Here is a 57,671-nt window from a genome sequence, read left to right on the forward strand (position 1 = left end):
GTTTTTTCAACGCCGAACGAGTTGGCTCCAACGCTCCAGTTGTCAACGGAGCCTTGCTTCTTTGTATTGAAAAAGGACGGCCGATCGCAGCGATCAATGTCTATCCTTGGGATGGAAACATTTGCCACGAACTCGATGTTTTAACTTCGCGCCCGACTTTTCGAATTCAATACAATGCTGGCCAGATTTGGCAGCCGAAAGAATCAAACCTCTCCTTCCTTCCCGTCAAGGCGACCTCAAAACCAAACCTCAGTCATACGCGTCGCCTTTTCCAGATGAAACAACTCGCTCGCAGAGTCACCTGTACGCTAGAGGGTTTCAATGATGACAACTCTGATCGGCAACCACTACGCCTATTGCCGAATCCTATCTACCGATACGCAACGGACCATGGCAGCGCCGTAGGAGGGACTTCCGACGGTGCGATATTCGCTTTCGCACAGGGAAACGACCCTGAAGTCCTACTCTTGATTGAAGCGACTGATGAACCAGAAAGTACAGCTTGGAGATACGGGTTCGTCAGGGCTTCTTCGGCAAAACTCTCAGCTGCGTTCGATGATCTGGAGGTGTGGCAAGCCGAGAAGTTTCCAGACGATACTAAATCGGTCGGCGCACACTACACCGTTCGCCAACCCTTCGATGCCATTGATATTCCTGACGCCTCGACGAAAGGCAAATAGAAGACTTGGTAATCTCTTTTACATGCTCTGCGAGAGCACGCATCACCTGCCATGTGTTTCGTCCTCCGCTCCAATGGGATGGGGCACGTACCTTGTCAATTTGAATCCCACCAAGAGGATCGAAGTCAGCAGTTCCTGGGCCTCAAGCGAGGGAAAGCCCCTCGCCTTGATCACTTATAAAGCGTCGTGACTTCATCTGATTTTGTTGATTCAAGACAGATGGTCTCCTCCCGGGTTAGCAAAGCAGCGTTATTTCCTCTGCCCTTGCAGACCCAACGACTACATCGTGAGAGGCCGCGTCAGAGAATTATCAGCCGGTTAGATAAGCGAATGCGTGGCAATCCAATCGAAACATAGGGTGCAAACCGAAAGTGGAACTTGACCGCGCTCAGCGGGCAAGAAAACTATCTGAAAGATGGCTGATCGATTCCCACCGCCTTCGCAGCCAATCGGCATGCGAATGGGATCAGGTTTCAAAACACCGAAAGCGATGACAGTCAGGCGGAATCTGCTTCTGCCCAAATCACCCATTCCAACTTCAAGGTACCTTACACCTTTTTTTTAGATCCCAAGCCATACAGAGATCTCTGCGAGCAAACGTTCCGAGCTGCCGAGGGCCGCTCGTTGGCGAATGACGTCTCGAGCAATATCGGGGCGATTGGTCAAGATCCCATCAACCTTGCGGTTCATCAACATCGACATCTTTGCAGGATCGTCGACGGTCCAGACAAATACCTCCTTCCCTGCCTGATGCGCACGCCGGATGAAATCGCGATTCGCAAAGTCCGCATTCACCGCCAAAAAGTCAGCATCGATGTTTCTTAAGTTACCAACGTAAACCGACATCAACCGCCCATACTTCCAGTCGGGTCGTAGCGTCTTGGTCTTCGCAACTCCGCGAGGATCGAGCGACATCACCATCACTTGGTCTGCCATTCCTTCGCTTTCAACGATTTGAACGACCCGTTCTTCTAACTGCTGATCGTGCCCGTAGTATTTCAGTTCAATGATGACACCGACACGATCTTTGCACAGGCGTAAGACATCCGCCAATTTTGCTATCCGTTCGCCCGAGTACTTGACGTCGGCATGACTTCCAATGTCAACCTCTGACAGCTGATCCCAGGACGATTCCCAGACCTTGAGCGGGCTGCCGGCGATCTTCATCAAGTCCTTGTCATGAACGACAACCACATACCCATCCGAGGTTTCCTGAACATCGATCTCAACCCAGTCGGTACCATCCTCGATCGCCCTTTGGAATGCGACCAGAGAATTCTCGGGTGCAAGAACTGATGCACCACGATGAGCCATGACCTCCACATTGTCCTCCGTTCGAACGGAATTGATCAACCGATAACCGCTCGCTGTCGCTAGCACGGCCAGGATTGATCCGACAACGATCAGTTGCCACGCGGTCAAACGCGTCCAGATGGAGCCCTTGGACGCCAGGGGTAGACTCGCCCTTTCACTTTTGATCGAACCTTCAACAGAAAGAGCCTGATAACGGTGTAACAGCGTCGCCGCAAATCCAATCGCCGCAAGCAACTGCACTACCATACCGGACAAAACGGAGAGCGAGATCATCCCCCCTACACGCAGCGCCAACATCAACAGCGAACCAACCTCAGCCGGCATCAAGACCCGTCCTAGCATCGCGATCGCGAATGCACATGCCGAGTTTGCGACGAAGACGACGGCAGCCATAATGACAAGCGAACAAACAATGCGAGTCCGATGCCCATCAACCAACTGTTTACTCAAGCTCAGTGCATTCCCGGAGGCTCCTTGCTCGAAAAGGACGAGCGGCAACGCCAAGAACCAACTCGAGAACAAACGCAACAGTATCAACATCAGGCAGATGGATAGAGCAACGCCCAATAGCACCGCCAGCGAAAATTCCTTTGGACGTTCTGTCAGATAAAAATTGATGTCAAAATCAGCAAGCAACCAACGATAGGACAGAGCTGCTGCACCTAAAAATGGTGTCGCCACGAATACCGTCCGTGCCACAATTGCGAATGCGACCCGCAATACACTGATAGACTTCACTGCCGCGAAACGCAGTGCGTCCAGCGTGTGAGCCGTCTGGCCGTTCTGTCGTTGCACCAAAATCCATAGTAGCGATGCCTGCTCGAGTGCGAGAATCGCAAGCCACAACGAAGCGACCGCGAGCCCACAAACCCATCCAAGTGGACCGATCAAGAAATAGACAAGATCAAGATCGGAAAGCACCTCGTCGCCTGAAAGCCCGAACAAGAACTGAAACAGTACAACGAACGCTGGCGTAATCAGAACATACGCCAACAATTTATAGACTAAGTCTGTTGCCACCAAACTTCGCTTGCTCGACTTAATCAACGACCAGACTTGACGGACGTCTTCGGCTACTGTCGCTTTGTGATCTCGCAAAGTCCCTCACCTTTCATTCGATGGTTCTGCCGCCGAATCTTCCAGTCGCCAGTTGATCGTAGTGTACGAAGTATTGCGTCCCCGCACTCGATCCGCATCAGACTTGTCATCAAAACATCCGTCACCTTTCGTTCATTCGCCCGATGTGCGGCGACTGCGCAAGCCTAGTCCACGGCGCGGACCAACGAATCCCTGACGGTAGAATAAGCAGCCTGTCATTTTACCTATCTTCCGGAAAAGGTACCTGACACCTTTTTTGACTTGCCGGTGAGGACGACGAAGCTGGGGACTAGCACGGTTCTGACATAGAACGTGTCGATGAGGACTCCGAGGCCCAATGCGAAGCCTAACTCGATCACACCTTTTAGGCCGCTGGTGGCGTCCGTTTGTATGCCAACGAGGTTTAGTACCGCAGGTAGCCATGCCGAAGCGGTCATGCTGAAGAACGTTGCGGCCATCACCATCCCACAGGCTGTGATGATCCCGCCAGTCCTGGACACCGCATAGCGCAGCGCCGACAACCACGGCCGCGTCTTCTGCTCTTCGACAATCCTGGTGACCAAGTAAACGTTGTAGTCTTGCCCCACCGCAACCAAAATCACAAACAGGAACAACGGCAGCTTCCAATCCAGTCCAACATAGGCATCGCCATAAGCGGCTCGGAAAAACAGCACTGTCATCCCGAGCGTCGCGTAGTAGCTAAGCAAAACGGTGAAAATCAAATACAGGCACAATCCGACACGCCGAATCACCGCAATCAAGATCACCAGCACCGCGATCACCACGGCAAGTTTGATGCGAGCGTTGTCGGCGATCGTGACACTGCGCAAATCGATGATCGAGGGCGTTGTGCCGGTGTAGTAAAACTTGGCATCGTGCCAAACCGAGTCGGGATTCTCCGAGACGTCACCAAGTAATTTTCCAATCCCAGACACCAACTTCGCGGTCTCAATCGAAAACGGGTCGCCGTCGATGATCACGTCCAAACGCGCAAGGCGATCTTGATAGTCAGGGTTATTGGAAAAGAAATAGTTCTGTGCGACGCGGTGCTGGCGAAGCGCACGACGCTTCCATGCTTCGCCACTGAGCAGCCCCATTTCGCGGTTCGGTGGAAAATCACCGAGCGGATCGTTGGCCGTACGAACCCCGACAACCCCTGGCTGTTCGTAAAGCTGGTCCGACAACGTCCCAATGTCTTTTCGCAGCTGCTCGCGAGCCTCGCCCTCTGGCCGGACAATCAGCACCGTTACCGGATTGATTTTGCCGATTTCAAAATGCTGTGACAACAACTGGAACCCACGCCGGCTGGCCGCGTCATTGTCCAATTGGCTGCTGAGGTCATACGTCACCGATTGCTCGCTACGCCAGCCATAGATCGCCGGAAGCAACAGTAGTGAAATGCCGACCACAAAGGTAGTTCTTGGACGCCGCGTGATCTTGATCGCGATCCAGTCCCAAATACTCTTGCGGCGAATCGCATGTCCATCGGGCCCTGTTGCGAACAGTGATCGCGACGGATTCGGATCAGGACGAACAACGCCTGGCCAAAAAACACTTGGCCCCAGCGCGGACAACAATGCCGGCGTGAGCGTTAAACAAACGAGCAACCCGACCAACAAGCAGATGGCGATGATGGGGCCGGTGTAATGGTATTTGCCAAAGTCGGCGAACCATAGCATCGCCAAGCCGAAGACGGTCGTCAGTGCACTCCCCAACAGCGCCGACGTCACACCGGACAATGCATTCCGGCAGGCTTCGCGCCATTCCGCTTTGGCTGCTTCTTCGCGCAATCTCGCGATCAAAAACAAGCAATAGTCAGTCCCCGCCCCAAACAGGATCACAACGATGAAGATTCGGCTGGTCGTAAAGACGCGCATATCCAGCCAGCTGACGACATCGCGAATCGACCAATCGGTTAATAAGGCGACTAAACAAGTTGCAACCGCGACGGCGACGCCGATCGACACCATCGGGACGGCGACCAGCAGCGGCGCTCGATAGACGACGATCAAAATCAACAGGATCATGATCACAGTGATCGACTCGGTGTACCGAATCGCATCGCGGGCAGCAATCAGCGTCTCGCCACCGATTGCCGCCGAACCGGTGTATTCCAGACGCAACGGCGTCCGGTCGGCTTGTGCTTCATTGGCGTGCCCCATGCTGTATTGCCGCACTTCGTTGAGCAACGAATCGAGCCCTTCGAGCATTGCGATGTTGCCGGTCGCCGCAAGCTCGCTGCTCATTCGGATCACCGCCAACCGCGCCGCCGGTTTGCTGAGCAAGCTGCCAAGGATGGTGTCATCCCAAGAAAGCAAATCCAACATGGCGTCCCAAGAGCCCAGTTCGCGGTCAGCAATCGGGATCACTTCGGACTCGATGTCGGGCATCAGAAGCCTGGCGTCTTCCAAATCGCCATCCGCCTTGTCGGGATCCGCGCCGATCAGCATGGCCAACTGCCAGCGATCGTAGTAGCTGATCGCCATCCGAGGCTCGGTCAGCGAAGGGGCGGTGTCTGGGACAAACTGCTGATAAGCTTCATAGAACCTTGCGTCGACCGTAACTGAGTGATCGAGTGCGACTTGGGCGCGTTCCAGCCAAGGGCGACATTCGTCGGGAGCTTCGTCGATCGGTCCACTTTCATACCCCAAACGGATCGCGCGCTGCCAACAAACCTCTGCCAAACGGTGGTGCAAACGCCGTAACAAGTCGTCGCCCACCATCAGGTCAAGATCGCTCAGTGCGACGTGGCCGCCCTCTTGAGTCTTATCGCGGCCGAGGACCAGCACCACTTCGCTGCGCGCACGCTCACCTGGAAACGCTTCATCGAGAACCTTCGCCGCCGCGACCGTATTCATTTGATCGGGCAGGTATTCGAAGTCCCCGTCATACGCGATGTCAGTCCATCGGGGAGCGAAAAAGACGAACGCCGCTGTGATCAACACCCAACCTAACATCGTCACCCAAGGACGCGATGTCGTCGTCTTGGCCAGACGCTCGGTTAAGATGGAAAGCATAGGCAAAGCTTTTGGTCGGACGTCGATTTGACGGGGGCGAGGTGCATGACGCGTGGGGAAGCGGGCCCGTCGTTATACCATCCGACCGAAGCGTTCTTGCAGGGGGCATGGCGATAGGGACAAAAGCATTCTGCCGTTTCGCCAACTCCCCCGCAACGAAAAACGGCCGCTTCCCGAGTCAGGAAACGGCCGTTTCGAATTCATTGGTGGGGCGACTGTCTTGAACGTAACAGTGCCGCCGCTTCATTGCCGACTCAGACGGCGCCGACGTTCCAGATATCGTCCGCGTACTGCTGGATCGTTCGATCACTCGAGAACCAACCGCTGTTTGCGGTGTTCAGGATGCTCATTCGGTCCCAGTGCTCCGTATTTTTGTACGCGCCGGCAACTCGTGCTTGTGCGTCGATAAAACTGCGCAGGTCGGCAATCGACAGCCATTGATCTCGTGGGTTTCGAAGCCCGCCGATCAGTTCGCCGAAGATACCGGGTTCGTCATCGTTGAAGTGCCCGCCTTCGAGCAGTTCCATCAGGCGACGGATGTCCTCATCACCGTTGATGATTGCGTTCGGATCGTAGCTCTGACGAACTTCAGTGACTTCTTTTGCGTCCAAGCCGAAGAGGAAGAAGTTCTCTTCGCCGGCCTTTTCACGGATTTCGATGTTGGCGCCGTCGAGCGTACCGATCGTCAACGCACCGTTCATCATGAACTTCATGTTTCCGGTACCCGACGCTTCTTTGCCGGCGGTGGAGATCTGCTCGCTAAGTTCAGTACCAGGGCAAATCATTTCCATGGCCGAGACACGGTAGTTCGGGAAGAACACCATCTTCAGCAACTCGTTGGCCTTCGGTTCGGCATTGACGCGTGCGGCGACATTGTTGGCGAGTTTAATGATTAACTTGGCGATGTGATAACCAGGTGCTGCCTTGCCGCCGATCAAAACGCAGCGTGGCACCATGTTGGTCGTGTCACCACGCATGATGCGATCGTACAAGTGCACAACGTGCAAGATGTTAAGCAGTTGTCGCTTGTACTCGTGGATCCGTTTGACTTGAACATCGAACAGCATCGCAGGGTCAAACACGACGCCGGTGTTCAGCGCGATGTATTTCGACAAGCGTTCTTTGTTGGCTTGTTTAACCGCACGCCATTTCTTGCGGAACGCGGCGTCTTCTGCGTACGGCGCGAGGTCTTTGATCTTTTCCAAATCCGATTCCCATGCCGATCCGATCGTTTCGGTCAGCAGGTCACGTAACCCTGGGTTGCAGTGCGACAGCCAGCGGCGTTGCGTGACGCCGTTGGTTTTGTTGTTGAGCTTGTTTGGCCAGATGCGATCAAAGTCCGAGAACAACCCGCTCTTGAGCAAGTCAGTATGCAGCTGTGCGACGCCATTGACCGAGAAGCTTCCGACGATCGACAGGTAAGCCATGCGGATGTGTGGGTTGCTGCCGCCCTCGATAATCGAAACACGACTGATCAAGTCTTTGTCGCCAGGATATTTGTCAGCGACGAAGGCAACGAAGCGCTCGTTGATCTCGTAGATAATCTCCAGGATCCGTGGCAGCAGATTGCCGAACAGCCCGACCGACCAACGCTCGAGTGCTTCGGGAAGCAACGTGTGGTTGGTGTATGCCATGCACTCGGTCGTGATTTCCCACGCTTCGTCCCACTCCAAACCGTGCTCGTCCATCAGCAGACGCATCAACTCGGGAACGGCACACGCGGGGTGGGTGTCGTTTAGCTGGAAGCAGTTCTTCTTGCCGAAGTCACTGAAATCTTCACCGTGACGGTCAACCCAGTCAGCGAGTACGTCTTGAAGGCTGGCCGAGACCAGGAAGTACTGCTGCTTTAGCCGCAACTCTTTTCCGTTCTCGCTCGCGTCGTTGGGATACAACACCATCGAAATCTGTTCGGCGTTGTTCTTCTGAGCAACGGATTCTGGGTAGCTACCGGCGTTGAATTCGCCGAGATCAAATTCGTCGGTTGCGGTCGCTTTCCACAATCGCAGTGTGTTGACGGTACCGTTGCGGTAGCCAGGAATTGGCATGTCGTAAGGGACTGCCAAGACCGATTGCGATTCGACCCATTTGAAATGCTGCTTGCCATCTTCGTCGACGACACGCTCGGTACGCCCATACAGATTGATTTTGCGAATATGCTCATGGCGTTCGATCTCCCACGGATTGCCGTTTCGCAACCAGTGGTCAGGGCCTTCGATTTGACGGCCTTGATCGATCGTTTGGTTGAACATCCCGTATTCATAGCGAATGCCATACCCGGAAACCGGCAGCTTCAAGTTCGCGCAGCTGTCCAAGAAGCACGCAGCCAGACGTCCAAGGCCGCCGTTGCCAAGGCCGGCATCGGGTTCCTGATCAATGACTTCTTCGAGTTCGACTCCGAACCGGTTCAGCGCGGTGCGCATCGGTTCGTCGAGGTCCAGGTTCAATAACGCGTTATTGAGCGAACGACCGAGCAGAAACTCCAGCGACAGATAATGCACCCGACGAGTGTCGCTCGCATCGACGCGTGCGCGAGTTTGGATCCAGTCTTCGGTAATTCGATCACGTGCGGCAAGGGAAGCCGCTCGGTAACAGTAATCGCTGTTGGTTTCCGCTTCGTTCCTGCCAAACGTATACAGCAGGTGACGACGAAACTCACGAGAGAGCGTGTCCAGAATCACCACACCGTTGCCATTGTTATGATCGGACATAGAACTATCTTCGAGGATCTTTTGCATCGTCTTTCTTAACTTGGTCGTAAACCGTTCTTGGAATGTATCAGGTTGGCGATTCGAGCTCGAAACGTCTCACGCCGCTTGCAGCCATTTCGGCGAAATCTTCGGTGACTCCGAGCCGCTGGCTAACCATCTCACTGGCGGTGCTTGACTCATCAGTGATAGGGGGCATGACGCGAGGAAACAACCGTTCAAGTCAACACGGGCACTAGGGGAAAAATGAACGCCCGAATTCGGCCGAGATGGCTCTGCCAACTGAACAGAAGTCAGGGCTTTTTTCGGTGTCCACTCGTTCGCCTTGAACGCCATGACTGTCCAGGTGATCGCAGTGTCTCACCCTGAGTGATCGGACGTGAATTGGCCACAAGCAAGAAAAAACGGGCGGATTAAGTTTTACCCATCAGGCATAGCCCTTCGACATGATCACAACGACGTGATCCGCACAGACGTCAAAACCGCCCTGGTCTATGCGAATCAGACACGCCGTTTGTGTCGATGGGAACGGCCTGTTATCAGACCACGTGTCAACCGATTTCGTAGCGATCGTCTTCGCCAAAGGGAACAATCTTGACCGCGTGCGTTTCGTCGCCGTGGTTCTGTGGGGCTGCCGCGGATCCACCCGCAGTCGATGTCTCGGTCGCCTCGGCAGACTCGATTCGCATCTTCGCCAGCCCGATTTGGACTTCGGATCCCGACGTCAAGCTCGCCTTATCGACTTGCTGGCCGTCGATGAAGATGCCGTTTTTGGAGCCCAGATCACGAATCACAAGCTCGCCATCCGCACCGATGACAAATTCACAGTGTCGGCGGCTGATGGAGCCGTCTTCGAGATGGATGTTCGTCAACATGCCACGGCCGACTGTTACCGGAGGCTGAAGCACCCAGGTGCGTTGCTCTTTGCCGGTCTCGCGGTCAACCAACGTAAACTTAAACTTCATCGCAGACTCCAGGGTCAAGCTTGTATGAGGTAATAGCGATGATCAGGCAGATCGCCCAGACAAGAATTTCACTTTAGCCCGTGCGCGTTGCAACGTCCACTAGGCGAGGTTGTCACAAGTTGGCAAATACGCACACTGACTCGTACCGCTTCTTCTGATTCATTAGGATCACATGGTTGGCGGATCGGAATCGCAGGCAAATGCCACGACGGTCTGGAAATCCGCTTCTGAATAACGAGCAGAACAAGGAAATATCGAGCAATGAAGATCGTGATCATTGGAGGAGTCGCCGGTGGTGCATCGGCAGCAGCACGCGCCCGACGACTTGGCGAAGATGCTGAAATCATCGTGCTCGAACGCGGCCAATACCCTTCGTTCGCCAACTGCGGTTTGCCCTATTACGTCGGCGGTGAAATCCAATCACGCGACAAATTGCTAGTCGCCCCGGTCGAGATGTTGCGCAATCGACACCGCTTGGACGTCCGAGTCCGTTCCGAAGTCACCCAAATCGACCGTCAAAACAAAACGGTCCAAGTCCGCGACTTGAACTCCGGTACCGAGTACGCAGAACCCTATGACAAGTTGATCATCGCCACCGGCGCCGCACCGTTCAAACCGCCAATCCCCGGTATCGATAGCGAACTGGTCATGGGGTTGCGTGATCTGGCTGATGCTGACCGCATGCACCAGTTGGCAACTTCGGGAAAACAACGCGCCGTCATCGTCGGTGCTGGCTTCATCGGCATCGAAGTCGCCGAGAACCTGCGTCACCGCGGGATGGATGTGACGATCGTGGAGTTGGCTGACCAAATCCTGCCTCCGTGGGATCATGAAATGATCGCGCCGATGGATCACAAGCTGCGTTCCGAAGGCATCGAAATTCGCCTCTCGGATTCGGCAACGGCGTTCAAAGAAGTTGATGGCGGCTTGCAAGTCGAACTCAAATCCGGTGATACCCTGGCGGCTGATTTTGTGGTGCTGAGTGTTGGCGTACGTCCAGAAAATCGACTGGCGATCGATGCTCAAATCGAGTGCGGATCACGCGGCGGTATCGTCACCAACGAGCACATGCAGACCAACGACTCGGACGTCTACGCCGTCGGCGATGTCGTCCAGGTCGACGACTATATCACACACGAAAAAATTCAGATCCCACTCGCCGGACCGGCGAACCGACAAGGCCGCATCGCCGCCGACCATATTTTCGGCCGGTCGTCATCCTATCGTGGCACCCAAGGCACCGCGATCGTCGGCGCGTTTGGCATGTCAGCCGCGATGGTCGGTCAAAGTGAAAAGTTGCTTCGTCGTGCCGGTACGACTTTCGAAAAGGTTTACATCCATCCATCGGATCACGCTGGCTATTATCCCGGCGCTAGCCCAATGACGCTGAAGCTTTTGTTCGATCGCGAAAACGGCGCCATCTTGGGAGCTCAAGGCGTTGGCTCGAAAGGCGTCGACAAACGGATCGACGTGATCGCGATGGCCATCCAAGCCAAGCTGACCGTCGAGGATTTGGAAGAGGCCGAACTGTGTTACGCACCACAATTTGGCCATGCCAAAGACCCAATCAACATGCTGGGCTTTGTCGCATCAGGTGTCCTCCGAGGCGATCATCCGGTCACGCAAGTCGATCGATTACCTGAATCACCCGCCACTGGCGGCGAAGTCTTTTTACTGGACGTTCGCAGCGAAGCGGAAAACAGCCAGGGTCACATCCCCGGTGCTCACAACATTCCGATCGAACAACTTCGAGATCGCCTAGACGAGCTGCCCAAAGACAAACCCATCGCAGCGTACTGCCAAGTCGGTATGCGTGGTTATTTGGCGACGCGTGTGTTAATGCACCATGGTTTCGATGTGCACAATCTCAGTGGCGGCTACAAAGCCTGGTTGCTCTATCATCCGGCTTAGTCGCCACAAGGGTGTTTGACCTTGCCGGTTGTACGGCATCAGCGGCTTGTCCGTGATGTATCCTCCGGCATTCCCGTACAACACTTCCAATCGCGCCAGCCCCGACGCCGAAACCAGTCGTATCGGGAGGCCGCTGACGTGTTTTCGCCGCCTCCACCCAAGCGACCCCACCGGGCTTAAGGACGAGGCGACTCGATGCGGTTCTCATTTACCACGGCATTCATTCTTTGCGCTGCGACTGCGGCGTCGGCGCAGCAATCTGGAGAGTCGTTTTCGATTCCCGAAGTCATTGTCGAAGCGGAACGTGATCCGGAGACCTTGGATGGCGATTCCGAGGCGGCCAAGGAATCATCAGGCGACTTGTCGATCGGCGAGTTTCCATCGCTTTCATCCGAAGCGTCGCCCCTGCCCTCGCTGACTTCGCCACTGAATTCCCAGCAGCAAACAAGCAATGAATTCGCCCGCCAGTTCGGTACGCCCGCTTCACGTGGCGACGACTTGATCGGCGAAGCCACTTCGGCATCGTCTGGAGTTTATGGGCAAGTCGACTTGCAAAATCGCCCGATCAATCGACCAGGCGACGTGCTGGAATTGATCCCCGGTTTTATCGCGACCCAGCACAGTGGCACCGGCAAAGCGAATCAATACTTCGTGCGTGGCATCAACCTTGACCACGGAACCGACTTTGCCTTGCGGGTCGATGGCATCCCGATGAACCTGCCGTCGCATGGACACGGCCAAGGTTACCTTGACGTTAACTGGCTGATTCCCGAGCTGATTCAATCCGCCAACTATCGTCTCGGTCCTTACTACGCCGACATCGGTGACTTCAGCTCTGCCGGGAACGTTGACATCGAACTCGCACGCGAGTTGCCGAACGGGATCGCGAGTGCAACCATGGGTTCGTTCGATTACTACCGTACACTGATCGCGGACTCGGGCGAGTTTGCCGGCGGCACGTTGTTGTACGCGTTCGAAACGACGTTTTACAACGGCCCGTGGACCACCAAAGAAGACTTTGACAAACTGAACGGAATGCTTCGTTGGTCACACGGCAATCGTGATCACGGCGTGTCCCTGACAGTGTTTGGTTACGACAGCCAATGGACGGCGACCAACCAAGTCGCAAGTCGTGCGGTCGACGCCGGCATTGTCTCGCGGTTCGGAACCCTTGACCCAAGCGACGGCGGCAAAACCAGTCGCTACGGCATCAACGGCGAATACTGGAGTCGCAGCGAGGACGTGACGACGAAAGTGAATTCCTACGTCAGCTACTACGACATGGATTTGTTTTCCAACTTCACGTTCTTCCTCGACGACCCGGTCAACGGCGACCAAATCGAACAAGTTGACAAGCGTTGGTACACGGGCCTGAACGCCAGCCAAACGTACCACCGTGATTGCGTCGACCACACCGTCGGATTTCAATTCCGCAACGACAACGTCTACGAACTGGCACTCAATCGCACGAACTCTCGACGATTGGTTTCTCCAGTAAGAAACGACAGCGTCGACCAACAAAGCTACTCGCTCTACTACGCAAACGATGCCAAGCTGACGCCATGGCTATCCAGCCACCTCGGTCTGCGTGGTGATTTCTATCGTTTTCACAACCAGGCGAACGTCAACACTGCCGACTCCGGAACTGTCGACGACCAAGTCTTCAGCCCGAAATTTGGCTTGGTGTTTGGGCCATGGGCGGATTCGGAGATGTACCTGAATTGGGGACAAAGCTTCCATAGCAACGACACCCGTGGCGTCACGTCCTCGACCGATCCCGCAAATCCGTTGGTCAAGAGTGACGGCACAGAGATCGGCGTTCGGTCTTGGGTCACCCCAAATTGGAACTCGACGCTCGCTGTGTGGTACCTGGAAATCGATTCGGAGCTCGTGTTCGTCGGTGACGCGGGGACCACTGAAGCCGGACCGTCCAGTCATCGTGGCGGTCTGACCTGGACCAATTATCTGCAGCTGAACGACTATGTCAGCGCGGACATCGACTACTCACACGTGCGTCCGCGTTTTGCCGGTGGAGATCGAATCCCGAACGCGGTCGAGAATGTATTTACCACTGGAATCACTGCACGTGCACCGCGATCGCCTTGGTACAGCACCTTCCGCCTGCGGCACTACGGTCCCGCAGCTCTCAACGAAGACAACTCGGCACGCAGTTCGACCACCACGATTGCCAACGTTCAGCTCGGCTACCAAACGCAACGGACGAACTTTGCCGTCGACGTGTTCAACTTGTTTGATAGCCAAGACAACGACATCACGTATTTCTACGAATCGCAACCAGCCGGGCTGCCTGCCGCCGAAGACTTCCACTTCCACTCGGTCGAGCCAGCGATGGCACGTGCAAGTGTGACTTGGAAGTTTTAGAGAGCCGTGCCTGACAGATCAGTCGCCACGCAATGAGAACTTGATCGGCACGGTGATTTCGCTTGCCTGTGCAATGTCACCACTGCGTGCCGGCGAGAATTTCCACTTCTTGACCGCAGCGACAGCCTCGCGGTCAAGGCTGGGGTAGTCACTTGATGTGTCCACTTGGACGTCGATGACGACGCCACGTTCATCCAGCTTAACACGCAATAAGACGCGTCCCTCATAACCGGCGGCTCGAGCGGATTCTGGATACAGCGGCGGCGCGTTGTCCTCATGCATCTGAGGTGGCGTATCGATCTTGGCACCGCTCGCCGCCTCGTTGGGAACAATCGTCGGTGGCTGGACGGCAGGTGGAGTTACGGGCCGTAGCCGTCGCTTCTTAACGGGGCGTTTCGCAGGGATTTGCTCCATCGGTTTGGCCGGCTTGTCAAATTCAACTCGCTCGAGTTCAACTCGCTCGAGTTCAACTCGCTCGAGTTCAACTCGCTCAACGGGCGGCATTGCCGGCTGAAACGCCACTTCTGGCTGCGTGGCATCTTGCTGAAGCTGTGGCATCTCCAAAGGCGATTGCTGCGGCTTCGGCGGCTCGATCGATTCGGCATCCAAACGTGGATCTGGCTCCGTTTCCATCGGTTCGTCGATTTCTTGAAGAACCTCTTCTACCGGGGGCAACGTGACAGCCGATTCCGAACTCACGACTGGAGTGGCCGTGATCACGATCGCTGATGAGTCACCACGTTTGACATCCAGAACCCAAGGCTGATCCGGTGTCGACCAACAAGCCGCAGCCGCCAATCCACTGAGGTGCAATAACGTACTGGCGATTAACGCTGGACGCAGAAATCGAGAGCGAGCGGTAGCAGGATGATTGCAATCGCGGACGACTTCGACTTTGGGAACCGCTGTCGCAACTTGTCTGACTGGCCCAATCTTTAATCCTCCGCTGGCCGGACAGTGTTGATCCACGCCCGAGCTCTTTGCGACTGCGTCTTTGGCGACCGCGACATTAGATTCACAAGAGAAAGACAAAACGCACAGGTGGGCTGATTGGATACCGGTAGATTTCGAAGCGGTTTTCCTTCGAAGCGCTAGCAGGCGACATTCTCAGCCGCTCTGGTTCGGATGTCAAACTCTCGGACAAACTCCCATCATGTTCCACCGCCATGCACCGGGAATGGACATGGTTGGCACCAAACGCCAGCCCCAACCCCCAAAACGATCGAAAACCGCACTCCAATCGGACCAGCCGAATCGGCGGCGTCAATTCTTTAGTGGCAGATCCGCCAGCGGTGTGGCCACCAAGCCGCGCTTGCCGTAAACGGACGAACCGAAACCTCGTTTGTAGCGTGGATGCAGTATTTTCCCGGGAAATTCTACACGGCTAAAGAAATCAGGATCAGGTTTTTCGTTCTCCCGAACCCGTTGTTGAATGGACTCGCCTTTTTTGAGCCACATAAACGAGGGTGCACCGCCATTGGAAGCTCCGGTGCTCCATAACGAAGCGTTGCCCTCGCGGATGTCGACATTCGAATAGAACGGTGCGACCGTCACCGTTTGCGTTTCACGTTTTCCCATCTGCTGATAGGTAACCGACCGCGACTCCGACCGGCCCATTTCAGCTTTGATGACGATTTCCGCTTGCGACTGCACGACCCAGCCACACGCTCGCGCCGCGGCCTCCAATCCCGCCCGAGCACTTGCGTTGTGAGCGCCACAATTTGTTTCAATCGCAACTCGTGTTCCGGGTTGAAGCGTCCACAACTTCTCGCGATCAATCCGCGCGACGGTTTCGTTGACGGCGTCCCCCGGCAATTCCACCGCACCAATCACAAAGGCGCTCACATCGCGTTCTCTCAGTTCGACGCCATAACAAAACCGACCGGAGACGACTTGGGTGACGTCTTGTGAACCCTTGCCGCGAACGACTTCCGAATGATCCGGCCGGTAACTCCAAACCGGCAACTCACTCTTCAAGTCGAACAGCGTTTTGCCATCGATCAAAAGCGTCTGATCGTCCACCCAAGCCATCTTTTGTGGGAATGGTGAACCGATACCATTGGCCGTGTAGCGTTCTGGTAACGCGGCCGAACCGAGAGTCCAAATCGCGAGCTGATGGTGGGTCAAGATCGCCAGCTTTTCACCATTGGTATCGAATGCGACGGCGGACGATTTTCCGCCCTCGATTGGCAACGTTGCCAACGTCGCTCCGTCTGCCGCGGAAATCACGCGCACATCGTTGTCTTCCGGCAACGCCAAGTAGCGTTTTCCGGGACTGATCACCGGTGACGCCCCAAAAAAGGACTCCTGTTTGACTTCGTAAACCGCGGAACGTTTTGCGAAATCCCACACCACGTACTGCGAATTACCCCAGCGATGGAGTACTGCGTCACTGCCGACGAATTCGGCAAAGGGAACGCCAAGACGATCATCCTTTTGGCTTGTCCAACGCACGATCGGCTTTGCTTTTTCCGTCTTCGGGCTGGCCGACCACACGCACAACGTCGCCTCATTGTTCTCTGACTCGCCAACAGTCAAGACACGCTGTGACGCGGGATCCACCGCCATCAACATTTCGCCGTTTGCAATCGCCTGGACCTTATGGATTTTCCCATCCGCGATCGTCGCCCAGACAAGTCGACCGGGGAAGTCTTCCTTCTTATTGGAGTTGCCAGTTCCCGTAGCGGCTGCCATCCAACCCGATGCGGTTCCGATCGGATACACCGACAACAGGTTGTCCCAAAAATCGATTTTCGGAAACACCGCCCCACCCGATGGGATTGAGACCGCGATCGCTGGCGGATCAGGGGAGACGCCCGATATATCGGTTGCCGAATCCCATGCCGCGGTCGAGTTCAGTGCTGCCGTCGCAAACGTTTCGAGTTTTGGCGCTGCGATGTTTCTGAGCGGTGCACTCGCACCGATCAATTCGAGACGACGCTGATCAGCATCCGACAACTTACTGACCGGCACGGTAATTTCCGAACCTTTGTCCAAGCGATACAGCGTCACGGTGTTTTCATCTTGATCGAAGTCGACCACCGCCGCCTTGATCGAGAACGATCCGGATTGATCTTTCCAGTTGTAAACCGGCGAAATCACTTTCGCTTGCCAAGCGTAGCGCGTCTCGTGAAGCGGAAACTCGCGACGCCGCGGGTTGTTAGCGAATTCGTATTCGACAACGACTTGATTTCGCGAAACATCCATCACTTTGCCGGGTCGCCAATCGCCGAGGTAATACACCTCGATTTCCTCACCCACGCTGGGACTCAATTTGATCCCCGCTGGCATGACGCCCTGCTTTTGGGCCGAGGCTCGATCGGCCCCGACAACGAACACCAAGGACACAACCACCACGGTGCACCACCGTCCAAACCAACCGTTTGTTTCCGCCATCACAAATCAAGTTCTATTAGGGGAGCCGACTTCAACCGTTCTGCTGGACAATTGTAGCTGCTCCACCGTCACAATTCAGAGCCAACCTGATACAACAACGGCATGAACAAACCAACGCAACCTGATACCGCTGCCCTGTCGGCGGACCCGACGATCGATCGCGATACGTTGGCATCGGAATACTTTTCGCTGCTTCGCTATCCGCCCTATCCGGTTCAGGAAGAGGCGATGCTCGCCTACTTTGCCGGCGATCCGGCGCGGGGCGACCAAGGCGTCTTGATCTGTGCCCCGACTGGAACCGGCAAAACGATGATCGCCGAGTCGGCGGTGTACGAGGCACTGCGTACCGGAAAGCGGATGTACTACACCACGCCGCTGATCGCGTTGACGGATCAAAAGCTTGATGAACTTCGCGATACCGCCGTTCGCTGGGGCTTCCCAGCCGACAGCGTCGGACTGGTGACTGGCAACCGCCGCGTCAATGGTGACGCACCGGTCTTGGTTGTCGTTGCCGAGATTCTGCTTAATCGCTTGCTAAATCCTGAGCTCTTCGATTTTTCAGAAGTCACCTCCGTCGTGATGGACGAATTCCACTCGTTCAACGATCCCGAACGCGGCATCGTCTGGGAATTGACACTCGCTCTGTTACCGCCGCATGTGCGCACGATGCTGCTCAGTGCGACGGTCGGAAATGCCTATGAATTCACGTCGTGGTTGTCACGGGCTCACAACCGAAAATTACAATTGGTGACCGGCGACGAACGCAAAGTCCTCTTGCAATACGAGTGGGTCGAAGACGAAATCTTGAATGACTTCGCCGAACGGATCTCGCGCGGTGACGATGTCGAACGAAGGACGCCTTCGCTTGTGTTCTGCTTCAGCCGTTCGCAGTGCTGGACCGTCGCGGAAATGCTGAAGGGCAAAAGCCTGATCGACAAAGCCCGTCAAAGCGAGCTGGCTGATTACCTCAACGCCGCAGACCTTTCCTCGGGCGCTGGCCCGAAGCTGAAACAGATTCTGATGCGCGGCGTTGGTGTCCACCACGCCGGCGTCATGCCACGCTATCGCCGCATGGTCGAAGAACTGTTCGAACGCAAGTTGCTGGCGATGTGCGTCTGCACAGAGACCTTGGCCGCAGGGATCAACTTGCCCGCGCGAAGCGTGGTGCTGCCCAGCCTGATGAAAGGACCACGCGATAAGAAACGCTTGGTCGACACCGCTTCCGCACAACAGATCTTCGGTCGCGCCGGTCGCCCTCAATACGACGATCGTGGCTATGTCTATGCGCTCGCGCACGAAGACGATGTGAAGCTGCACAAATGGCGTGAAAAGTTCGACTCAATCCCCGAAGACACCAAAGACCCAGGGCTGCTGAAAGCGAAGAAACAGCTCAAGAAAAAGATGCCCAAGAAGCGTGCGGGCGAAACGTACTGGACCGAACAGCAATTCTTGTCGCTGCAACAAGCCAAATCGGCCGACCTCTCCAGTCGGGGGCATCTGCCTTGGCGATTGCTGGCCTACATGCTGGGCAAGTCGCCTTCGGTGCAGCCGCTGCGTGACTTGGTCGGTCGACGTCTGATGACACCAAAGAAGATCGAAGAGGCACAGCGTGGGCTGAATCAAATGCTCGTCACGCTTTGGCAATCCGGCTATGTAATCCCCTCACCGCTGCCCGAACCCAAGCAAAGCGACTCACCGGCGAGTTCGCCTACCGGGCCAACCGCCAAGCAAACCAAAAATATCCCTGCGGCTAAACCAGCCGAGCCCCAACCGACGGGAGGACTATTCGGGGATCTGCTGGATCAGATGCGCAGCGATTCCGACGAAACCGAAGCCGTCGAAGAAAGCTCGGTAGAAGAAACACCAAAGGAACCAGAGCCAAAGGTGCCGCTAATCTCCGTCAAATCGTTTGACCTGGATAACTACCACCCTCTCGAAGCGACACCGACGGAGAAGCTTGATCGCTTGGTCCACTTGCGAAGTATCAATCCGATCTATGGCGTCTACATGGCAGACCTGCTGGCCAAGGCTGACGACGAAGAACGGATCGCGACACTGGAAAGCGTTCTGGAAGTCCCCGGCACAGTCGCCCGCTACACGCGGATGCCGAAACTAGAAGACATGCCGCCCGGCAAACTGGCGACCGAGTACCTGGACGCCGAGCTTTTGACGCGCGGGATTGTTACGGCAGAGGAACTGGGCGCGGCCAGTCAAGACGAAGAAGAAGAAATCCGCGATCGTGGATTCGGTCGAGTGATGTTCGACGAACCCAAAGTCTGGCCGTTGACGATCGGCGAGAAAATCTATCGCCTGTTCCAAAACGACTTCCCACGCGTCGACAACGTTCGCATCCGCCCCGTTTGGATTGTCGGCGAACTGCTGAACTACGATTTACAATTTGACAAGTTCATCACCACCAAGAAACTGCAGAAGGAAGAAGGCATCCTGCTGCGACACTGCTTACGGATGATCTTGTTTCTCGACGAGATGGCAAACGTGCCACCGGAGGACACGACGGTCGAGACCTGGGAAGACTGGATGGATGACTTGGCCGAAAAGTTGACCGAGGCGTGCCGCCAAGCCGATCCCCAAACCACCGACGAAGTCCTTTCGGAAGACGCCGGTGATGATGACTTGGTCGCAAGCGGTCGCCGCCCGTCGAATTAAGCCCCGACGAACTAAGCTTCGGACGGGTGCACGTATGGCTTGCGATACTGTCGTTTCAGTTTCGCCGTCGCTTCGTCGTCCCCGATCACGGTGTGAGTTTCAGGGTCAAAGTTCAGCGTGCGGCCTTCCAAGTCCATCGAAACGTTGGCCAGCACACACGAGGCACTGGAAATGTGACCTTGTTCAATGTCTGCGACCGGCTTGGATCGCTCGTCGATCGCTTTCAAAAAGTCCTTCATGTGCCCGCGAATCGCCGACGCGACATGTAGCTCCAACGCCCAATCACGTTGGTCCGTTTTGTCCGTTGGGTACTTGTCCAATTCGATCACGGTTTTGCCGGTCAGCTTTTCACCGCGACTGTGCGGCGTGAACTCGTACTTATGGACGTCCAGCTTCAGTGTCCCACGATCGCCATAGATCACACCGGCCCATGGCCACTCTGGATCGGGTGCATGACCCCAACTGCGATGAATCCAATTGATATCCAGCTCGTCGAATTCGTAGCGGGCCGTTTGGGTATCACTGATATTCGCTTTCGATTGATGGTCGACATAGATCCCTCCGTTGCTGCTGACTCGCGTTGGCCAGCCCAAACCTAACTGCCATCGGACCATGTCCAACATGTGAACGCACATGTCACCGACGATGCCGTTGCCATATTCCATGAAGGCACGCCAGCTTCGTGGGTGCACCATTTCGTTGTAGGGACGCATCGGTGCGGGACCGGTCCAAGCTTCGTAATCCAGGTTTGCCGGTGGAGTGGTGTCCGGCGGATTTTGCTTGGCACGCATGTGGTAGTAACAGCAGATATCCGCATACGAAACATTGCCTAACAGTCCTGCATCGACCACACGCTCTTTCGCTTCCATGAGGTGCGGTGTACTGCGTCGCTGCGTGCCGACCTGGACGACGCGGCCGGTCTTTCGCGCCGCGTCCAACATCGCCTTGCTTTCCAGAACATCGCAAGCGGTCGGCTTCTGAACCCAAACATCCGCGCCGGCATTCACAGCCGCAATCATCGGCAACGCGTGCCAGTGGTCCGGGGTGTCAACCAAGACGATGTCGAGACCTTTTTCGGCCAGCATGTCGGTGTAGCTGGCGTAGGTCCGGGGACGTTTTTTCGAGGCCTGGCGGGTGGCGATCAGGTCCGCACATTCGTCCAGCATTTTGGAGTCGACATCGCACAGCGAGACAACTTCAACAGGCTCGACGTTCAATAATTGCAAGAGGTCCGATTTGCCGTACCAGCCACAACCGATCAAACCGACGCGACGGGGACGATCATCGGTGGCAGCGTACGCTTTGGTAGCGACCGAAGCGGCGGTCGCGGCAAGAGCCGAACCGGCTAGGAATTTTCGACGATCCATTCTGAAAAGCCTTTCGTTGGGAGTGCAAACACGGACGAGTCACACGCATTATCGTGACCGGCCAAGCATGTCGCAACCAAACACTGCCAACGCAAACTTTCATTAACAGCGAACCGACGAAGAAACTCAATCGAAGTCGACATCCAAGATCACGCCTCGCGGTCCGGCGTTCAGAATCAAGCTGGGACCGATCTCGTCGCGTTTCTCCCAGTCGTCGTGAATGTGCCCGCAAACGACTAGTCGCGGCTGCTTCTCCGCCACGCACTCGCGAATCGATTGGCTGCCGCGAACACGACCACTGCTGTCGCAGTCAACGGTATCGATCGGCGGCGAATGCACCACCAACACACCCGACGTTGGACAATCGGCCAACAGCTTTGTCGCTTGCTCTTCATCGAAGTCATACGACCAAGCGCCGAATGGCGTGACTGGGATACCGCCGCCGACGCCCCAAAAATCAATACCCAATAGGCTGCATCCGGTTCCGTGCAGCACCGTCGCTGTCGTCCAGATCTTCGCCGCGTCACGAAGCTCCGCGAACGTTTCTCCGTTTCCAGGCACCAATACTGCTGGCTTTTCGATCGATTTCAGCACCGACAGCGTGTCATTCAACCCGGCATGTCGGTTGGCGAAATCCCCGGCGCCGATCACCATGTCAACCTGCTCGGAAAGCTCGACCAATCGCTCGGCCGCATCCACACTGCGGTGCAAATCGCTGAAACAAAGAAACTTCATCGGGCGTACTCTGGGTCCCTGCGGGCAGGCAATCGTTGATATTGTGACAAGATGGTCGTGACAGAACGTCTGATTCTAGCAAGCTCGCTTACATTCCGATGGCGATCAAATATTCTTGCCGACCGTTCGCTTCTTCGACGCCGGTTCTAAGGTACATGCGTTTGCCAATCACCACCGGCGAAGCAAAAATTGAATCGCCAGTTTGGATTTCTGAAATCAGATCGAAACGATCTGGAACCGCGTCGATGATAAACACCTCGCCGCGTTCGGACGCCACGATTAAATGCCCATCGGCATACAGCGGTGAAGCACTGATTCCGCCGCCAAAGAGACGGCGTTTCCACATCTCGGTTCCGTCCTGTGTTCGCCAGCAATACGCTACACCGTTATCTGCCACACCGAAGACATAATTCTTGATCGCCAGCAGCGATTGTTCGTAGCACTTCACGCGGTTGGTCCACAACTGCTGATGCCGCCCCGCGGCGGAAACACACCAAGTCCCGGAAACAGGGTTCCCGCCGCTAACCAACACGCTGCGGTTATCCCATACCACCGTTCCGCAGATCGCTTCGGTTGCACTCTCCACGCTCCAAATCTCTTTGCCTGTCGATGGGTCATAACTCACGAATTTATCTGCCCCGGCAATCAACATCTGTTGCTGGCCGGCGATTTCGGTGATCGCCACGGAAGCAAAATTCAGATTCTCTGGCCGCTGAATTTTCCAAACCTGTTTGCCCGTTTCACGATCCAATGCATAGATTCCGCTATCCGCGCCGTCATACTCGGCCGCAATGATTAACAACTCGTCAAACATCACCGGGCTGGCGCCGTATCCAAATTGGAAAACGCTCGGCGCGAAGTTGCAAACTTTCTTTTGCCATGCCTTTCGCCCATCCGGGTACAACGCGGTGACAACGATTGCATCCGCAGTATGGAACGATGCAAAAAGCAGCTTTCCGTCGTACGCCATCGTTGGCGACGCATACGAGTTGTTCGGATGAATTCGCTCTGGCAACGTCCCTCGATGCAACACATAGGTGTCGAGGACGTGCCCGCTATCGACGTCAATTTTAACGACCGACTGTGTCTGTTTCGCTTCGTCCGCTGTGGTCAAAAAAATTCCGACCGGCGTGACGATCGGTGTCGAGTGTCCACGGCCTGGGATCTTGGTCTTCCAAGCGATGTTTTCGCCGGTTTGAAAGTTCCACTGGGTTGGCAGCGTCACATCGTCCGCGGCATGATTGTCCATCGCCGCACCACGCCACTGTGGCCAAACGCTTGTGTCCTGTGCAATCAACGTTTGACTAGCAAACGCAATTGGAAGCAGCAGCAGCGCCGCGGCGAAGACAGGCAGGCGTCCGAACGAAACAATCCAAGTCAAAGCGTTTGAATAAATCACGAGCGAAGGTGGTTCGGCGGGTGAATTGGAAACGTGAGTAGCAGTAGACCTGCTACATTGTCGGCCACATCATCCATTTACACAAGCAAGGCAAACTTTCAGATGCGTGCAGGAATCGTCGGCGTCGGTTTTATGGGGTGGATCCACTACCTGGCTTACCAAAAGAGCCAACACGCCGACTTGGTCGCATTCTGCAGTCGTGATGCCGGAAAGCGATCGGGCGATTGGCGGGGCATCCAGGGAAACTTTGGCCCCCCCGGAGAACAGATCGACGTCTCCTCCATGAACGTTTACGAATCGCTGGACGCGATGCTAAAAGACGAAACGATCGATCTGATCGACATCTGTTTGCCCCCGGCACTGCACGCCGAAGCGATCGAAAAATCAATTGCGGCTGGCAAAAAGGTGCTCTGCGAGAAACCGCTGTCACTGACCGCCAGCGATGCAATGCGTTTGGCCAGCCTGGGAAATCCCGGTGACGTCATGGTCGCACACGTCCTTCCCTTTATGCCGGAATTCGGAATCCTGGTCGATGCGAAAGTCGACGGGCGTTTCGGTAAGCCGATCGCCGGACGCTTCAAACGAACAATCTCGCCGCCCGATTGGATTCCCGATTTTTATCAACTCGATTCTGTCGGCGGACCGTTGATCGATTTGCACGTCCATGACGCGCACCTGATCCGTGTTTTGTTTGGGATGCCCAAATCACTCGAGACCGCTTGTCAGCGCCACAACGGGGTCGCCAAACTCTATGAAACGGTATTCCGCTTCGAGGAAGGCTATCCGGTATCCGCCGGTGGTGGCGTCATCGATTCGCCGGCCCGTGGATTCACCCACGGCTATGAAGTCTCGTTCGAAAACGCCACCTTGCAGTTCGAGTTCGCCGCTTACGCTGACGGGACCACCGCAACGATTCCGCTGGTGATCCTGCATCGTGACGGCACCGTCGAGCGTCCCGACTTTGGCGACGTCGACCAAATCGATAGCTTTGTCAGCGAAATCGATGCCGCTGCCAAAGCGGTTGCTACCGGCGAAGTGTCACCACTGTTGGATGGCAGACTTGCTGCTGACGCGATTCAGATCTGCGAATGGCAAAACGCCTAGTCCGATCGAAACTGCAACGAAACAACCACCGCGCGGTGATCGACGCGCGGTGGGAAGCGGACGACAGCTGATTCAACGGCCCCGTACTACCTGTTCGTCCTACCGCGTGTAACCAACAACTACTCGCAGCAACCCGCCTTTCAGTTGAGAGATTGACACGAACAGACTACGAGGAAGCATTGTTTGCGGTCACCACCAATCCAGTGACTTCACGCCCGCGCTCCATCCGCAGTTTCGCCTGCGTCACAGAAACGGGTTGCCACCCCGCCGCTTGTAAAGCTTCGTTGACAAAGCGTTCGCTATGTTGGTAGCGGCCGTTGGGCAACAATCGGTAGCTGACGGTCTCGTCAATTTGTTCGTCCTCGTGCATCGGCGACAGCTTTTCGGCCGTAAAGACCAGCGTTGCGTTCTTTGCCGTGCATTGGTTGGCGACCGAGAGCACTTCAGTGAGATCGCCGAAATAACACAAGGTGTCACCGAAGACGACCAAATCAAATTGCTCATCCAATGATGTCAAGACAGCGGTCAATTCGCCTTCGATCAACTGGTCGTAACGCTGTGTTTGGTCAGCCAAACGCAACATGTCTGGTGACAAGTCGATTCCCGAAAGTGACTTGGCAAACGGACGCAAAATTGGCGAACACAATCCTGTCCCACACCCCGCGTCGAGCACGTTCAGATTGCCGTCACTTGGCAACTCCATTTGCTTGATCGCTTCGGCAACCAAGTCAGGAACGCTGTATCCGATCCGATGCAATTGGTTTTCATAAGACGCTGCGAAGGTGTCATCGAACGTATTGAGCACATAGTCGTCGTCGCAGCGAACCGGAACCTGCTCTCCGGTAATCCCTGCGATCATGTGACGCGGGATCGGGTTGCTGGGGTCTTGTTCCAGCCAGTCTTTCCAGACACGCAGTGCTGAATCGTAGTCGGTCAGTCCGGCGTGCGTTCGGCCCAGGTTGTCGCGTGCGGAGTCAAAGTCTGGATCAAGCTCGATCGCCTTCTGGTAGGCCTCGATCGCTTCGCGGTACTCACCGATTTCTTCCAGCACATTGGCTAGATTAAAGTGCACGATCGCTTCGTCTGGAAAATCCGTTGCCGTTTTGCGAAGGACTTCAGCGGCTTCGTCCGTGCGCTGAAGATTGACCAAACAGTTTCCAAGGTTGTTGCGGGCTTCCAGCATTTCGGGCTTCAGCTCGATCGCCGCTTGGTAAGCGGTGACGGCAGCTTCGACCTGATGAAGCTGACTTCGGGCGCGGCCCAAGTTGTACTGATAAGTCGCCGAGTCAGATTTGTGATCGACGGCTTTTTGAAAGCTGTCGGCAGCTGCGGCGATGTCGTCCCGTTGCGCCAGAGAAATTCCTTTGACGTACCAAGCGTGTGCGTGGTTGGGGGCTTGCACCAATAGATCATCACAAACCTGCTCCGCCAATTCAGGCTGATTGTCACGCAATGCGTTGAACGCTTCTGCGAGCGGCGATACGTCGTCGGTCATAGTCGTCTCGTCGGTCAGATTTTCAGGTCCCACGACTTCATTTCGTCAGTCGCTTGATGGTTGGTCATATCGAACTGCAGGCAGGACAGCGTCACGTTGCCTTTTCGCAATTCGGTGACGTCCGTTTGTTCTTTTGGCGGCTCGTCTGGCTCTTGCCATAGTGCCCAGTAGTAATCGCGGCCGGCGGGGTCCTGCCGTTTTTCGTAGCGATTTCCGTACTGTGCCAACCCCATGGGGACGATCGAGAGCTCGGTTGCCGATTCGGTCGCCTTGGTGGGGATGTTTAGGTTAAAGAGTTTTCCTTTGGAGTTGGGTGATTTGACCAAACCGCTGATCACATTTTTCGCGATCACAGCCGCGGCCTGATAGTCCGCATCGGGGTCATACTCCAACGAAACGGCGACACTGGTGGTGCCAAAGAACGCGCCTTCGATCGCGGCTGCCACGGTCCCGCTGTAAAGAACGTTGATACCGGCGTTCAAACCGTTATTGATGCCGCTGACGACCAAGTCGACGGGATCGTCACGCAGCAGTTCGGCGATGGCCAATTTGACACAATCGGCAGGGCTTCCCTCGACCGCCCAGGCCCAGTGGCGGCCGTCGCGATGAATCGACTTTCTGACCAACGGCGTCAGATAGGTAATCGAATGCCCGACACCAGATTGCTCGGTCGCTGGGGCGATCACGATGACTTCGCCAAGGTGCCGCAATTGTTGCTCGAGGGCGGCCAGGCCTGGGGCATGCACCCCGTCGTCGTTGGACAATAGAATACGCATTTCGTCTCGGCAAACTCAGGCAGATGGAAACTGGGACGGGAACAAGGGCTGCCCGATTGTCACGATTGCCAGTTCAATGAAAAGGACGGCGGGCAGGGATTCTGGCAGGGATTTATGACTGCCTGACCTCGACAGCGATACCCGACGGTGCGGACGACATTCGCCCCGACCCAACGGCGGATCAGGCTTCCGCGACAGAATCCTGGGCGTTTATCCCCTTGGGTAATTTCGAAGCATTTTCTACACTTCGTGTTTGGCATTGACGATGCCGCTCCGGTTTCCTCAACCCCACCTGACGCCCGCATGAGTGTTTCGGACGCCCAAGAGAACACCGCGAATACGACCAGCTCGGCACTGACTGACCAGCGAATTGTTGTTCTTGATTTCGGTTCACAGTACGCACAGCTGATCGCTCGCCGCGTGCGAGAGCAAAATGTGTACTGCCAAATCCTGCGACACGATTTGCCCGCCGAACGAATCGCCGAGTTGGCGCCCAAAGGCATCATCTTGTCCGGTGGCCCGTCGAGCGTTTACCAAGACGGCGCGCCGCAGTGTGACCCGGAGCTGTTCAATCTGGGGATTCCGGTACTCGGCATTTGCTACGGAATGCAGCTCGCCTGCAAAGCTCTGGGCGGCCAAGTCGACAGCACGACGACCCGGGAGTACGGTCACGCCAAATGCGAGATTGTCGAAGACAGCACACTGTTCGAAGACCTGCCCAGCGAAATCGATGTCTGGATGAGCCACGGCGACCAGGTATCGTCGATCAGTGAATCGTTCTCGCCACTCGCCAAGACCAGCACCTGCCCTTACGCGGCGATCGTTCACAAGGACCTGCCCGTCTACGGGATGCAGTTCCACCCAGAAGTCACGCACACCCCACTGGGCGGAAAGGTTCTCGCTAACTTTGTGCTTGGCATTTGTGGTTGCGAAGCGAACTGGTACCTAAGCGACTTCGCTGACATGACGATCAAGGCGATCCGCGAGCAGGTCGGTGACCGTCGCGTGATCTGCGGCTTGAGTGGTGGTGTCGATTCCTCCGTCGTCGCGGCCCTGCTGTACAAGGCAATCGGCAGCCAGCTGACTTGCATCCTGATCGACAACGGACTGCTTCGCAAAAACGAGCAGACGCTGGTCATCGACGAGTTCTCCAATCACTTCAAAACCGACCTGCACGTCGTCAACGCGGAAGACCGGTTCTTGGCATCTTTGGCCGGGATCACCGAACCGCAGGAAAAGCGTCGCCGCATCGGACACGATTTCATCGAGTGCTTCAAAGCCGAAGCAGAGCAAATCGAAAACGCCCACTTCCTGGCACAAGGCACTCTGTATCCCGATGTGATCGAAAGCGGAGCGGATCCCGATGGGCCTGCCGCCACGATCAAGTTGCACCACAACGTCGGTGGTCTGCCCGAAGAACTCGGCTTCGAGTTGATCGAGCCCTTGCGAGACTTGTTCAAAGACGAAGTCCGCCGCTTGGGATTGGAACTCGGATTACCCGAAAAATTGGTTTGGCGGCATCCGTTCCCCGGCCCCGGCTTGGCCGTGCGATGCCTGGGCGAAGTCACTCGCGACAAGCTGATTGTCTTGCGAGCGGCCGACGCAATTGTGATCGAGGAAATCGAAGCCGCCGGCCTTTACCGCGAAACCAGCCAGACGTTTGTGGTGCTGTTGCCAGTACAAAGCGTCGGCGTGATGGGCGATGCTCGGACGTATGACAACGCGGTCGCGATCCGCAGCGTCAATACGGACGACTTCATGACGGCCGACTGGAGTCGATTGCCGTATGATTTGCTGGCCCGAATGAGCACACGGATTATCAACGAAGTCAAAGGCGTCAATCGTGTCTGCTACGACATTAGCAGCAAACCGCCAGCGACAATCGAATGGGAATAGGATTGGAATGTCTCGACAATACATCTATCAGATCGAAGGCCTGACCAAAAAGCACGGACAAAAGACCGTGCTCGATGATGTGCATTTGGCGTTCTACCCCGGCGCCAAAATCGGCGTCCTGGGACCCAACGGTGCCGGTAAGTCGACCTTGATGCGAATCATGGCCGGCCACGACACCGAATACGACGGATCGGCAAAACTGACCAAAGGCTTCACCGTCGGTTACCTGGAACAGGAACCGCCACTGGATGAAACCAAGACGGTTTTCGAGAACGTGCAAACCGCCGTCGCGGAACGCCGAGCGATCGTCGATCGCTTCAACGAAATCAGCATGTTGCTCGGTGAAGTCACCGACGACAAAGAGATGCAAAAACTGTGCGACGAGATGGCGACCTTGCAGGACACCATCGACACGTACAACCTGTGGGAACTGGATCGCCAAGTCGAAATGTCGATGGCGGTCATGAACTTGCCCCCCGGCGATGCCGACGTCACCAAGCTTTCCGGTGGTGAGCGACGCCGCGTCGCACTATGCCAATTGCTGATCCGCCAGCCCGACTTGCTGCTGCTTGACGAACCGACCAACCACTTGGATGCCGAATCGGTCTCCTGGTTGGAACAACACCTCCACAAGTATCCCGGTACCGTTGTCGCGGTGACACACGACCGATACTTCCTGGACAACGTCGCGAGCTGGATTTTGGAAATCGACCGCGGCCGTGGACTGCCATTCGAAGGCAACTACACCGCTTGGTTGGAAGCTCGCCAAAAGCGGATGTCTTTGGAACAACGCCAAGCGAAAGCTCGCGAACGCACCTTGAATCGCGAACTGGAATGGATCCGCATGAGCCCCAAGGCTCGCCAAGCGAAAAGCAAAGCGCGGATCAAAGCCTACGAAGATTTGGCATCACAGAAATTCGAGGATCGTCCAGACGAGTTGGAAATCCAAATCCCGTCGAACCGGCATTTGGGTGACCTCGTCATCGACGCGAAAAACATCAGCAAAGCGTTCGGTGACAAAGTCCTTGTCAAAGACCTGTCGTTCCGTTTGCCAGCCGGTGGAATTGTCGGCGTGATCGGCCCCAACGGTGCTGGCAAGACGACGTTGTTCAAGATGTTTACCGGTCAAGAGCCGCCGGATTCGGGCGAGTTCAAGATCGGCGAAACTGTCGACTTGGGCTATGTCGATCAAAGCCGTGATTCGCTCAACGACGATAGCACGGTGTTTGAAGAGATCAGCGGCGGACACGAAACGATCGACCTGGGCGGACGCAGCGTCAACGCACGCGCCTATGTCTCGCGGTTCAACTTTCGTGGGCCCGACCAAGAGAAAAAGGTTGGCAAGCTGTCTGGTGGTGAACGCAACCGCGTCCACTTGGCAAAGCTGCTTCGCCGTGGCTGCAACGTTCTGCTGCTTGACGAACCGACCAACGACCTTGACGTCGATACGCTGCGAGCACTCGAAGAAGCGATCATGCACTTTGCCGGTTGCGTGGTGGTGACATCCCACGACCGCTGGTTCCTGGACCGTCTCGCGACGCATATTTTGGCGTTCGAGGGCGACGGAAAAGTGACTTGGTGTGAAGGCAACTTCGAGGTCTACGACCGCAATCTTCGTGAACGACTTGGGGAAGACCCCGATACCGTTCGCCAAGCCAAATACAAAAGCATCCATGCCGGCTAAGCCGTTTTGGACGCCAGTCGCCGGATGAACCGGCGCAACAAATCATCGCCGGTCCATCCGGCGATCATAGGCTTCAAGCTGAAGTCATCGTCACTGCAGGAGCGGTGATGATTCGTTACTCGCATCAACTTTCGGAAACATGACGATTCTTCGCGTAGGAACCAACGAAAAGTACTCCAACAACTGGGACGACATCTTCGGGGGCAGCAAGAAAAAAGCCACCAAGAAGAAAACGACCAAAAAGGCAGCGAAGAAAAAAGCTTCCAAGAAGGTGACCGCTAAAAAGGTGACCAAGAAGGCGGCGAAGAAAAAAGCCACCAAGAAGAAGAAAGCAAAGAAATAGTCTGCGGTTGCAGACCTCCCTCCCCTGGCGTCCACCTCCCCCAATGACGCCTTGCGTGAATCGGACGCGGTCATATGCCCACCAACACGTGGGCCATTTATCCTGCGGTGCGCCCGCACTCGGATCTTGAACGCGTCATTCATGCCGCTATCAGCTTTGTCGTCCAATCACGGTTCGGCTTGGCTGCCGGCGTATACGACAACCGTGCCATGCGTGGATTCAGTTCTGTTTGAACACAGCTCTGTTTCAAGACGGTGCAAAAATCGATCGCCCTCCTTGAACTGACGGGCAAAACCCTTTGCAATGGATGCAATCTGAGTTTGCCGAGATCGCGATCCGACCCTTCGCCACGCTATTTCGGTTTGTCGTTCCAACGTCGACACGCTCCGTCGACGGAGCCAGGGCATACCACGACGATTGTCGCCTTACCTGGGCGCAATCAAACTTTCGCGGCTGAACATACTCTCTCGGTTACAGTTTTCCACCATGTCAATTGTTCCCCCACCAGAGTCGCTCGACGATTCGCTACGGCGGCTAGCGGGATACTTGAATTTTTCAGGTGGAAGTCGCGACCCATCCATCGCCAGCCTTTGGAACGATGCGTATCAACACGCCAGCCAAGGGAACCCGCTAACCGGGACGCCCGCGTGGCTGGTGCTACACAACTGGATCGAGCACACGCTGGCGAACCTTGCATCCGGTGCCGCAGGCTTCGCCGACACGACCCAAGCGTCCGACGTCTCGAAGCTACTGCTCAGCAAGTTGCTGCCGGCATACATGGATTACCACCGGGACTTGTTGTTTCATCAAGAACCCGAAGTCCTGTTCAATGGATTCTTCTTCGCTCGCGCATCGGAAATCTTGCTGCGACTTTACAGCAACCATCGCAGCGAACAGAGCGACGGCGAATCGGTCTTGGATACCGATGTCGGCGTGGAAATGGTCAACCAAGCGATCTTGGAACTCAATGACTACGTCGGTTACCGACCGGTTGCGGTCTTAGAGAACCGCCGCTGCCAGCCCTACGAAAACGAATTCGTCCGCCCAATCCCGCTGTATGTCAAAGGCGCGGGAGTGTCGGCCGGTCCGTACTTCGATTTGATCACCTGCACCGTTGAGATCCTGAACGGCACCGATCCGTCGATCTTACGCGCCGCATCGTTCGAATTCGAGCAGCTCGCCGAACTGTCTCTCGACCCGCGAGCTTACGATTTCGATCACCCGGTCAACCGACGGCCCAATTATCACTTCGGCGGCTGGGACGAACGCAGCGTCACCCAAGACGGCTACTACAACCGCTTCGTACTGCGGCAAGTCACGCTGGATTCCTTGCTCGCACGTGTCACCGATTTCGACTTGGTTTCACGCCAGGGACACAACCGGGACGAATTGCTCATCGAAGCGGCAACGGTATTGGCCGGAACGATTTTGATGGCCAGCGGAATCAGCGGCTGGGGCCCAGGTGCTTATTCCAGCGATGTCACGCTAAGCACACTGATGAAACCGATCGCTGAATACCGCGACGAGTTTTATTTGGACCGTTTGCAGCGACTGACCGGTGACCATCATGAACGCTTGAATGAAGAACAAACCGTCCGGCGGCAACCATTCGGTGCGGCGCGTCAGCACTTGAATGCTGCGCTCGCCGAAAGGCGTGCCGCACAAGTCCAGCACGTTCAACTCGCACGCCTGTATGCGCGGATGGGGTACCCCGACGCGGCGACACGACAGATCGACGTGGTTCCCGCCGCGTCGGCACGAATGATCTGTCGCATCGATTGTGAAATCACCTTGGGCTTGCGAGCCCTGCGCTCCGGAAAACTGGATGTCGCCCTGGAGGTCGCTCCGCGGGTCTATGACTTGATCATGCGGGCGATTAAATGCGGCGCGCTTGCAGACCCCTGGGACTTGATCGGGTTTGCAGGACAGTTCAGCTTGCACCCCAGTCCCGATTGCAGCGTTCACGACTCGCGTGTCGACGACTTGCTGTATCTGATCGATCAGCTGTTCAGTTACATGGCAAAGGTATGGAGCGAGTCAGCCGCCCGCAACGACATGGCTTGTTTCGAAGCTGTCAGCAATCTCTATCGCGACGTCGCACAGTGGTGGCGTGCCTTCGGCGCCCACACGGTCGAATCGCTGGAAGCAGCCGATCCGCTTGAATCCTATGACAGCGCCAAAATGGTCGCCCGAGCGCTTCGCATTTGGCACGAGGGTGGCGCCGCGGCCGGCGATGTCAAGTTCTGGGCGCCTCACGCAGATTTCTTCGACTCGCCACGCGCCTATTCGCTGGTCGTAACTGCACTGCTTGAACGCAACGACTTTCTGCCTTCGATGGCTTTGCTGATTCACTGGCTTGGCAATGCCGGCGAAATCGGACTCCGCCAAGGCGGTAATTCGCTGCCACGCCTGGCTGAACGATGGCTGATGAAGCTTCGTGGATCGGGCGATGACCTGTCCACGGGTGACCTGGCGCCGTCAACGGTGAAGCCGGATCAGGTCTGGCCGTTGGCACGTAAATGTTTTGACTACTTGCAAGCGAACGCAGAGGATTTCTATCACGCGCCGCGATTTTCATTGGTCGACCAACCGGAAACGCCGCGTGACTGGGATCGCGAATTAGCTGGCGAAGGCGATGACGACGGCGGTGTTTTTGATGCCGCCTATGAAGACGTCACTTACCGAGACACTACCGATGACGGTGTCGAAGGGTCGATCTATGAATCCGGTACCGACGTCGGAAGTCATGGTGAGTTAGAGTCTGAATGGAAGCGTCTCGTCGACCGCCTGGCGTTCCTACAGTCCCTTGCCAGAATGTGGGCCGTCGCCGCTGACATCGTGATCACCGACGAAGTCGACAACGACGGCGATCGGGCAAAAGATCAACTTGAAGCACTACGCGAATGGGCGATGTGCGCCAAGCAAAATCGCATTGGATTGCTCGAGTTGCTTGATGCCGTTCGCGCATACAAAATTGCGACTGCGGGCAGCGATCGTGATTCGATGCGTGACTATGACCGCAGTCGTGTGCTGCGTGATTCGTTGATGGAACGGATCATTGGGACGGCTGTCGAAATGAGCGACGCCCGACGATTGATCTGTGGCGCGATCATCGCGCATGTGGATCGTCATGAAGTCTTGCACGACCAAAAATCAACCGGCCAGCAAGGGACGGTCGAAGCCGGGTTGGAAGAGATGTCTGCCGACGATGTGCAAGCGGTTCGCTTGTACGCGTCATTGATTTCAGGGAACAAGGCAATGACACGCCAACTGTTTCCCGAATACATCGACGCGATCAGCCGCGAAGACCTGCTCTACATTCCGCTTTCGCGCGGTGGTGACCCCGTCAAAATCTTTGTCGCGCGATTGCGACAAAGAGTCCTTCGCCACCTGATGCACTGGTTGCCGCGACGAGGGTTGATCAGCGAAGCGTGTCGATTGATCGAAATTTCGCGGCTGATGGAACAGCAAAACAGTGTCGGGATTGGTGCCGTCACCGAGTTTGACAGCCTTTTTTGTGACGGCTTCCGTGCGATTGTCGAATCGGTGGTTGCGGCCGTTCGTGGTGAATTCAACGAACTCCACGATCACAGCGATACCGGAGCGAACATTGCCAAAGACGAAGACTTGGCAGGCAACGTTCTGATTCCGTTGATCGAGCGACTTACCGAAACCATGCTCGGTTCCTGGCTCGCACACAGCCAGACCCTGCGACTGTCACCGCTGGAAACCGTTGCAGACCGAGGACAATGGGAACGCTTGGTCAATTTCATTCGCCGATACGGTGACCCGATCTTCACGCAGGTTTTCCTGCAACTGGGACATGTTCGCGCAATCTTGCACCAGGGTGTTGCGGATTGGTTGCAGCGTGTGATCGAAGAAGACGAGGCTCAGATTTCAGACATGCACTTGTTCCAAGATCTGAGCAGCGGCGAGTTGCGAATGGAACAAGCGGAACGCTGGATCACGCTCGTTTATGAATCGCTGATCGATCACCATTCTGAATACCAGGACTACAACAGCACCACAACGCAAAGCGACCGTGGCGATCTGGTTTATATGTTCTTGGATTTCTTGCGACTGCGGGCAAGTTACGAACGGATCGCATGGAACTTGAAACCCGTCATGTGGGCACATGAAGTGCTTGTCGGCGAAGGCCTGGAAGATGCCGCGATGATGTGGCGAAGAAGCTTGAGTGAGCGAATCGGTGCCGAAGCTGACAAGTTTGTCGATCGACTGCGCAGGATGCAAAAGAACTACTCCATGCGAATGCCGACCGTGGCGGATCGCATCTTGGAACGTTTTGTCCAACCGATGACAATCGCGCGAATGCGGGCATTGGTGTTGCCGGCGATGCAAGACGCGGAGGCGGGGACGAACATTGCACGCTTCGAACTACTTGAGGCAGAGGCGGAACTGCTATCGCGAACTCCTACCGGCGCGGGGCTGGATGTGCCAACTTGGTTGGCCGCGTTGGAAGAAGAGGTCGACCGATTGGCAAAGCGTAACGCTAGCAGCGAAATCGACCCGGAAGCATTGATGACGATTCCGATGGACCCGTTAAGCCTCAAAGAGTTGGATGAGCAACTTGACATTGCCCAATCCCAAGGCCGCGGGCTTCCTCACATGCGGTCGAAGAAGGAATAACGCCACACTGGCATGCTTTAACGGGCTGCATTCTGTTATCATCAGGCTTTAACGCTTTCTCACCGTCAGCCCTCCCGCCTCTGCCATGATACACAGCCCCGTCCATTTAGCCGTCGACCTTGGTGCCAGCAGCGGACGTGTGATAGCGGGTTGGTTGGACGACGGCGCACTGACGCTGGAAGAGGTCCATCGCTTCGTCAACGAACCGGTCCTGATGCAGGACTCATTGCAATGGAACGTGCACGCACTATGGGCGGAGATTCTCGAAGGGCTCCGCAAAGCAGCGATCAAGTACGACGTCGTCCGATCGGTGGGCGTTGATACCTGGGGGGTCGACTATGTGTTGCTCGACAGTAACGATCAATTGGTCGGTCCCGTGCGAAATTACCGTGACTCGCGAACACACGGAATGTTGGCCCGGGCATGCGAACGTCTTGGTGGCGCGGATGTCGGTCGGGCAAAGATTTTCGAAGCGACCGGTTTGCAGTTTATGGAGATCAACACGGTCTATCAGTTGTTCGCCGCAGCGGAACTGAAAGAACGCTCACTCGAGATCGCTGATCACTTCTTAATGATGGGCGACTTTTTTCATTGGCTGCTCTCCGGAAAACGCAGCATCGAAGCGACAAACGCTTCAACGACACAGATGGTTGATCCGTCGACCGGCAGATGGCAAATCGAACTGTTGAAAGAACTGGGCATTCCAGGACGTTTGTTCGAGCCGACCGTGCAGCCGGGAACGGTGCTCGGCAACATTCAGCCATCGGTTGCCGAAGCGACCGGTTTGGATGACGTTCCCGTCGTGGTACCCGCGACCCACGACACTGGTTCCGCAGTGATCTCGGTGCCCGTCGATGATTTCGCACCCGAGAAACCGGATTGGTGCTACATCAGTTCGGGGACATGGTCGCTGATGGGTTGTGAGCTGGCGACACCACGCGTCAACAACCTCTGTTCGGAATTGAACTTCACCAACGAAGGCGGCGTGGCGGGTAGCACACGGTTGCTGAAAAACATCGGTGGACTGTGGATTTTCCAGCAGCTTCGTAAATCGATGCAGCGTCAGGGCGAAGACGTTTCTTGGGAACAGATGGTTCGCCAAGCCAGCCAAGCGACTGCGTTCGAGCTGCTGATTGATCCAGACAGTCAAGACTTCGTCGCGCCTCACGATATGTTGTCCGCGATCAAGCAGTACGCAGAAACGACGGGCCAGCCGATTCCCGAAACGGACGGCGGGTACTACCGAGCCGCTTTAGAAGGTCTCGCCTTGCGTTACCGCGTCTGCCTGGGAATGTTGGAGCAACTTGTCGAGAACCGAATCGAAACGATCCACATCGTCGGCGGCGGGACAATGAATGAACTGCTCTGTCAAATGACCGCCGATGCCTGTGACCGAACCGTCGTTGCCGGGCCTGTCGAAGCCACCGCAATCGGCAACTTGGTGATGCAGATGATTGGTACCGATGTGATTCAAGGGGATGGGGAGCTTTCCAGCGCCATCCGCAGTGCTCGCGGAATCGTTCGCGAAAGCTTCGAAGTGAAAACGTATCGCCCCCATCAACCGAGAAACTGGGACGAGCCGGCAGAACGCTTCCTGGCTCTGTCCGCACAGGGTGCATCGGTCGAATAGTGGATAAGAACCAGCTCCGGCGGCTTGCTCGCCAAGCGCGCCAATCCCAGCAAGAACGCGATCGGCTGAGCGAAGCCATCTGTGCTCGGCTGCACGATCTCGAAGCGTTTCGCCAGGCTCGCCGCGTTCTTTGGTACGTGGGTGCCCGCGATGAAGTCGCTACGCGGGCTGCGATTACGTCGTCTTTGACGGCCGATCAAAGCGTCGCGGTTCCCTACTGTGTCGGTGACGATTTGCGGCTTTTCGATTTGCAATCGACGGACGAATTGGTCCGTGGGGCATTTGGAATCGAAGAACCTGCGGAACAGCTTCGCGTCGATTCGGATCGGAATGTCACACCCGAACAGGTCGATTTCGTCATCGTGCCTGGGTTGGCCTTCGACCTTGCCGGAGGGCGACTGGGGTACGGCCGGGGGTACTACGACCGCACTCTGGAACGGCTGCGCGAAGGGACGCTCCGTGTCGCACTCGCATTCGAATGCCAGATCTTTGACCGGGTCCCAATGGAACCGCACGACATCCGCATGGACCTGATTTTGACAGAGCGACAAGCGATCGATTGCCGATAAAGCTGGGGTGCCCGCAGGCCAGCAAGCTTGGTACGCTTTTGCGGCACAAAACGGTGTCGCCAACTCCTACGCCTACTCCCTGGATGCTGAAAGTGCCTCACGCTTGCATTGGCCCCATCTCAGTTCATTTTCCCGAACGAGTCGAAACGAACGAGCAACTTCAGCAAGAGTTTCCGAAATGGGACCTGCCTTTAATCGAAGAGAAAACGGGGATTCGTCAACGGCACGTCGCCGCAGAAGGCGAAACGTCGAGCGACTTGGCGGTGAAGGCATCGGAAAAGCTATTCAGCGACTATGGAATCGACCGTGAATCGATCGATTTCCTATTGTTTTGTACGCAGACGCCAGACTACCCGCTGCCGACGACAAGCTGCCTGATTCAGGATCGCCTATCGCTGCGAACCTCGTGCGGCGCGCTGGACTTTAATCTGGGCTGCAGTGGTTATGTCTACGGATTGGCGATGGCCGAAGGCTGATCCAAAGTGGCATGGCCAAGCGAATTTTATTTCTGACCGCTGAAACCTACACCAAATACATCGACGCAGACGACCGTAGCTTGCGGACGATTTTTGGAGACGCGGCAGCCGCCACACTGATCACCGCTGAAGCGACTCCGTCGCTGTGGGGGTGCCAGTTCGGGAGCGACGGCAGTGGGGGTGACATGCTACTCGTTGGCGACGGCGGTGCGCGTGCTGCCTGCGACGCGATCAAACCGCGACACCGCAAACGCTGGAAAAGCCGTTTGTACATGGACGGGCCCAGTCTGATTAACTTTACGGTGGACGCCGTTCCCCGGATGATTGACGACATTTTGAGCGAAAACGGGCTGTCCGATTCGGATATCTCGATGTATCTAATGCACCAGGCGACTTGGAAAATGCTCGACCAACTGCGGCAGCGGATGGGAATTGATTCTCATCGTTTGCCGATTGAGCTTTCCGAGATTGGCAATACCGTCTCGTGCACACTGCCAATCTTGATCGATCAGCTCCGTAAGGCTGGCCGATTGGATCGGGAATCCGTTAACATGCTGGTCGGTTTTGGTGTTGGGCTTTCGTGGGCAGGTTGCCTTTGGAAAGACGTGTGGTCTCAGGCGGCTCCGACAGGAAATTGAGCACAACGGATTGAGCACAACCGCACCGCGTTGACATGGTCATGTTTGGCGTGAGGGCCTTGGGAGATGTCTGAATCGATGAGCGGGAGATTGCTAATCGCGTCTCCTTACCTAAGCGACCCGAATTTCATGCGCACGGTCGTGTTGATTGTCAATCACGACGACGAAGGCGCATTCGGCGTGACGCTGACTCGGCCAACGGACAAACGGTTGAGCGAAATCGTCGAACTTTCGCTGCCCGTCGGACAAGTTCGCAGCGACGATTTGATTTTCGAAGGCGGCCCGGTCGAAGGACCACTTCTGGCGATTCACGATTTGAGCGGCATCGGTGCCCCGGTCGGCGAGCAGAACGCTGGGTTATGGCTGACCGGCGACGACGACCACCTAAGGATTTTGCTGCAGCGTACCGACGCACGCGTCCGATTCATCGCGCAGTACTCCGGTTGGGGACCAGGCCAGTTGGAAATGGAGATGCGGACCGGCGGATGGCTGGTCGGAGCCGCTGACTGCGACGTCGTGTTTGCCGATCCCGAGAAGACCTGGGAAGCCGCCGTGAAACGGTGTGGGCACGCGATCCTCTCAAGCATCTCGCCGGGGCTTCAATTTAGTGATCCGTCGGTCAATTGATCCCAGTGGTGTCATGCGTCGTTTCGTAATCGGTGACATTCACGGCTGTTCCAAAGCGCTGCGAACGTTGATCGATACGATTGCGCCCACCGAACAGGACGAATTGATCTTCTTAGGCGACTATGTCGATCGTGGTCCGGACAGCCGTGGCGTGATCGATCAACTGGTAGAGCTGCAATCACGCTGTAACGTCGTCGCACTTCGCGGCAATCACGAAATCATGCTCTGCGGTGTCGCGTTCAGTCACCTGCCAGCAGAAATGTGGTTGAATTCGGGCGGCAACGCGACCGTCACCAGTTACGGCGGATCGCTCGACAAAATTCCCGAATCGCATGTGAAGTTCTTGCGAGGATTACGTCCTCACTATGAAACACAGAATGCGATCTTCGTCCACGCGAACTATGATCACACGCTTCCGATGGAAGCTCAGCCTGACGATATTCGCTATTGGACACACTTAACGCGGGCCCCGATGCCACATTGCAGTGGCAAGCGTGTCTACGTCGGGCACACGCCGCAAGGCAACGGAATGATTTTGGACTTGGGTCACCTCGTCTGCGTGGACACGTATTGCTTCGGCAATGGGTACCTGACCGCGATGAATGTGGGGACCGATGAGTGTATCCAGGTTGATAAGAAGGGGTTCCGCCGGCGAGTACCGGCCGAAGCCTTGTTTCAATTTGTCGGCAGCGCGATGCGGTCTGTCCGAGCTTTGATTCGCCGCCAGCATTCCGACGAGCCACCATCCCCGACCGAACCTGACGTCAGCTTGCCTAAGTCGCAAGGCGAAAATCGCCCGACCGATTAGCCCCGCCTTCTGAATTCACTTGCACCACATGAGCAACACGCTTTCATCGGAACCGAGTCACCAGGGATCCTCAACACCGCAGTCCCCGAACTCGCATGATAGCGTTTCCGCGGGTGGCGTTTCGATCGCGCCACCCATTTCGGGCGCCGCTGCGAAGGCAATCTCGGCTCGACCGATTGAGTACGCCGCGTTCCGACCGCGGATCGGGATGATCGTCGGGCCATTAGCATCGATCTGCATCGCGGTTTGGGTCGCGACAATGCTATCCGTGCAGGTGACGGGATTGCTGGTTGTGACCACAGCGATGTGTTTTTTGATCGGTACCGTCTTGGTGATCTACACGGTACTGCGATGGGAGAATGCCGAGTCCGCGTACGAGCGTGAGCGCACCGCGGCCGAACTCTGGAACCTTCGATATGAAAACCTGAGATCCGAATTTCAACGGACCACATCCGCGCTATCACACATGACGGACGGCGTGGTGATGCTGTCGCCAAAAACCGAAATCGTTCTGATCAATGAAGCGGCGCGGCGGCTGCTCGCACTCACCAGTGGTGGACAGTATCTCGGTCGCAAGATCTCCGAGATGGTACGGATACCGGAAATCGTCGGTGCCGTCGACCGCGCCGGAAAAGGCAACATCGACGAAAACGTCGCGGTCGAAGTCGTCGACGGTGCCGTCGTGCGTCCGGTCGCGGTCCGGGTGAACCGGATTCTAGAAACCGAGCCCCCGCACCTCTTAATCGTGCTTAGTGATGAAACGGAAGCACAACGGGTCGAAGCCATCCGTCGCGAATTCATTGCGAACGTCTCGCACGAACTGAAAACACCACTGGCTGCAATCAAAGGCTATGCCGAAACGGTGGAATTGGCGATTCAAGACGACCCTGAATCGGCAGCGCACTTCATCGCCCAAATTGGCAAACAATGCGACCGCTTGGAAGACCTGATCGCCGACATGATGAAGCTCGCTCGCGCCCAGTCAGGCAAAGGCACCCTGTTGATCCAGTCGCTCGACTTGGAAAAAGTAATCCACCATGCGATGACTTCGTTCCTGCCTGTCGCCGGCGCCAAGCAAATTGATCTGAAAGTAATTCCAAGTGAGAAACCCGTGCATGTGTTGGCCGACGAAGAAGCCGCGCTCACCATCACTCAGAATTTGATCAGTAATGCAATTCGACACACCAACGCCGGTGGCCACGTGACCGTGACCTGTCGCCGTGAAGACGGAGGCTGGGTGATGTCGGTAAAAGATGACGGTGTCGGCATCGCGGAAGAGTACCAGGAACGGATCTTCGAGCGTTTTTACCGTGTCGACCGCACCCGCAAAGCGCATGATGGCGGGACGGGCATCGGCCTGTCGATTGTGAAAAACCTTACCCGTGCTCTGGGGGGCGAGTCGGCGTGATCAGTAGCCCCGGAAAAGGCTCAAACTTCGAAGTTTGGCTGCGTCCCGCGAATTCGCAATAAACTCTTCACCAAAGATTTATCGCTCCAACGGCGGGGGTAGACTGTACATTTCCGAGGATTGTTTCACCATGTCGACTTCTCAATCGGACCGCCCGAAGCTCTCTATTCGAACGCTTCGGTGTAATCTGAGTTACAATCCGTGATGTCGATTGATCGACTGTTTGAAACACTGGCAAGCATCGACGCATGTCCAATACTAAGATCCTGATCGTCGAAGACTACGGCCCACTCGCCGAGACTCTCGATTACCAATTGAAACGGGCGGGGTACGAAGTGTATCGCGCGGGCGACGGGAAAGAGGGGGTCGATCAAGCGAAGCTTTATCTTCCTGACTTGATCGTCCTCGATATCGACCTGCCAATTCTCAATGGCGTCGAAGTCTGCAAACACCTTCGTGCGGACCCCAAAACCCGCGAGACGCTGATCCTGATGCTCAGCGCGATGGGAGAAGAATCTGACCAAGTGGTCGGCTTCGCTGTCGGCGCAGACGACTATGTCGTCAAGCCCGTCGAGAGCTACAAGGTTCTGCTGCAGCGAATCAAAGCCTTACTGCGTCGCCGTGAACCGGTTCTCGAAGACCACGACTCGGTATCGCATCAGAACGTCACCGTCGATCGGCGTCGCTTTGTCGTCACGATCGACGAGTCACCGCTAAAACTGACCAAGAGCGAGTTTCGGTTGCTGGACACATTGATTCGCCAGCCAGGCCGTGCTTTCGGTCGCAGCGAATTGGTGGATGCGGCTCTTGGAGAAGACACCGTAGTGCTCGACCGGACGATTGACGTCCACGTTCGAGCCCTCCGCAAGAAGATGGGCACCGCAGCGGACTTGATCGAGACCGTCCGTGGCGTCGGCTATCGCTTCAAAGAGTAACAACCGCGGATCGACCGTTTTGCCGGTAACGAATCGTTGCCGGCCGCTGGTGTGTCGGCGAATGCGACTTACGCAGCGGGCTTGTTCGCGTTGGTCATTGCGATGCCCGCGTTTCAGAAACGGCAATGCGGCCCGGCAGGAGCTGTTCCCACCGAAGCCGCATTGTTGAACATTAATGAGCGAGTGTCTCGCTGCTGTGTCGGATGCGATTAGCCGCGACCGAACTTCTTCTTTGGCTTTTTGCCGAATGGGCGACCACCACCGGGTTTGCCACCCGATCGTCCACCTTTGCCCTCGTAATGGCTTGGTTTGCCGTCTTGGCGTCCACCACCGTTGCCTTCGGGACGCCCACCGCCAGACATCTCTGATCGGTAGCCACCCTTTCCGCCTTTATTGCCGTATGGCTTGCCGCCTTTCTTGTTGAAGCCTCGTTTTGGCTTGCCACGACCGCCATCGTCATAACCACCTGGCCGACGTTCGGTAAACGGACGGATTCGCAGTTGTTTGCCGGAGACCCAAGTCTGCTGCAAATACTCGATCACATCGTCTGGCAAACCGGATGGAAGGTCGACGGTTGAAAAGTTATCGCGAATTGCGATTGGTCCGATTTCGGATCCGGGAATTCCAACTTCGTTCGCAATCGCACCAACAATGTTGCCGGGGCGAACACCATCAGCGTGTCCAACGCCAATCCAGTAGCGATCCATTCCCTGTTCAGGACGGTCACTAACGCGAGGCTTGCGGCGTGCCGGTCGGTCATCATCAAAATCGCGGTCACGATCGCGAGACATCTCGCGAGAAGGCTTGCCCATTGCCAAGTCTTGCGCGACCAACGGTTGGCCACGGCGGCTGAGCACCGCAAGTGCAGCGGCGACGTCTTCCATCGGCGTTTCAGACTCTTGGACATATTCCGCCAAGATCTTCTTGAACAAACGATGGTCCGAACTGGTCATCGCTTTGCCGATTTCTTCTTTGAAGCGTTCGACGCGAACGTTGGTCAGCTCTTCTTTTCCGGGTGGATCAAAGAGTGGAATTTGCTGCTTGGTGACCTTCTCGATCAATCGCAATTTGTTGCGCTGGCGAGGAGTCAAGAAGATGTACGCGACACCTTTCCGTCCGGCGCGTCCGGTTCGGCCAATTCGGTGAACGTAGGATTCCGAATCGTGCGGCAAGTCAAAGTTAAACACGTGACTGATACGCTGCACATCCAAACCACGAGCGGCGACGTCGGTCGCAACCAGGATATCGAGACTTCCCGACTTCAGCTGATCAACCGTTTTTTGGCGGCGAGCTTGTGGCAGATCACCATTTAGCGCCGCGGCACGCAAGCCCAGCGTTGTCAGGTGATCGGCAACCGCAACGGTAGAGTCCTTCGTTTTGGTAAAGACCAACACGCCATCAGTCTCTTCCACTTCGATCAAGCGGCACAGCAATTCGCGTTTGCTGCGTTCTTGAACGATCACGCAACGCTGTTCGATTGTGTCGGCCGTCAGTGTCTTTTTGCGGACAGTGATGACTTCTGGATCGGCCAGGTACTGATCAGCAACGCGGCGGATCGGTCCTGGCATGGTTGCCGAGAACAAAGCGATCTGTCGTTGCTCAGGAGTCTGCTGAAGAATCCATTCGACATCATCAATGAAGCCGAGGTTCAACATCTCATCAGCTTCGTCCAACACGACCGAGCTCAAACCATCAAGCTGCAACGATCCGCGTTTGATATGGTCAATCACGCGGCCGGGCGTACCGACAACGACATGAACGCCACGCTTGAGCGCTTTGAGTTGTGGATCGTAATCGGCACCGCCGTATAGCGCGACAATTTTCAGCTTAGGGATATTCGCACCGTAGTTTTCGAACGAGTCGGCGACTTGGGTGGCCAACTCACGCGTCGGGGCGAGGACAAGAATCTGTGGGCGTTTGGCGCGTCCACCAACCTTCGACAACAGTGGCAATGCAAACGCAGCTGTCTTGCCAGTACCGGTTTGCGACTGAGCCAAGACGTCGCGACCATCCAGAATATGCGGGATGATGCGGCGCTGGACTTCCGTCGGTTTGGAATATCCCGACAAATCCACTGCCAATTGGACTTCGTGGCTCAGGTCGAATTCGCGAAAGCTCGGTTCGTCATCGACCTGCTTAGCTTCAACCTTCGCTGTTTCTTTTGAGCTCGTTTCTTTCGAGCTCTCGTCAGCGTTGTCTGCTGCGGACTCGTCGTTGGACGCTTCGACTTCGGCGCGAGCCGCTTCGATCACGTCGCTGGCATTCGCAGGTGATTCATCGGTCGTTGGTGATTCCGCAGTTGCCTCGTTGACTTCTGGCTCCGCTGGTACGGATTGCGTTTGCTCTGCCGACACCTCGGCGGCTGACATCTCAGCGGGCGCGGGCGATTCAATAGCCGCTTCACTTTCGGTCGCTTGGGAATCGACTGATTCCACTTGGGGTGCTGCCTGGTTGGTCACTTCTGCTTCTGGTGCCGATTCTGTGCGCGCACCTTGATCCATCATATCCATTTCGTTCGACATTCTTGTACTTGCTGAAACCTTCGTTCTTAGATCGATTGGGCGGTGTCCCCAGACACCAAGGCTGACCGACGCCACAGCGTGTCATGCCATAACAGGCCCAATCGTGATGCGTAGTCGTTGAACTCGGGTCTAAACATGCACAACTTGGGTGCAGAAATAGATGGCAAACTCTTGGGTTTGCATCGATTTGGCGGGACAGAGAATCTTCCACCGCCAGACTTAAGCTCACGCAACTCGCGACGCTGGGCAGAGTCTATCCTTGCCTTTTCGATTCAGGAAGGCATAAAACGGTCCCGTACTGCAATTGCGAACACCTTGCATGCGAACCCGATTGCGTCCGAGGGTCGACCGACTATGAATGCATACGATGACGCGTATCCGCGTCATCGAAGACAGTGGTTTGCAGTAGCCATGGACCGCCACAAGGGCGTGCGACGTCCCGCTATTGCAGCCAGACCCTCCCCCGCAAATCTTCGGAACGGCCACTCGATCAGACCGAAACGCCACAATAGGCTTGATACCAACAGTCGACCGCCTCGATGATTTTTGCGTTGTCGTATGCGGCGAACCCGAGAACCAATCCCGCACCGCGTTTGGGATCGTGCGTGTAGATACTGACCGGATGGAAATCGATGTTGGCTGCCTTCGCGGAATTGGCCAACGCGGTTTCGATACGTTTCGTTTTTCCAAAGACCGTCAAATGCATCCCGGACGGTTGCTGCGTGAAATGCATTTGATCGCCAAAGCGTTGCCGTAGCGCATCGCACAGCGTTTGCTGCCGCTCCGCATACGCAATCCGCATTTTCTGTAAGTGCTTCACAAATTGCCCCGTCTGAATAAACCGACACAGCACCATCTGCCAGATCGCAGGCGAGAACCGATCGCTTAGCCAACGAGCGTAGGAGAATGTTCGTGCAAGCTGCCGAGGCAACACCAAGAATCCCAAACGGATCGCCGGAAACGTCAACTTGCTGAACGAGCCCATGTAAACGACGCAGCCGGATTGATCTAAACTGGTCATCGCCGGCAGTCGCCTGCCCACATACCGAAACTCGCCGTTGTAGTCGTCTTCAATCAACCAGACTCGGTTGGTTTTCGCGTACTGCAACAATTCGAGACGCCGCGGAAGCGACATCGTCATCCCCAGCGGCCACTGCCCACCCGGCGTCGTGTAAATCAAACGAGGGCGTTGTTTTTTGGGCAGCCTCGCCAACTCGTCGACACGAATCCCGTCCTCATCGTGCGCGAGTGAAACGGTCTTAAGTCCGGCCAAATCAAAGATCTGTCGTGCTGGCATATAACCCGGATCTTCTAAGCCAGCAGTGTCGCCTTGATCGAGCAATATCTGAGCCAACAAAGCCATTCCCTGTTGTGCCCCTGACGTCACCAAGATTTGATCTTCATCGCATCGAACACCTCGCGATGCCCACATGTATTCGGCGATCGCTTGGCGCAATGGCTTGTACCCTTGCGGGTCAACGCCGGACAACTGGTTTTCATCCACAAGTCTTACTTGGCTAAGCGCGAGTTTTCGCCACGCTTCCAATGGAAACAAATCGAGCGCCGGAAGGTGCGGCCGAAAGGGCCTTGGCCAACCGACATCGGGGACAAAGTCTTCGAACTGGGCCATCGTTTGCCCATAACTCGAAAGCTCCATTTCCAGCTGTCGAGTCGATTCAGGAAGAGCCGCATCTGCCAGAACCGGTGCAGCCAATTCGGGAATATCCGCTGACACCCTCGTCCCCGAACCATGGGCGGCGTCCAAGTAACCTTCGCTGATCAATTGGTCATAAGCGCTGATCACTGTGTTGCGGGAGACTTGCAAGGTACTCGCCAATTGCCTGGTCGACGGCAGCTTTTCCCCGGCAGGTAACATGCCCGTCTGGATCGCTGACCGAAGGTAGTCTTCCAATTGTCGGAACAATGGCTGCGGGTCGTTTTCGTTCAGCCCAATGGATTCAAACTCGAATCGGGTCCGCTTTCGATTCATCGCAAAGTGGTCCTATTGGAAACAGCAAAAGTGGATCTAGGGGCACACCAATTGGATGTTAGCTTATCCATCGTCACACGTCAGCGGTGACACAATCCACATTGGAGTCCGACGATGAAACAACGTTTGAATTACCCCGCTGTATTGCCACAGGAAATCGAGCTTCTGATGAAGCTCGAAGGTCTGGTCGAGGAAAGCGGATTGCCGTTGAACCTGATCGAAATGGTCAAGCTGCGAAGTTCGATCCTCAACGGCTGTTCGTTCTGCGTCCGGCTACACACACAGCGACTCCGGCGACAAGGCGAACCAGACTTACGTGTTGACCTAGTTTCCGCTTGGCGAGAAGCCCCTGCTTCGACGCACGCGAACGTGCCACCTTGGAGTTCACCGAAGCTCTGACGCTGGTCAGCCAATCGCAGCAGATTCCCGATGAGCTCTACGATCGCGTCCATTCGTTTTTTAGCGACCGCGAAATGGCGACTTTGACGTTGGCCATCGGCATGATCAACACCTGGAATCGCTTCGCGTTGGCCTTTCAATCAGATCTTAGCTCAATCGACTACCTGTTGAAAAAGACGGCTGAGATGGATGAAGCATTCGCGGAATCTCGTTTGGCCGCATGCTCGTAGTCGTCCGAACTCCATTTCACCAAACGTCTCGCCTGTTTAGCCCCCAGGAATCTCTATGAAATTTCACGCTCAATCACTCATGCTGTTCGCCCTCTTTCTAGTCGGGTCAATCACAGCAACGAACGTCACGGTCGCCAATGAAGGCCACGACATGTCGGCAAGCATCGAAGTCTTGCAGTCAGTCGATATCGAAAGCGAAGGCCCCACCAAAATGAAGTCAACCACTTTGATCGTTCACTTCAAACCGGGCGAGTCGCACCCGCCGCACCGTCATCCTGGTGCAGTCTTCGGCTATGTCCTCGAAGGCGAACTTGACTTTGCGATCGCAGACAAGCCCGTACGCACATTGAAGACTGGCGAAACGTTCTTTGAACCTAAGATGATTCTTCACCGCGTCGCCGCAAACCCAAGCAAAACCAACAATGCAAAGATCCTGGTGGTGATGCTGCACCCACACGACGCAAAGCAACTGGTCATTCCTGAACCTACCAATAGCGAAGCACACGGTCATGGAAAACACTGAAACCTCGTTGATTCCCGCCGCACTGTTGGCAACACGCGTCGCTTTGGCAGCGAGCTTCCTATCCGCAGTTGCCGATCGCTTTGGTCTTTGGGGAGAAGTCGGTACCGGCTCCGTTGCATGGGGTAACTTTGAAAACTTCCTCGCTTACACCGGGTTGTTGCTTTGGTTTCTTCCGGCATCGCTGGTCGCGATCGCCGGATGGGTCGCCACAGTCCTTGAAGTGGTGATTGCGATCGGTCTTTTGGTCGGCTTTCGTCTAACTACCGTTGCTTGCTGCAGCGGGGCACTGCTGTTGTCGTTTGCCATTTCCATGACACTCGCAACGGGTTTCGAAGCGGCATTGTCTTATTCCGTCTGGACGGCCGCATCCGCGTCGTTCCTGCTTGCAGCAGTCTCAGCAAATCACGCCCCATCCGCATCCACTCAAGCTCCCATCGATCATCCGGCATCCTGACGACTGCCGAGCACGATCTCGCGACATCGTGGGATATCAGACAGCAGCACACGGCTCAGACAGGGCGACGTTCCTACTGAGCCGCTGCCCTACTGAGCCACTGCGACGGTTGTCCACCGCAGCGGATTCGCGAAACCGCATCGTTTTTCGTAGAGACGCACTTCTAAGTTAGCGACGCGACGACTTCTTGGTGTAATCCACTGCTTGCCCACCCGCGGGAGCCAGATCGGTCTTGTTTGCCACTGGCCGGCGTGTATCGTTAGGGCGCTAACGATCCCTCCCAAATTGCACGACGCGTTGACCGGTGCCGACGAAGCGTGAATCCCCCGCTCTCCAACTAAAGCCGTACGACTTCGAAAACAGTCCAGGCTATTGGCTAGTGATTGCCGCGCGAGCTTATCAAAAGGCATTCGACGCGGAATTAACGCCACATGGTTTGACTTACCGCCAAGCACAAGTCCTCGGCTGGTTATCGATCAGCGGCGATTTATCGCAGGTCGAATTGGCCGACCGGATGATGATCGAACCGGCGACTTTGGTCGGCGTCCTCGATCGGATGGAACGCGACGGGCTGATCCGACGGACGGCCCTCGCGACCGACCGACGGCGAAAAGTCATCCAACTTTGTTCCGGCGCGGAGAAGATTTGGGAAAGCGTCGTTGAATGTGCTATGCGTGTTCGCCGTCGCGCGTCTCAAGGACTGAGTGACCGACAGATGGCAACGTTTTTCAAGACTTTGAAAACGATCATGCAAAACTTGGAACAGAACGAAAACTCAATCGAATCGCATTCGTGATCCACCCGTGAACGACTATGTGTGAAAAGACTCACCTCATTTGCGTTACCGCGCTTTTATCGCTGCTGTTGCTGTCGCCTGTGTCCGTCATGGCGCAGGGCGGACCGGCACTGGTCGAACTGACTCCCGTCGCGACTCGTGAAGTGGCGAGCGGGCAGACATTTGTCGGAACCGTGATGCCAACCCGCCGTGCGGTGATCGGTTCGGCCGTCGACGGTCGCGTCATCAACGTCATGTTCGAAGAAGGCGATCGCGTCGAAAAAGACCAGCCGCTCGCTCAGCTCCTGACGCAAACGATCAGTCTGGAGTTGGCCGCCGCTTCCGCAGAACTTGACCTACGTCGTGAGCAACTGCGTGAAATGGAAAACGGCTCCCTTCCGGAAGAACTCAACCAAGCTCGCTCCCGACTGGAACGAGCGAAAGTGATGGCCCAGTTCAGTCAACGAGAACTGGAACGCGTCTCGGTGTTGATTCAAAAGAACGCGACATCCCAATCCGAATTCGACTCCGCAAAATCGTCCGCGCAAGCGACCCAGGAAGAATTCGACGAAGCCAAAGCAGCGCTGCAATTGGCAGTCGACGGCCCACGCCCCGAGCGGATCGCACAGGCAAAGGCTCAAGTGGCGATGCAAGAAGCCGTTGTCAACAAACTTCAAGACCAAATCAAGAAGTACACGATCTACAGTCGCTTCGCCGGTTACGTGACGGTCAAGCACACGGACATCGGTGCCTGGGCAACTCAAGGCGGTGCAATCGCAGAAGTCATCGCGTTGGACGAAGTCGACGTGGTCGCGAAAGTCGTCGACAACCAAGTCGCCTACATCAACGTCGGCGATTCTGTCCGCGTCGAAATCCCCGCACTCCCCGATCAAGCAATCACCGGGCGAGTCGCATACATCGTTCCACAAGCCGACGTACGCTCGCGAACTTTCCCGGTAAAAATCCGCGTCGAAAACATCATCCGCGAATCGTCCGAGCCATTACTCAAGGCTGGCATGTTGACCCGCGTCACTTTGGCGACGGGATCAAAGACAACCGGAACACTGGTTCCCAAAGACGCGTTGGTTCTTGGCGGTCCTCAACCTGTCGTCTGGGTCGTCGAGGCATCTACGATCAAAAACGGAGACAAAGGAAAACTCGCCGAAGCACGCATGGTCCCCGTTCGGCTCGGCGTCTCGGAAAACGGACTCATCCAAGTCATCGGTTCGATCCCCGACAATAGCTACGTTGTCTCCAAAGGCAACGAACGCATCATCCCAGACCGTGCCGGCGGCCCTAGCCCCGTCGTGTTGGTCCCCGGACCATTGCCGTCGCTGACGCAAGCCACCGGTCAAAAGGGAGCTACCAATGTCGCTGATTGATTTCTTCGTCAAAAACCCAGCCAAGGTTTCTGTCGGCGTCCTGCTGGTTGCCCTGTTCGGCTGGGTCGCGTTGCTGCGCATGCCGATGCAGCTCACTCCAGAAGTCCAAACACCAACAATCACCGTTGAGACTCGCTGGCCAGGGGCCAGTCCCCAAGAGGTCGAACAGGAAATCGTCATTGAGCAAGAAGAACAGCTCAAAGGCGTTGAAGGGGTAACGAAGATGACGTCGGAGAGCTCTGACTCCTCTGGCAAAATCATCATCGAGTTCCTTGTCGGCACAGACATGCAAAAAGCAGTCGTCGATGTGATCGGTCGATTGGAACAGGTCCGTGAATACCCGATCGACGCCGACAAACCCGTCATCTCGACCGCGAACGCGAACGACCGTCCGATCGCATGGTTCATCTTAAGCGCAAGACGTCCTGACGCCGAAACACTCGATCGATTCGCCGAAGAACATCCGGAATTGAAGGACGAGATTTCCCGGATCGAGACCATCGAAAACTCCGGTTTGGCGATGCTTCGATTGCGGCTCTTGGGCGAAGAGCATCCAGAGATCAAACAGCTGCTCCCGCCCGAAGATCTCGACGTGCCAAAGCTGCGTCGATTTGCCGAAGATGAGATCGAAGCCCGCTTCGAACGTGTCGCCGGTGTGTCTCAAGCCAACGTGCTAGGCGGACTGGAAGACGAACTTCAAGTCATCATCGATCCAGAACGTTTGGCGGCACGTCAATTAACCATCGCCGAAGTCCGAAACGTGTTGCGTGGCCAAAACCAAGACACCTCCGGTGGTGACTATTGGGAAGGCAAACGCCGCTGGATCGTCCGTACGCTCGGGCAATTTCGCTCCCCCGAACAAGTCGAACAACAGCTATTGGCCGTTCGCGATGGCAACCCTGTCTATGTCCGTGACGTTGCCACCGTCAGCATCGGATATAAAAAGGCCGACGGGCTGGTGCGACGCTTTGGTGAATCTAGTATTGCCGTCAACGCACTCCGCGAAACAGGCGCGAACGTGCTCGATGTGATGGACGGCTTGCGTAACGTTGGACAGGAACTCAATGATGGGATTCTGAAAGATCGTGGCTTGCAGCTGATCCAAGTTTACGACGAAACAGAATACATCTATTCGGCGCTGGACTTGGTCCGCCAGAACATCTTCATCGGAAGTGCCCTGACGATGGTGGTGTTGATGCTGTTTCTGCACCTTGGTGTCCGAGTCGTTTTCTTTATCCCCGCCATTGCCGCGAGCGCTATCGCATCGCAGTTTTCACCTTGGTTCTTCCTGGTCACCTTGGCGTTGATGCTTGGTGCCGGTTTCTGGTTTGCCCGAGGGGCCTTGATCGTCGGACTTGCGATTCCGATCAGTATCGTCGGAACGTTCTTAACACTAGGGATGCTCGGCCGCTCACTCAACGTGATTAGCCTCGCCGGCCTCGCCTTCGCCGTCGGGATGCTTGTCGACAACGCTGTCGTCGTGCTGGAGAACATTTTCCGGCGCTGGGATGAAGGCGAGAAACCTCTCAATGCGGCCATCAACGGCACCGTCGAAGTTTGGGGGGCGGTCCTGTCATCCACACTGACGACGATTGCCGTGTTCCTACCAATCGTCTTCGTTCAAGAAGAAGCCGGCCAATTGTTCCGTGATATCGCACTCGCGATCAGCGGCGCCGTTGCGCTTTCATTGGTGGTCTCGATGACCTTCATCCCGATGATGTCACGTCGCCTGCTCCGTGACCGCAAGGGCGGCCAACCATCTTCCGATCCGAAAGCCGTTTCGACCACAAAACCGCAAGGCAAAATGGTCGGCGCAATTGAATCTTTCGGCGAGTGGGTCGTTGCGATGACGGTGAAAATCAACCGCTGGATCCTTGCCGGTACAACGCGACGGATCGGGTTCTCCATCGCATTGATCGGTGCGTCGCTAGGCATCAGCTGGCTGATTTGGCCGAAAGTCGAATACCTGCCCACTGGCAACCGGAACTTGGTTTTCGGGATCTTGTTGCCGCCGCCCGGATACAACCTTCCACAGCTCGTCGAAATGGGCGAGACGGTTGAGAAAGGCTTGCGTCCTTACTGGGATGTGCAACCTGGAAGTCCCGAAGCGGCGAAGCTTGACTTCCCAATTATCGGCGACTTCTTTTTCGTCGCCCGAGGCCGTCAGATTTTCATGGGCATCAGGGCTCAAGATCCTGCCCAAGTTGCCGGTCTGATTCCGCTGGTACAAAAGATCGGATCACAATTGCCAGGGACTTTCGCCATCGCCAAACAGTCCAGTCTATTCGAACAAGGCCTCACCGCCGGTCGAACAATTGATGTGGAAATCACTGGTCCGGAGTTGGAAACATTGGTCGGTTTCGGTGGTCAGGTTCTCGGCAAAGTCAAAGGAATCTTTCCAGAAGCCCAGGCCCGCCCCATTCCTAGCCTGGATCTCTCCGCCCCCGAACTTCACGTTAGGCCACGCTTGATGCAAGCGGCCGAAATGGGCGTCAACAGCTCCGACCTTGGATACACCGTCGACGCATTGGTCGATGGTGCCTACGCGGCCGACTATTTCCTGGACGGCGACAAAATCGACCTGACGATCAAAGGTGAAACCCGCCTGGCGGAACGTTCGCAAGATATCCGAGCGTTGCCGATCGCTACGCCGGGCGGTGAGCTCGTTCCATTGATCGCGCTCAGCGATGTTGAACTGGGCAGCGGCCCAGAACAAATCAATCACCGCGAACGCATTCGGGCAATCACGATCGAAGTTTCGCCGCCCGCCGACGTCGCCCTCGAAGACGCGATGGCACAGATCGAGACCAACGTGGTTCAACCGATGATCGAAAGTGGCCAACTGCCCGCGGGCTACCGGATCAATCTTGCCGGCACCGCCGACAAACTGCGGGATACTTGGGAAGCATTGCGATTCAACGTTTTGTTGGCGCTGCTGATCACCTATCTGCTCATGGTCGCCTTGTTCGAATCATGGCTCTATCCGTTGGTGATCATCCTCGTTGTCCCCCTTGGTGCGGTCGGCGGGATATTGGGACTGCGGTTGCTGAACCTGTACTACATGCAATCGCTGGATATCCTGACGATGCTCGGTTTCGTGATCCTGATCGGAACCGTCGTGAACAATCCAATTCTGATTGTCCACCAATCGCTCAACCACATGCGTCTGGACAAGATGCCGCCACAGAAAGCGATTTTGGAAAGTGTTCGTACTCGGATTCGCCCGATCTTTATGACAACGACAACAACCGTTCTTGGATTGTTGCCGCTGGTCCTGTTTCCGGGTGCCGGTAGCGAACTTTATCGAGGTTTGGGCAGTGTGGTGCTTGGCGGACTCGTCGTCTCCACGGTGTTCACGCTATTCCTCGTGCCAACCATGTTTAGCCTAGCCATGGATTTCCGCAGCGTTTTCGTCAAGGAAGAAATGGATGACGACAGCATCGCGACAAACGCTATCGCAACGCCTCACTAGGGCTACCGAGCGGACTTGGATTCCGACGATGGAATCTGATTCAACGTGTAATAGGCATCGGGATGAACTAACGGCTCTCCCGATGCGCCCGCACACCCGACGCGTCCAGTTCATGAACGAAGTGCGGACGCAAGCCATCCACTTCCAAACGGACCGTGCGTCCGTCTTCAGCGACAGTGGCGGAGCGAATCACCAATGGCTGCGTCTGAATTTCGTCGCTCCCGTACGTCGAATGATAAAAGTACGTGTAGCTCTTCATCTGATAGGAATTCACGTCGCTGGCCGTGTTCGCATCGACCGGCAGGGTGTATTCGAGTTCGAAACCATCATGACAGGCCCGCATCTCCTTGATTTCGAACGGTGTGTCGCCCGTCCACACCAGACGCTGCAATCCATAACTCGCGTCGCCTAGGCTGCTCCATCCGCGATTGGTCAATCCCACGAAAACGCTCCCATCGCTTCCTTGCACCATCCGCAGCACCGCAGACGCGAAGCCGAGTTTGAAAGGGAAGCACGCGCCCTGGTATTCGCCGTTTACCTTTTCGAGAAACACGCGATTGATGCCAGCTTGGGTAAACTCGCCCACGAATAATTGACCAGAGAACGGGCCAAACTTTCCGTTGCTTTCATCCAACATGATATCGGTCGCTGACTGCCCGACCTTTTTGTATGGAAACCAAACCGCTGGCGCCTTCAGCTGTGGAAACACTTCCAAAGCTCGCGGCAAAGGCAAACCGCTTGGAACGTTTTCAACGTCGTGAATTGTTGAACCAGGTTGCTCCATCGACGCGAGGGCTTCGACATGATGAAAAAACGCCCCTGGACGCAAATGGTGTAGCGAATTCGTTGCAACCCAATTGCCCTGCTGATCGGTGTAGAACATATCACCAGCCGCGTTCGCCCCTAAACCTGACGGCGAACGCATTCCGGCACAAACGGGGTCCAGCGTTCCGTCGGCAGCGACCTTCATTCCCCAGCCGCGCCACAGCCCTTGCCGGTACCCAAGCTGCTTGCTGGTCACGGTGCGACTGAGCTGCTCGCCGTTTAGTCCGAGACCGATATTCAGCGTGATCCAAAGGTTTCCCTTGCCATCTCGCTTCGGACCATAGGCATACTCATGGTAATGTCCGGTAACTCCCCAGCCTTTTGCAACCGTCGTGTATTCGTCGGCGATATCATCACCATCGATATCCGCGAGTCGTGTCAGTTCAGTTCGCTGCACCGTCAACAAATCACCGTCGTCAGCCAACAGTCCAAGCGGCTCATGTAGCGCCGTGGCAAAACGTTTGTACTCCACCTGCTCAGCGGGTTCATCGTACACGCCGTCCAGTATCCAAACCTCACCCTTTCGAATCGCGACGGCAAGTCGATCATCATTCAAGAACGCCATCCCGGAAACTTCAAGAGCTAACCCATCAGGGGCCGGTTTCCAATGCTTGGATCGCGACTCGGTTGCTGCCTTCGCGACCGCGACATCGACGATTCGGTACGTCTCGTTGTCGGTCGCGCCCGCCTCTCGGCTCATCTGCAACCCAAGCAAACAAAGACCACCACCGAGCAGAGTTCGAAACATTGACCGCTTCACCACTGATACTCCATCGCCAAAGTCTGGTCACCTAGTCCATCGATCGGGACAGTCAATTCGTGCACTCCGTTTGTCTCGGTCACACGTGCATTTGCAGCCCATGCCCCAACAAGCCTCACTCCGACTCCTGATTCACTAACGTAAAAGCCGTCCTCCGACAGCTTCAACGAAGACCCTCGATGCAACGCTAGCTCCGCGTGTTCGAGCACCCCGCTCCCAGTGAAACGCAATTCACGGCGAAAGCCGCGATTCTCATTCGGCACAACGTGATCACTGCAATCAATATTTCCAAAGTCGTATCGCATCGTCGGAACCCTATCCTTGTCCAAGCGGTATCCCGTAAAGGATGGCTTCAGCAGAATGCCGCGAAGCGACAGTTGCACCGGTGACAGTAGCGCGACGTCGCTGCCCAGCGGTGTTGCTGGCGGTGCGAACCGTTCATACCAAGTCCCCTGTGCGTCGATGAATTGCCCCTTCCAAACCGCTGTCAATTGGCAAGATTCGGCGTCGAACGCGTAGTGTCGTTTTTGTGGAAATCCGACCGCAATCGCGTGCGTCCCAACGTCATCCATAAACGTCCGCAGAATCATCGGCTTGTCAGTTGGCGAAAGCTCATAGTTTGCCGAGCGTGCTTCGGCGATCGCCTTCGGCAACGCCTGTTTGCCAAGGTTGCTCAGGTATGACCAAAGTGCAGATAGCTGTCGATCCACGTCACCATCAAGCAGATCCTTTCGATTGCTTGCCCCATCGGGGAAGAAGGTTGGCATCCGCGTTCGCGATTTGATCGCCCCCGGATCTCTGACAAAAGCGTGAAACCAGCTTGGCGAGACTCGCGAGTTGATCCCGCTTAGATCGACCCCCACGACTCCCGGAAGTGACTCACCGCGAAACACATGGCACTGGACACATCCGGTATTCGCCAGTTCGCGACCTGCTGAAATCAATTCGTCTGCGGATTCCACCTTGTCTTGACGTTCTGCAGCCGAGGATGAATCCGATTCGCGAAGATTGATTACCAATTCATTGACAGATTCAGCAGGGTAGGCTGGCATCCGTGCAGAGAGATAAGCACGGTGTGGCGAGGTTTGTGGTTTGAAAATGTTCGCCAATGCCGTCCGCTGCAGCTTCCAACCAACTTGCCCCAACGAAGGCGGCAATCGACCTTCATCCCCAAGATCCACGTGCCCCACGGTTTCAAAATAGGGCTTTCGATAACGCCCCACCCCGCCGATTCCGTCACGTTCGTGGCACCCATAACAATTCAACTGCATCATTCGGAAAACGGAAGCATCTCGTGGTTCGAAACCAGGCTCCATTCGCACATCATGCGCACCTGCAATGCTACGGCGTTGTTCGTCATCAACTTTGTACTGAGGCATGCCCTTAGCCGCATTCTGAATACAGCTTGTTTGCGAAGCAAAATCCAAATCGCCAAACCGAACCTTGGCCGGACGGGAATCGCTGCCACCTTCGCGATGACAATTGACACATCGCATTTCGACGAACAGACGCGCTCCCTTGTCGATCAATTCCTGATTGAGCGAACGTTGAGGAATTTCAGACTGCGGATTTTTCGTGGATGTATTGTCAGCTTGCATGCCCATCAAGTAGGCCGCAATATCGGCAGCTTCTTGTGGTGAAAGTCGCAGGTTTGGCATGCGCGCATT

General features: G+C 55.8%; 37 protein-coding genes and 1 pseudogene (1 of these 38 running past the window's edge). 23 read left to right on the plus strand and 15 right to left on the minus strand.

Translation table 11 applies throughout. From position 1 onward, the window contains the following. On the plus strand, nucleotides 1–680 hold a 680-nt coding region (locus CGZ80_RS27880), incomplete at its 5' end, for a hypothetical protein (RefSeq protein WP_158222602.1). A gap of 561 nt (nucleotides 681–1,241) precedes the next feature. Here the strand turns inward: CGZ80_RS27880 and CGZ80_RS07780 are convergent. From CGZ80_RS07780 to CGZ80_RS07795, 4 genes are all read right to left on the minus strand, one after another. Then, nucleotides 1,242–3,092: a glycerophosphodiester phosphodiesterase family protein gene (locus tag CGZ80_RS07780; RefSeq protein WP_094413059.1), complete on the minus strand. Its 1,851-nt coding sequence runs from the start codon at nucleotides 3,090–3,092 to the stop codon at nucleotides 1,242–1,244. A gap of 224 nt (nucleotides 3,093–3,316) precedes the next feature. Continuing rightward, a complete protein-coding gene (locus tag CGZ80_RS07785) occupies nucleotides 3,317–6,109 on the minus strand; it encodes an MMPL family transporter (RefSeq protein ID WP_094413061.1) in 2,793 nt (930 codons plus the stop codon). Between the two features lie 254 nt (nucleotides 6,110–6,363). Beyond that, nucleotides 6,364–8,817, minus strand: a complete 2,454-nt coding sequence (locus tag CGZ80_RS07790) for a glycogen/starch/alpha-glucan phosphorylase (RefSeq protein WP_233148297.1) — start codon at nucleotides 8,815–8,817, stop codon at nucleotides 6,364–6,366. A gap of 548 nt (nucleotides 8,818–9,365) precedes the next feature. Further along, nucleotides 9,366–9,779, minus strand: coding sequence for an FHA domain-containing protein (locus CGZ80_RS07795; RefSeq protein WP_103296650.1), 414 nt, complete (start codon nucleotides 9,777–9,779; stop codon nucleotides 9,366–9,368). A gap of 261 nt (nucleotides 9,780–10,040) precedes the next feature. Between CGZ80_RS07795 and CGZ80_RS07800 the strand changes: the two genes are divergently transcribed. Together CGZ80_RS07800 and CGZ80_RS07805 are read left to right on the plus strand one after the other, a co-directional pair. Then, the gene (locus CGZ80_RS07800) at nucleotides 10,041–11,690 is read left to right on the plus strand and encodes an FAD-dependent oxidoreductase (RefSeq protein ID WP_094413067.1); all 1,650 of its coding nucleotides are present in this window, start codon (nucleotides 10,041–10,043) and stop codon (nucleotides 11,688–11,690) included. 195 nt (nucleotides 11,691–11,885) lie between these two features. Then, entirely contained in the window at nucleotides 11,886–14,072 is a 2,187-nt protein-coding gene (locus CGZ80_RS07805; RefSeq protein WP_094413069.1) for a TonB-dependent receptor, read from the plus strand. An 18-nt stretch (nucleotides 14,073–14,090) separates the two neighbouring features. Here CGZ80_RS07805 and CGZ80_RS07810 read toward each other — a convergent pair whose 3' ends face one another. Both CGZ80_RS07810 and CGZ80_RS07815 read right to left on the minus strand, forming a co-directional pair. Further along, a complete protein-coding gene (locus CGZ80_RS07810) occupies nucleotides 14,091–15,041 on the minus strand; it encodes an energy transducer TonB (RefSeq protein WP_143543792.1) in 951 nt (316 codons plus the stop codon). A gap of 294 nt (nucleotides 15,042–15,335) precedes the next feature. After that, entirely contained in the window at nucleotides 15,336–17,468 is a 2,133-nt protein-coding gene (locus CGZ80_RS07815) for an SHD1 domain-containing protein (RefSeq protein ID WP_094413073.1), read from the minus strand. A 102-nt stretch (nucleotides 17,469–17,570) separates the two neighbouring features. Between CGZ80_RS07815 and CGZ80_RS07820 the strand changes: the two genes are divergently transcribed. Next, nucleotides 17,571–20,135 carry a DUF3516 domain-containing protein gene (locus CGZ80_RS07820; protein WP_094413075.1) on the plus strand — a complete coding sequence of 855 codons (2,565 nt, stop codon included), beginning with the start codon at nucleotides 17,571–17,573 and terminating at the stop codon, nucleotides 20,133–20,135. An 11-nt stretch (nucleotides 20,136–20,146) separates the two neighbouring features. Here CGZ80_RS07820 and CGZ80_RS07825 read toward each other — a convergent pair whose 3' ends face one another. The 3 genes from CGZ80_RS07825 to CGZ80_RS07835 all read right to left on the minus strand — a co-directional run bounded on the left by CGZ80_RS07825 (nucleotide 20,147) and on the right by CGZ80_RS07835 (nucleotide 23,636). Continuing rightward, complete coding sequence (locus tag CGZ80_RS07825) at nucleotides 20,147–21,502, minus strand: Gfo/Idh/MocA family protein (RefSeq protein ID WP_094413077.1); 1,356 nt, start codon at nucleotides 21,500–21,502, stop codon at nucleotides 20,147–20,149. Nucleotides 21,503–21,628: 126 nt separating this feature from the next. Continuing rightward, nucleotides 21,629–22,237 (minus strand): metallophosphoesterase, encoded by a 609-nt coding sequence (locus CGZ80_RS07830; RefSeq protein ID WP_094413079.1) that lies wholly within the window; start codon nucleotides 22,235–22,237, stop codon nucleotides 21,629–21,631. 88 nt (nucleotides 22,238–22,325) lie between these two features. After that, a complete protein-coding gene (locus CGZ80_RS07835; RefSeq protein WP_233148298.1) occupies nucleotides 22,326–23,636 on the minus strand; it encodes a PQQ-binding-like beta-propeller repeat protein in 1,311 nt (436 codons plus the stop codon). Between the two features lie 102 nt (nucleotides 23,637–23,738). Between CGZ80_RS07835 and CGZ80_RS07840 the strand changes: the two genes are divergently transcribed. Then, nucleotides 23,739–24,740 carry a Gfo/Idh/MocA family protein gene (locus CGZ80_RS07840; protein WP_094413081.1) on the plus strand — a complete coding sequence of 334 codons (1,002 nt, stop codon included), beginning with the start codon at nucleotides 23,739–23,741 and terminating at the stop codon, nucleotides 24,738–24,740. A gap of 166 nt (nucleotides 24,741–24,906) precedes the next feature. On the opposite strand, the gene CGZ80_RS07845 is transcribed toward CGZ80_RS07840, so the two are convergent. Both CGZ80_RS07845 and surE read right to left on the minus strand, forming a co-directional pair. Further along, nucleotides 24,907–26,235, minus strand: a complete 1,329-nt coding sequence (locus tag CGZ80_RS07845) for a tetratricopeptide repeat protein (protein ID WP_143543793.1) — start codon at nucleotides 26,233–26,235, stop codon at nucleotides 24,907–24,909. Nucleotides 26,236–26,249: 14 nt separating this feature from the next. Further along, complete coding sequence (gene surE, locus CGZ80_RS07850) at nucleotides 26,250–27,011, minus strand: 5'/3'-nucleotidase SurE (protein ID WP_094413085.1); 762 nt, start codon at nucleotides 27,009–27,011, stop codon at nucleotides 26,250–26,252. A 303-nt stretch (nucleotides 27,012–27,314) separates the two neighbouring features. On the opposite strand from surE, the gene guaA reads away from it, so the two are divergent. The 11 genes and pseudogenes from guaA to CGZ80_RS07905 all read left to right on the plus strand — a co-directional run bounded on the left by guaA (nucleotide 27,315) and on the right by CGZ80_RS07905 (nucleotide 42,672). After that, the gene (gene guaA, locus CGZ80_RS07855; protein WP_094413087.1) at nucleotides 27,315–28,907 is read left to right on the plus strand and encodes a glutamine-hydrolyzing GMP synthase; all 1,593 of its coding nucleotides are present in this window, start codon (nucleotides 27,315–27,317) and stop codon (nucleotides 28,905–28,907) included. 7 nt (nucleotides 28,908–28,914) lie between these two features. Then, entirely contained in the window at nucleotides 28,915–30,591 is a 1,677-nt protein-coding gene (gene ettA, locus CGZ80_RS07860) for an energy-dependent translational throttle protein EttA (protein WP_094413089.1), read from the plus strand. Nucleotides 30,592–30,730: 139 nt separating this feature from the next. After that, entirely contained in the window at nucleotides 30,731–30,934 is a 204-nt protein-coding gene (locus tag CGZ80_RS07865) for a hypothetical protein (RefSeq protein WP_094413091.1), read from the plus strand. A gap of 486 nt (nucleotides 30,935–31,420) precedes the next feature. Further along, nucleotides 31,421–35,581 carry a hypothetical protein gene (locus tag CGZ80_RS07870; RefSeq protein ID WP_143543794.1) on the plus strand — a complete coding sequence of 1,387 codons (4,161 nt, stop codon included), beginning with the start codon at nucleotides 31,421–31,423 and terminating at the stop codon, nucleotides 35,579–35,581. Nucleotides 35,582–35,666: 85 nt separating this feature from the next. Further along, complete coding sequence (locus CGZ80_RS07875) at nucleotides 35,667–37,211, plus strand: rhamnulokinase (protein ID WP_094413095.1); 1,545 nt, start codon at nucleotides 35,667–35,669, stop codon at nucleotides 37,209–37,211. After that, nucleotides 37,211–37,780: a 5-formyltetrahydrofolate cyclo-ligase gene (locus CGZ80_RS07880; RefSeq protein WP_158222604.1), complete on the plus strand. Its 570-nt coding sequence runs from the start codon at nucleotides 37,211–37,213 to the stop codon at nucleotides 37,778–37,780. Before CGZ80_RS07875 ends, CGZ80_RS07880 begins: the two co-directional genes overlap by 1 nt. Before the next feature lie 92 nt (nucleotides 37,781–37,872). Beyond that, nucleotides 37,873–38,894, plus strand: a pseudogene (locus CGZ80_RS07885) (ketoacyl-ACP synthase III). Between the two features lie 66 nt (nucleotides 38,895–38,960). After that, the gene (locus CGZ80_RS07890; RefSeq protein ID WP_094413098.1) at nucleotides 38,961–39,521 is read left to right on the plus strand and encodes a YqgE/AlgH family protein; all 561 of its coding nucleotides are present in this window, start codon (nucleotides 38,961–38,963) and stop codon (nucleotides 39,519–39,521) included. 13 nt (nucleotides 39,522–39,534) lie between these two features. Beyond that, on the plus strand, nucleotides 39,535–40,329 hold the full coding sequence (locus tag CGZ80_RS07895) for a metallophosphoesterase family protein (protein WP_094413100.1): 795 nt from the start codon (nucleotides 39,535–39,537) through the stop codon (nucleotides 40,327–40,329). A 28-nt stretch (nucleotides 40,330–40,357) separates the two neighbouring features. Continuing rightward, entirely contained in the window at nucleotides 40,358–41,737 is a 1,380-nt protein-coding gene (locus tag CGZ80_RS07900) for a sensor histidine kinase (RefSeq protein ID WP_094413102.1), read from the plus strand. 248 nt (nucleotides 41,738–41,985) lie between these two features. Next, complete coding sequence (locus tag CGZ80_RS07905; RefSeq protein ID WP_094413104.1) at nucleotides 41,986–42,672, plus strand: response regulator transcription factor; 687 nt, start codon at nucleotides 41,986–41,988, stop codon at nucleotides 42,670–42,672. 209 nt (nucleotides 42,673–42,881) lie between these two features. Here CGZ80_RS07905 and CGZ80_RS07910 read toward each other — a convergent pair whose 3' ends face one another. Together CGZ80_RS07910 and CGZ80_RS07915 are read right to left on the minus strand one after the other, a co-directional pair. Then, nucleotides 42,882–45,194, minus strand: coding sequence for a DEAD/DEAH box helicase (locus CGZ80_RS07910; RefSeq protein ID WP_094413106.1), 2,313 nt, complete (start codon nucleotides 45,192–45,194; stop codon nucleotides 42,882–42,884). Between the two features lie 490 nt (nucleotides 45,195–45,684). After that, nucleotides 45,685–47,184, minus strand: coding sequence for a PLP-dependent aminotransferase family protein (locus CGZ80_RS07915; RefSeq protein WP_094413108.1), 1,500 nt, complete (start codon nucleotides 47,182–47,184; stop codon nucleotides 45,685–45,687). A gap of 114 nt (nucleotides 47,185–47,298) precedes the next feature. Here CGZ80_RS07915 and CGZ80_RS07920 point away from each other — a divergent pair, with 114 nt between their 5' ends. The 7 genes from CGZ80_RS07920 (at nucleotide 47,299) to CGZ80_RS07950 (ending at nucleotide 54,419) form a co-directional block, all read left to right on the plus strand. Then, nucleotides 47,299–47,583, plus strand: coding sequence for a carboxymuconolactone decarboxylase family protein (locus tag CGZ80_RS07920; RefSeq protein ID WP_094413110.1), 285 nt, complete (start codon nucleotides 47,299–47,301; stop codon nucleotides 47,581–47,583). Then, nucleotides 47,562–47,813: a carboxymuconolactone decarboxylase family protein gene (locus tag CGZ80_RS07925; RefSeq protein WP_094413112.1), complete on the plus strand. Its 252-nt coding sequence runs from the start codon at nucleotides 47,562–47,564 to the stop codon at nucleotides 47,811–47,813. The genes CGZ80_RS07920 and CGZ80_RS07925 overlap by 22 nt, the downstream gene beginning before the upstream one ends. A gap of 55 nt (nucleotides 47,814–47,868) precedes the next feature. Continuing rightward, nucleotides 47,869–48,336, plus strand: coding sequence for a cupin domain-containing protein (locus CGZ80_RS07930; protein ID WP_094413114.1), 468 nt, complete (start codon nucleotides 47,869–47,871; stop codon nucleotides 48,334–48,336). Then, a complete protein-coding gene (locus tag CGZ80_RS07935) occupies nucleotides 48,323–48,790 on the plus strand; it encodes a DoxX family protein (protein ID WP_094413116.1) in 468 nt (155 codons plus the stop codon). The genes CGZ80_RS07930 and CGZ80_RS07935 overlap by 14 nt, the downstream gene beginning before the upstream one ends. A gap of 304 nt (nucleotides 48,791–49,094) precedes the next feature. Continuing rightward, on the plus strand, nucleotides 49,095–49,586 hold the full coding sequence (locus CGZ80_RS07940) for a MarR family winged helix-turn-helix transcriptional regulator (RefSeq protein WP_094413118.1): 492 nt from the start codon (nucleotides 49,095–49,097) through the stop codon (nucleotides 49,584–49,586). Nucleotides 49,587–49,603: 17 nt separating this feature from the next. Continuing rightward, on the plus strand, nucleotides 49,604–50,947 hold the full coding sequence (locus CGZ80_RS07945; RefSeq protein WP_094413120.1) for an efflux RND transporter periplasmic adaptor subunit: 1,344 nt from the start codon (nucleotides 49,604–49,606) through the stop codon (nucleotides 50,945–50,947). Beyond that, nucleotides 50,934–54,419, plus strand: coding sequence for an efflux RND transporter permease subunit (locus CGZ80_RS07950; protein WP_094413122.1), 3,486 nt, complete (start codon nucleotides 50,934–50,936; stop codon nucleotides 54,417–54,419). The genes CGZ80_RS07945 and CGZ80_RS07950 overlap by 14 nt, the downstream gene beginning before the upstream one ends. 67 nt (nucleotides 54,420–54,486) lie before the next feature. Here the strand turns inward: CGZ80_RS07950 and CGZ80_RS07955 are convergent, their stop codons facing one another. Both CGZ80_RS07955 and CGZ80_RS07960 read right to left on the minus strand, forming a co-directional pair. Next, entirely contained in the window at nucleotides 54,487–55,992 is a 1,506-nt protein-coding gene (locus CGZ80_RS07955) for a hypothetical protein (RefSeq protein WP_315851414.1), read from the minus strand. An 8-nt stretch (nucleotides 55,993–56,000) separates the two neighbouring features. After that, nucleotides 56,001–57,671, minus strand: partial view of a c-type cytochrome gene (locus tag CGZ80_RS07960; protein WP_094413124.1) — the 3' portion only. The gene runs 759 nt beyond the window's last position; 1,671 of the gene's 2,430 nt are visible here — the last part of the coding sequence; the start codon falls outside the window, past its right edge; the stop codon is at nucleotides 56,001–56,003.

Source organism: Rhodopirellula sp. MGV (genome assembly GCF_002251265.1).
GTDB classification, from domain to species: domain Bacteria; phylum Planctomycetota; class Planctomycetia; order Pirellulales; family Pirellulaceae; genus Stieleria; species Stieleria baltica_A.

What these genes read in the sequence shown, in the direction of transcription:
- CGZ80_RS07785 (WP_094413061.1), bottom strand. Translation starts at nt 6,109, where the DNA reads ATGCTTTCCATCTTAACCGAGCGTCTGGCCAAGACGACGACATCGCGT.
- CGZ80_RS07790 (WP_233148297.1), bottom strand. Translation starts at nt 8,817, where the DNA reads ATGTCCGATCATAACAATGGCAACGGTGTGGTGATTCTGGACACGCTC.
- CGZ80_RS07795 (WP_103296650.1), bottom strand. Translation starts at nt 9,779, where the DNA reads ATGAAGTTTAAGTTTACGTTGGTTGACCGCGAGACCGGCAAAGAGCAA.
- CGZ80_RS07800 (WP_094413067.1), top strand. Translation starts at nt 10,041, where the DNA reads ATGAAGATCGTGATCATTGGAGGAGTCGCCGGTGGTGCATCGGCAGCA.
- CGZ80_RS07805 (WP_094413069.1), top strand. Translation starts at nt 11,886, where the DNA reads ATGCGGTTCTCATTTACCACGGCATTCATTCTTTGCGCTGCGACTGCG.
- CGZ80_RS07815 (WP_094413073.1), bottom strand. Translation starts at nt 17,468, where the DNA reads ATGGCGGAAACAAACGGTTGGTTTGGACGGTGGTGCACCGTGGTGGTT.
- CGZ80_RS07820 (WP_094413075.1), top strand. Translation starts at nt 17,571, where the DNA reads ATGAACAAACCAACGCAACCTGATACCGCTGCCCTGTCGGCGGACCCG.
- CGZ80_RS07825 (WP_094413077.1), bottom strand. Translation starts at nt 21,502, where the DNA reads ATGGATCGTCGAAAATTCCTAGCCGGTTCGGCTCTTGCCGCGACCGCC.
- CGZ80_RS07830 (WP_094413079.1), bottom strand. Translation starts at nt 22,237, where the DNA reads ATGAAGTTTCTTTGTTTCAGCGATTTGCACCGCAGTGTGGATGCGGCC.
- CGZ80_RS07840 (WP_094413081.1), top strand. Translation starts at nt 23,739, where the DNA reads ATGCGTGCAGGAATCGTCGGCGTCGGTTTTATGGGGTGGATCCACTAC.
- CGZ80_RS07845 (WP_143543793.1), bottom strand. Translation starts at nt 26,235, where the DNA reads ATGACCGACGACGTATCGCCGCTCGCAGAAGCGTTCAACGCATTGCGT.
- surE (WP_094413085.1), bottom strand. Translation starts at nt 27,011, where the DNA reads ATGCGTATTCTATTGTCCAACGACGACGGGGTGCATGCCCCAGGCCTG.
- guaA (WP_094413087.1), top strand. Translation starts at nt 27,315, where the DNA reads ATGAGTGTTTCGGACGCCCAAGAGAACACCGCGAATACGACCAGCTCG.
- ettA (WP_094413089.1), top strand. Translation starts at nt 28,915, where the DNA reads ATGTCTCGACAATACATCTATCAGATCGAAGGCCTGACCAAAAAGCAC.
- CGZ80_RS07865 (WP_094413091.1), top strand. Translation starts at nt 30,731, where the DNA reads ATGACGATTCTTCGCGTAGGAACCAACGAAAAGTACTCCAACAACTGG.
- CGZ80_RS07870 (WP_143543794.1), top strand. Translation starts at nt 31,421, where the DNA reads ATGTCAATTGTTCCCCCACCAGAGTCGCTCGACGATTCGCTACGGCGG.
- CGZ80_RS07875 (WP_094413095.1), top strand. Translation starts at nt 35,667, where the DNA reads ATGATACACAGCCCCGTCCATTTAGCCGTCGACCTTGGTGCCAGCAGC.
- CGZ80_RS07890 (WP_094413098.1), top strand. Translation starts at nt 38,961, where the DNA reads ATGTCTGAATCGATGAGCGGGAGATTGCTAATCGCGTCTCCTTACCTA.
- CGZ80_RS07895 (WP_094413100.1), top strand. Translation starts at nt 39,535, where the DNA reads ATGCGTCGTTTCGTAATCGGTGACATTCACGGCTGTTCCAAAGCGCTG.
- CGZ80_RS07900 (WP_094413102.1), top strand. Translation starts at nt 40,358, where the DNA reads ATGAGCAACACGCTTTCATCGGAACCGAGTCACCAGGGATCCTCAACA.
- CGZ80_RS07905 (WP_094413104.1), top strand. Translation starts at nt 41,986, where the DNA reads ATGTCCAATACTAAGATCCTGATCGTCGAAGACTACGGCCCACTCGCC.
- CGZ80_RS07910 (WP_094413106.1), bottom strand. Translation starts at nt 45,194, where the DNA reads ATGTCGAACGAAATGGATATGATGGATCAAGGTGCGCGCACAGAATCG.
- CGZ80_RS07915 (WP_094413108.1), bottom strand. Translation starts at nt 47,184, where the DNA reads ATGAATCGAAAGCGGACCCGATTCGAGTTTGAATCCATTGGGCTGAAC.
- CGZ80_RS07920 (WP_094413110.1), top strand. Translation starts at nt 47,299, where the DNA reads ATGAAACAACGTTTGAATTACCCCGCTGTATTGCCACAGGAAATCGAG.
- CGZ80_RS07930 (WP_094413114.1), top strand. Translation starts at nt 47,869, where the DNA reads ATGAAATTTCACGCTCAATCACTCATGCTGTTCGCCCTCTTTCTAGTC.
- CGZ80_RS07935 (WP_094413116.1), top strand. Translation starts at nt 48,323, where the DNA reads ATGGAAAACACTGAAACCTCGTTGATTCCCGCCGCACTGTTGGCAACA.
- CGZ80_RS07945 (WP_094413120.1), top strand. Translation starts at nt 49,604, where the DNA reads ATGTGTGAAAAGACTCACCTCATTTGCGTTACCGCGCTTTTATCGCTG.
- CGZ80_RS07950 (WP_094413122.1), top strand. Translation starts at nt 50,934, where the DNA reads ATGTCGCTGATTGATTTCTTCGTCAAAAACCCAGCCAAGGTTTCTGTC.
- CGZ80_RS07955 (WP_315851414.1), bottom strand. Translation starts at nt 55,992, where the DNA reads ATGTTTCGAACTCTGCTCGGTGGTGGTCTTTGTTTGCTTGGGTTGCAG.